The organism is Palleronia sediminis (genome assembly GCF_004358695.1).
Taxonomy (GTDB): Bacteria; Pseudomonadota; Alphaproteobacteria; order Rhodobacterales; family Rhodobacteraceae; genus Palleronia; species Palleronia sediminis.
Genome location: NZ_SNAA01000003.1, coordinates 110306 through 162900, shown reverse-complemented (window position 1 = coordinate 162900; position 52595 = coordinate 110306). Strand labels below are relative to the sequence as shown.

Sequence of the window (52595 nt, the reverse complement as noted above, 5' to 3'; positions counted from 1 at the left end):
CAGCGCGAGGGGCTCATCATGGAGTTTCACGCCTGGGAAAACGCGGGCTTCGGCTATCACGACGATCCGCGTTTCAACCGCGGGCTGCTGATGGATAACGAGGCGCTGCGCGAGGATGCGCGCGCCAAGATCGCCCGGTTCGACATCCGCCCCACCGACCCCTGGCTGACCGCCAAGAGCTTTTCGGGCGGCAACCAGCAGAAACTCGTCATCGCCCGCGAACTCGAGCGCGAGCCGGACCTCTTGCTGATCGGCCAGCCGACCCGCGGCGTCGATATCGGCGCGATCGAGTTCATTCACGAGCAGATCGTGGCGCTGCGCGACCGGGGCAAGGCGATTCTGCTGGTATCGGTCGAACTGGACGAGATCATGGCGCTGTCGGATCGCATCGCCGTCATGTTCGACGGCCGCATCATGGGCGAGCGCACCCCCGGCGAGACGAACGAGGGCGAGCTGGGTCTGTTGATGGCCGGCATCACCGAAACCGACCGCGACCATTCCGTGGCCGAGATCGAAGCCAACCTGGCGCGGCGCGCGGGCAAGACGGCATGACCGCCCCGCCCCCCGCACCCCCCCTTTCCGCAAGGAGCCCCGCCTGATGGACAAGCTGCCCCGCTGGGCCGATATCGCGCTCGTCCCCTTCATCAACCTCGCGCTGGCGCTGATCGTGTCGGGGCTGGTCGTCGCCCTGATCGGGCAGGATCCGTTCGAAGCCCTCGCAATCATGGTGAACGGCGCCGTCGGGTCGAGCTATGGCTGGGGCTACACGCTGTATTACGCGACCAATTTCGTCTTTACCGGGCTCGCCGTCGCCGTGGCCTTTCACGCGAGCCTCTTCAACATCGGCGGCGAGGGGCAGGCGCAGCTCGGCGCGTTGGGCGTGGCGCTGGTCTGCCTTGCCGTGCCATGGCCGCATTGGACGCTCGCCTTGCCGGTGGCGATCCTCGGCGGCGCGCTCTTCGGGGCGGCATGGGCCGCGATCCCGGCCTATCTCCAGGCGCGTCGCGGCAGCCATATCGTCATCACGACGATCATGTTCAATTTCATAGCCTCGGCGCTGCTGGTCTATCTGCTTATCTCGGCGCTCAAGGCTCCGGGCATGGCGCCCGAGACGGTCCGCTTTCCCGAAGGCGCCCGCCTGCCCACCGCGCTCGAGGTGTTCGGCGCCATCGGCATCCCGTTCAGCCGCACCCCCCTCAATGTCAGTTTCATCGTCGCGCTCATCGCCTGCTGGGGGGTCTGGGTGCTGATCTGGCGCACCCGCCTCGGATACGAGATCCGCGCGTTCGGCCGGTCCGAGCCCGCGGCGCGCTATGCCGGGATTTCGCCCTTTCGGATCACGATGCTGGCGATGCTGATCTCGGGCGGGCTGGCCGGCTTGATGGCGGTCAACGCCGTGATGGGCGAGCAGGAGCGGCTGATCCAGGACAACGTGCTGGGCGCGGGTTTCGTCGGGATCGCCGTGGCGCTGATGGGGCGGTCGCATCCGGTGGGCGTGCTGCTTGCGGCGATCCTGTTCGGCGCGCTTTACCAGGGCGGCGCCGAGCTCGAGTTCGAGACCAGCGTGCCGCGCGAGATGGTCGTGGTGATCCAGGCGCTCGTGATCCTGTTCACCGGCGCGCTCGACGGGATGGTGCGCAGCCCGCTCGAGCGGGTGTTCCTGACCTTCCGCAAACAGCCGAAACCCGGCCTCGCCCCGGAGACGCGCCCATGAGCTTTGTCGATATCGTCCAGATCCTCGACTCGACGATCCGGCTGGCGACGCCGCTTTTGCTGGCCTGTCTCGCCGGGCTGTTCTCGGAACGGGCGGGCGTGTTCGATATCGGGCTCGAGGGCAAGATGCTGGTCGCGGCCTTCTTTTCGGCGGCGGTGGCGGCGGTCACGGGACAGGTCTGGGTCGGGCTGCTGGCGGGCGTCGGGGCGGCGATGGTGTTCGCCCTCATCCACGGGCTCGCCTCGATCACCTTTCGCGGCGACCAACTCATCTCGGGGGTGGCGATCAATTTCCTCGCTGCCGGCATGACGGTGCTGATCGCGCAGGACTGGTTCGCGCAGGGCTCGCGCACCCCGGCGCTGTCCGGCGACGCGCGGTTCTCGTCCATCGACCTGCCCTTTGCCGAGGCGCTGTCGGGCGTGCCCTATCTCGGGCCGATCTATGCCGAGGCGCTGTCGGGGCACACGATCCTCGTCTATATCGCGCTGCTGGCCGTGCCGGCGACGTGGTACATCCTGTTTCGCACCCGCTTCGGGCTGAGGCTGAGGGCGGTGGGCGAGAACCCCGGCGCGGTCGACACGGCCGGGGTCAGCGTCACGCGGCTGCGCTATGCCGCCGTGATGATATGCGGCCTGCTGACCGGGCTTGCGGGGGCCTATCTCGCGACCGGGCTTGCCGCCGGGTTCACCAAGGACATGACGGCAGGGCGCGGGTTCATCGCGCTGGCCGCGCTGATCTTTGCCAAGTGGCGGCCCTGGCACGCGCTGGGTGCCTGCCTGCTGTTCGGGTTCCTCCAGGCGGTGTCGAACCGCTACTCGACGCTCGATTTCGGGATCGTGCAGATCCCCAATGCCTTTGTGCTGGCGCTGCCCTATATCCTCACCGTGGTCATCCTGGCCGGGTTCGTCGGCAAGGCGATCCCGCCGCGGGCGGGCGGTCAGCCCTATGTGAAGGAGCGTTGATATGTCGGTGAACTCGATCGTGTCCGAGATCCATGTCGCGGCGGGCGAGGGCTCGGTCGAGATGGGGATCGTGCTCGGCTCGGGCCTGGGCCACCTGGCCGACGCGCTCGACACGACCGAGGGCGGCATCATCCCCTATGACCGGCTGTCGGGGTTTCCGCATGCGGGCGTCTCGGGCCATTCGCCGCGACTGGTCATCGGCACGCTCGAAGGGCGGCGGATCGCGGTTTTCGCGGGGCGCGCGCATTACTACGAGTCGGGCGACCCGACGCTGATGCGCCGCCCTCTCGAGGTGCTCAAGGGTCTGGGCGCCGAGACGGTGATCCTGACCAACGCGGCCGGATCGCTCGACCCCGACATGCCCACGGGCAGCGTGATGATGCTGAGCGATCATATCAATTTCTCGGGGCTGAACCCGCTGATCGGGGAGCGGACCGACGCGCGCTTCGTGCCGATGGGCGGGGCCTATGACGCCGATCTGCGCGCCGATCTGCGCGCGGCGGCCGAGGCCACGGGCACCGAGCTGCACGAAGGCGTCTATGCCTGGTATTCCGGCCCCTCTTTCGAGACCCCGGCCGAGATCCGCGCCATCCGCATGCTGGGCGCGGATGCGGTCGGCATGTCGACCGTCCCCGAGGTCATCCTCGCACGGTTCCTGGGGTTGCGCGTCGCCGCGATCTCGACGGTGACGAACATGGCTGCCGGGCTGTCGGACGAGGCCATCGGCCACGACCACACGAAAAAGATGGCCCCGCTGGGCGCCGCCAAGCTCGAGACGATCCTGCGGCACTACCTCAAACGCTGAGCGGCGACGGCCCCGCCGCCATTCCGGGCCGACAAAGCCCGCTTTCCCCGACGGCGGGGAAGGCGCTATGCTCAAGCCCGACGCCGCGGGGGTCGCATGCAGATCTATCTTCCCATCGCCGAAGTCTCGGTGAACGTGATCCTGCTACTGGGTCTCGGCACGCTCGTGGGCGTGCTGTCGGGGATGTTCGGGGTGGGCGGCGGGTTCCTGATGACGCCGCTGCTGTTCTTTATCGGCATCCCGCCGGCCGTGGCGGTCGCGACGCAGGCCAACCAGATCGTCGCCGCGTCCCTGTCGGGGTTGCTGGCGCATCTGCGGCGACGAACGGTCGATTTCCGAATGGGAACGGTCCTGCTGATCGGCGGGATCGGCGGGTCGGCCGTGGGGGTCGAGATCTTCGCGACCCTGCGCGAGATGGGCCAGGTCGATCTGCTGGTACGGCTCAGCTATGTCGTGTTCCTCGGGATCATCGGCGCGCTGATGTTCGTGGAGTCGCTGAACGCCATCCTGCGCAGCCGCTCGGGCGCGGCACCGGCGCGGCGGCGTCATACATGGGTCCATGCACTGCCCGGCAAGGTCAAGTTCCGCACCTCGGGGCTCTACATCTCGGTGCTGCCGCCGATCGCCATCGGCTTTCTCGTCGGGATGCTGGCCGCGATCATGGGGGTGGGCGGCGGGTTCGTTCTGGTCCCGGCGATGATCTACCTGCTGGGGATGCCGACCAAGGTCGTGATCGGCACGTCGCTGTTCAACATCGTTTTCGTCGCGGCCTTTACCACGATGATGCACGCGATGACGACCTATACCGTCGACGTGGCGCTGGCGGTGCTGCTGCTCGTCGGGGGGGTGATCGGCGCGCAGGTGGGCACGCAGATCGGCCTCAAGATGAAGGCCGAGCAGCTGCGCATCGCGCTTGCCGGGCTGGTGCTGCTGGTATGCGGCAAGCTCGCGCTCGACCTGCTGCTGCGGCCCGACGAACTCTATTCCATCGCGCCGGTGATCGGATGATCCGGGCCGCGCTCGTCCTCGTCGCGCTGGCGCTGACATTCGCCCCGGCGGCACGGGCCGAGGATATCGTGTCGGGGCTGAGCAAGAACCGCGTGTCGATCTCGGCAAATTTCGACGGCACCGAGATCCTCGTCTTTGGCGCGGTCAAGCGCGAGGCCCCGATCGAGCCGGGTCGCACCGGGGTCATCGTCACCGTCGAAGGTCCGGCGCAGGAGGTCACGGTGCGCCGCAAGGACCGCCGCGCCGTCATCTGGATCAACAATGCCGCGCTCGAGGTCGACCACGCCCCCAGCTTTTACGCGGTGAACGCCTCGGGCCCCATCGACGATATCCTGAGCCGGGTCGAGGATCTGCGCCACGGCATCACGACCCGCAGCGCGATCCGGCAGGTCGGCGGGACCGCGCAGGTGGACGACCCCTCGGCCTTTGTCACGGCGCTGATCCGCATCCGCGAGGCGCAGGGGCTGTTCCAGTCGAACCCGCGGGCGGTGACGGTGCGCGAGAACACCTTGTTCGACACGTCGTTCACGCTGCCTGCGAACCTTGTCGAAGGGGTCTATACCTCGCGCATCTTCCTCACCCGCGACGGGCAGATCGTGGCCGAGGCCTCGTCCTCGATCTATGTCGAAAAGGTCGGGCTGGAGCGGTTTCTCTACAACCTAGCCCATGAGAACCCGGCGCTTTACGGGATCATGTCGCTGGTTATCGCCGTGGCCGCGGGTTGGGGCGCCTCGGCGGCGTTCCGTTACCTCAACGCCTGAGGATCCTCGGGCACAAGCTCTAGCGCGGCGGCGGGCACCGTCAGATCGTCGGTCGATAGCGGCCCCTCGGGGCGGGCCAGGCGGTTGCGCATGACCCAGTGCAGCCGCGTCTCGGCCCGCGTGATCGCGACATAGGCGAGTCGTTTCCACAGCGGCACGCCCGCCTCCATCCGGCCGACGCGCGCGGCGGCCCAGAGGTCGGGGGCAAAGACCTGTACCTCGGGCCATTGCGAACCCTGCGCCTTGTGGATCGTGACCGCCGCGCCATGAAGAAAGGCGGCGCCCATGCGCGCGGCATAGGGGATGAACGGCTCTTCCTCGTCGGGCAGCTCGATCTTGACGATCGAGGCGACATTCACCCGCGGCTCGGGGGCGCCGACGACATGGATGCGGCTGAAGCCCGGTTTCTTTCCCTCGCCGAGGTAAATGACCTGCGCGCCCTTGATGAGGCCGCGCGCCTCGAGGTCGATGCGTTTCTTGCGATGCTTGAGCGGCAGTTCGATCCCGTCGCAGACCAGCGGCTCGCCAGGCAGCAACGCATCGGGGGGCGCGTCATAGGCTGCACGAAAGGCCTGGATCAGTCTGATGCGGGTCGCGTTGCGCCACACCAGCGCGGGCGAGCGGGTCATCAGACCGGCATCCATCCGCCTGGCCATGACGACGCGGTCGTCGCGGGCGGCGGCCTCTTCGATCATGCGCTCGAACGCCTCGAAGGTCAGGTCGGGATCGAAAAGCGCATGAGCGAGGTCGAGGATCGGGTTGTCGGCCTCCTGCCGGTGGATGCGGCCCAGCGCGATGACGCTGTCCTGCGGCAAGGTGTCGAACACCATCTCGCCCGATTGCTGCACGGGGGCCAACTGCGCGGGATCGCCGAACAGGATCAGGGTCGGAAAAACCTCGCGCAGATCCTCGAACTGGCGCTTGTCCAGCATCGAGGCCTCGTCGATCATCCCGATATCGAGCGGCTCGTCGCGGCGTTTCCAGCCCGTGATGAAATCCGAGCCGCGCAGACCCGCCGCGGCCAGCGCGCCGGGGATCGAGTTCATCTGCTGGTAGAAGGCATGCGCCCGGTCGAGCGCCGCGTCGGTCAGGTCCGCGATCTGGGGCCGCTCGCCCTGCCCGGCCAGCCATTCGGCGATCTTTTCGTATTCGGGGTCATAGACGGGCGTATAGAGGATCCGGTGGATCGTGGTGGCCGGCACGCCGCGCCCGCGCAGCACGCTCGCCGCCTTGTTGGTGGGCGCGAGAATGGCCAGCGTGCGCCGCTCGCGCCGGCGCCGCGCCTCGTAATCGCCCGAGATCACGTCGACCCCGGCCGCGGCCAGCGCGCGGTGCAGATCGGCCAGCAAGAGCGTCTTGCCCGAGCCCGCGCGGCCGGTGATCGCCATCACCCGCTGGTCGCCTTCGGCCAGGGGCGTCGCGGTGCCATGGGCGAGGTCCACCCCCGCCGAGGCGAGGAGCGACCCGACGCGGGTCATGGCCCGTTCCTGGTCGGGGGACAGGGTATGGGCGGGCAAATTCATGCCCGCCTTCTAGACCGCTCAGGCGACCCGGTCGAGCGTAACCCGCGCCCGCGCCTCGAGCGCGGCGCGCGGGGCTTGCAGGAACTCCCACGACCCGAGGCACAGCGCGTCGCGCCCCGGCCCCGACCGCGACACGACCCGGACGGGCCAACCGAGCCGGGCATAGACGCGCTCCATCCGGGCGTCGAACACGCCGAAGGATCGCCGCCAGCCCCGCCGCAGTCCAAGGCCCAGCGCCCCCAGCAAAAGCTCGGCCGCGACATGGCCCGCCGCCCCCGGCGCGATGCATAGACGCGTGCATTCGACCGCGCCGGGCATCGCCCAGCCGCCGGGCGCAAGCTGGGGGAAATGCTCGGCGATCATGGTGCGGCCGGTGGCAGGCAGGAACCGCATCGACCCGGCATGACGCCCTGCGGCGTCCGAGGCGACGACATAGACCGGGTCGAGCGCGTCGTACTGGTCGATTTCCCGCCCCTCGGCATCGACGCCCACATCCCAGGCGAGGCGGTCGACGAACTGCGCCGCGCGGTCGCGGAACATGCCGTCGGCGAGATCGGGCTGACGGTCCAGACCGGCGCGGCCATCGAGGTAATGAATCATGGGAGCCCTCCATTGCGTGACGGAGGACAGTTGAGCGCGCATTGTCTTACCGAACCGCTACCGGGCCGCGCGGGGCGTTAACCCTTGGGTAAGGTATCGCGTCGCCCGTCGGTCAAAGGGCGATCAGCCCCTTGGCTATGGCGCGGGCGACGGCATGGGTCGTGTTGGTCGCGCCGAGCTTGTTCCGGGCGGATTCGATATAGACGCGCAGCGTATGCTCGGAGATCTCGAGATATCTCGCCGCCGCGGACCGGCTCATCCCCGAGGCCACGAGGCTCAGCGCATCGGTTTCGCGCGGGGAAAGGGCGCGGGCGGGGTCGGTATCGGTCTGGTCGATCCGCAGGGCGCATTGATTGATGTAATAGGCCGCGAGAATGGCGTCCGATCCGACCGTTTCCATCTTGCGCGCCCAGGCGTCGTCATCGGCGCAATCGTTCAGGGTAAAAAGCGCGAATTGCCCCCCCGGACCGCGCATCGACAGCGACATGCCCTGCCGCCCCAATCCGTATTCCTGCGCCTCGGAAAGCAGGGTGCGGGCCGCGCGCCCCGACCAGTCGGCCTCTTTCCAGTCAAAGGCATCGACCCGCCGCAGCCCTTCGGCCACGACGGGATCTATGCGGGTGTATTCCTGCGCGACATACCGATCGACCCAGGCCTGCGAATAGGTGACGGCACCGTATTCGGAGCCGGTCCGGCTGACCGAATGGTAACTTACATGCAGGACGCCCAGCACATCGCGAAGGGCAAAGACATGATCGGTCAGCGCATCGCGCTTGACGACTTCACGCAGGCATTCGACCCAATTGAGAAATCGCCCGTTGGGCATGATGTGATGCACCCTCCGCGGGGAACTCCGCCTCGACACGTTCGGCCGCAACAGATGCGGCCGACCGCAGCAGACCCGCCAACTCGTCCATTTCGTTCATGTCGGCATAGCTCACGAGGTCTTCGATCACACCGACGATCCAGTCTTCCGACATGTCACTCATTCCTCAGAGGGGTTAATGATTAGTTAATGACATATTACCCCACCGTGCGGTGCCCCGGTATTCGCGGATCCACACTCCCCCTTTCGGGGGGGAGCGGCACATCCCAAGCTACTGGAAACAAAAGGGTTCGCCCCCAGGTTGGCCGCCCCAGCCCCGTCCAGACCCGATTCTCTCGTGGCTTGGACGCAACGGTGATTCCCGCCTTACGGGGTGGCCGCGCGGGCATCCTCGATCGTGCGCAGCCCCGCACGCGGCGACATGACCAGCACCGCCATGTTGCCCGGCTTGTGTTCGTTGCGGCGCATCTTGGTATGGGCGGCCGGCATGTCCGCCCAATCGAACACCTCGGACAGGCAGGGGTCAAGGCGGCGGTCCACCATTAAGCGGTTTGCCGCCGCCGCCTGCTTGAGATGCGCGAAATGGCTGCCCTGTATGCGCTTTTGGTGCATCCAGACATAGCGCGCATCCATCGTCAGATTGAACCCCGTGGTCCCCGCGCAGATCACGACCATGCCGCCTTTCTTGCAGACGAAGGTCGAGACGGGAAAGGTCGCCTCTCCCGGATGCTCGAACACGATATCGACGTTCCGGCCCTTGCCGGTGACGTCCCAGATCGCCTTTCCGAACCGGCGCAATTCGGCGAACCATTCGGCATATCGGCGCGAACCGACCTGGGGGAGCTGCCCCCAGCATGCGAATTGCCGCCGGTCGATCACGCCCCTTGCACCCAGCCCGAGAACGAAATCGCGCTTGTCGTCATCCGAGATCACGCCGATCGCATTCGCGCCCGCGGTATTGATGAGCTGGATCGCATAGGATCCGAGCCCCCCGCTCGCCCCCCAGACCAGCACGTTCTGTCCGGGCTTGAGCTCGTGGGGGTGATGGCCGAACAGCATCCGGTAGGCCGTGGCCAGCGTCAGCGTGTAGCAGGCCGATTCCTCCCAGGTCAGGTGACGCGGCCGCGGCATGAGCTGCTGCGCCTGGACGCGGGTGAATTGCGCGAATGACCCGTCCGGCGTGTCGTAGCCCCAGATCCGTTGCGACGGCGAGAACATCGGATCGCCGCCGTTGCATTCCTCGTCGTCGCCATCGTCCTGGTTGCAGTGGATCACGACCTCGTCGCCGACCTTCCACGACCGGACCTTGTCGCCCACCGCCCAGACGATGCCCGCCGCGTCGGACCCCGCGACGTGATAGGGCCAATCATGCAGGTCGAACGGGCTGATCGGCTGGCCCAGCCCCGCCCAGATGGCGTTGTAATTGACCCCGGCCGCCATGACGAGCACCAGCACCTCGTAGCTATCGGGCCGCGGGGTGGGCACGACCTCGAGCTGAAAGCTGTCCTCGGGCTCGCCGTGACGCTCGGGGCGGATGGTCCAGGCATGCATCGTCTCGGGCACATGGCCGAGGGGCGGGATGACCCCCATGGGGCAGGGTTGCCCGCGGCCGGTCCGGGCCTGTGGCCTGTCGATCTCCATGACCGGGCACCCCTGCTGGAATTGCGCCGCGATGCGGCTTGCCGCGCGATCCTATGAACCGACGGCATCCGATGCAATCGCGACCCGAGGCTCTTGGATGGCCCCGGCGCGGCGTCTCGAAGAGCGATTTCGCGCGGCGGGATTTGACGGCGAAACGACATGGGTATCGGCGGTCGAATGGCGAATACCCGTGGCATCGAAATAACCGAAACGGTCGATACGCCCGGCATGAAACTGCACAAAAAGACAGGATCGGCGGATTCCCGCAAATGGCGAGTGTCGTTTTTTCTTGCCTTTATGGGGGATTCAATTCATCTGGCAGCTAATGGCAACCGCATGAACGGGAAAAGAGAATGGCGATCGACCTCGACAAGATGTCCGAAAAGGAACTGCAGGATCTTCGCCTCAGAATCGATCAGGCGATGGCGAGCCTCAAGGATCGGCGCCGCGCCGAGGCGCGTGCCGCGGCGGAACGTGCGGCGGCCGATATGGGCTTTTCGCTGGACGAACTGGTGGGCGCGCAGAAAAAGACCGCGCGGAAATCGGCTCCCAAATATCGCAATCCCGAGGATCCGCGCCAGACCTGGACCGGAAAGGGTCGCCAGCCCGGCTGGATCAAGGACGGGTTGAACAGCGGCAAGACACTGGACGATTTCGCGATCTGACGCGGATCGGGGGCGGTTTCGATTAGCCCCAATTCGACCGGCGGCGCGAACAGCGAAATGCCGAGCCCTCGGACCGGGGGCTCGGCATTGTCGTATTGGCGGGGCGCATCGGCGCCCGGTGCGCCGTTCAGACAGCGCGTTCGATCATGAGCTTCTTGATCTCCATGATCGCCTTTGCGGGGTTCAGCCCCTTGGGGCAGGTCCGGGCGCAATTCATGATCGTATGGCAACGATACAGCTTGAACGGGTCCTCGAGATCGTCGAGCCGTTCGCCCGTCGCCTCGTCGCGGCTGTCCACGATCCAGCGATAGGCGTGCAAAAGCGCGGCCGGCCCGAGATACTTGTCGCCGTTCCACCAATAGGACGGGCATGCGGTCGAGCAGGATGCGCACATCACGCATTCATACAGCCCGTCGAGTTTCTTGCGATCCTCGATGGATTGGCGCCACTCGGTCTGGGGGCGGTTCGTCTTGGTCTCGAGCCAAGGCATGACGGCGGCATGCTGGGCATAGAAATGGGTCAGGTCGGGAATGAGGTCCTTGACCACGGGCATATGCGGCAGGGGATAGATCTTGACGTTGCCCTTGACCTCGTCGATCCCGTAGATGCAGGCCAGCGTGTTGATCCCGTCGATATTCATCGCACAGGATCCGCAGATCCCCTCGCGGCAGGACCGCCGGAAGGTCAAGGTCGGGTCGATCTCGTTCTTGATCTTGATGAGCGCGTCCAGCATCATCGGGCCGCAGCTGTCGAGATCGACGAAATAGGTGTCGACGCGGGGGTTCTCGTCGTCGTCGGGGCTCCAGCGATAGATCTCGAACGTCTTGAGATTGGTCGCGCCTTCGGGCTTCGGCCATGTCTTGCCGGTCCGTATCCTGGAATTCTTCGGCAGCGTCAGTTGCACCATGGGATCACCCTTCGTCTTTCACGTTCGATATGACGCGGGGGCCGGCGTTGCGACACCCCTCTGCGTCAGACAGTCGCCCATCGCGGGGCGGGACATGATCGTGGCCAGCGTCTGCCGCGCGGCCTCGTCCGGGCCGGTCACGGCATCCCCGGCCAGCGCGTCGATCTCGCGCGTCGTGGCGGTCTGCATCGCGCAGTCGAGCGCCGGCTCGAGCGCAAGCGCCGGATACTCGGCCAGCAGGGCCCGCGACAGGACAGACCGCGCGGCGTCGCGGGTCAGGCGGTCGAGATCGGCCGCCGAGCATCCCGCCAGCGCGATCCCGAGGATCAGCAGCACCCTCATGGGATATAGGGCCGGATCGGCCCCTGCCCGCTGCGCGCGCGCATGCAATCATCATAGACCGCCTGCGGGTCGCGCCCGGCCAGCGCATCGCTGGTGATGCCGATCACGAAATCGGTCGAGGCGCGCCCCCCCGATCCGACGCCCACCGATACCGCGCCATAGGGACCGGACGCCCGGTTCGCCTGCTCGGTGCAAAGACGCGCCGCCGCCTCGGGCGACATCGGCCCGCAGGCGGCGAGCGTCGCCGCGAGCCCGAGGGAGACGCGCCCGATCACCGGCAGCCCATGGCCGCGCGCAGCCCGTCCTTGACGACATAGCCCGCCCCGCCGCTGAACACGCTGTCCGAGGCGCGGTGCGGATAGGGGCAAAAAAGGCGGGTCCGCGGCACGGGCGGCGGCGGCAGATCCGCCGCGGCGAGCCCCGACCAGGCGGGGCCCGGCACGATCAGCGCGTCGCCCTGCACATACGCGCCACCGCCCTGTCCCCCAGCATGGGCGGCAAGCGCGCCCGAGACGCCGATTGCGAGGGCCAGCAGGGACGCGCGCATCAATAGACCCTCGCCTTGGGCTTGATCTTTTCGGGGTCGATCCCGCCCTCGTTATGACCCAGCAGCGGGTTGGTATGGACGGGCCGAAAGCTCAGATCGACCTTGCCGTTCACCCGCGCGATGGTGTGCACGCGCCAGTTCTCGTCGTCGCGGTCGGGATAATCCTCGTGCGCATGGGCACCACGACTTTCCTTGCGGGCCTCGGCGCCGACGATGGTGGCCAACGCGTTCGGCATCAGGTTGGTCAGCTCGAGCGTCTCCATGAGATCCGAGTTCCAGACCATCGAGCGGTCGGTGACGCGGATATCGTCGAGCTTGCCCGCCACGCGGTACATCTTTTCAACCCCCTCGGCGAGCGTCGCGTCGGTGCGGAAAACGGCGGCATCCTCCTGCATGGTGCGCTGCATCTCGTCGCGCAGCTCGGCGGTTGGAACGGTACCCTTCGCATGGCGCAGCCCGTCGAACCGGTCGAGCGCGAACTGCACGCTCGACTTGTTCAGCGTCGGGTTGGCGGATTTGGGGTCGACGACCTTGCCCGCCCGTATGGCGGCGGCACGGCCGAACACCACGAGGTCGATCAGGCTGTTCGATCCGAGCCGATTGGCGCCATGCACGCTGGCGCAACCGGCCTCGCCCACGGCCATGAGGCCCGGCACGACGCGGTCGGGATCGTCCTCGGTGGGGTTCAGCACCTCGCCCCAGTAATTGGTCGGGATGCCGCCCATGTTGTAATGAACGGTCGGCAGGACCGGGATCGGCTCCTTGGTCACGTCAACGCCGGCAAAGATCCTGGCGGATTCCGAGATACCCGGCAGCCGCTCGGCCAGCGCCTCTTTCGGCAGGTGGTTGAGGTTGAGGTGGATGTGGTCGCCGTTCTTGCCGACCCCCCTGCCCTCGCGGATCTCCATGGTCATGCAGCGCGACACCACATCGCGCGAGGCGAGATCCTTGTAGGTGGGGGCATAGCGTTCCATGAACCGCTCGCCCTCGGAATTGGTCAGATAACCGCCCTCGCCCCGCGCGCCTTCGGTGATGAGGCAGCCGGCGCCGTAGATGCCGGTGGGGTGGAACTGCACGAACTCCATGTCCTGGAGCGGCAGGTTCTGGCGCGCCACCATGCCGCCACCGTCGCCGGTGCAGGTATGGGCCGAGGTCGCGCTGAAATAGGCGCGCCCGTATCCGCCGGTCGCGAGAACCGTCATCTTGGCATTGAAGACATGGATCGAGCCGTCCTCGAGACACCACGCGACGACGCCCTGGCACTGCCCGTCCTCGGACATGATGAGGTCGATGGCAAAATACTCGATGAAGAACTCGGCGTCGTTCTTGAGCGACTGCCCGTAGAGCGTGTGCAGGATGGCGTGACCGGTGCGGTCCGCGGCGGCACAGGTCCGCTGCACCGGGGGGCCCTCGCCGAACTCGGTCGTGTGGCCGCCAAAGGGACGCTGGTAGATCTTGCCCTCTTCGGTGCGCGAGAAGGGCACGCCGTAATGCTCGAGCTCGTAGACAGCCTTGGGCGCCTCCTGCGCGAGATATTCCATCGCGTCCATGTCACCCAGCCAGTCCGACCCCTTGATGGTGTCGTACATGTGCCATTGCCAATGGTCGGGGCCCATGTTGCCCAGCGAGGCCGCGATGCCGCCCTGCGCCGCGACGGTATGGGACCGGGTCGGAAAGACCTTGGTGATGCAGGCCGTCCGCAGCCCGTTCTCGGCTAGGCCCAGCGTCGCGCGCAGCCCGGAGCCGCCGGCGCCGATGACGATGGCATCGTAATTGTGGGTCTCGAAGTCGTAGGCAGCCATTCGGGGAAGCCTCCTTAAAGGGCCAGCCGGACGAGGGCGAAAAGCCCCGCGGCGATGGCGGCATAGGCGATGCAGGTCACGGCGATGATGAGCAGCTTGCGCGTCATCCCGTCGGTGTAATCCTCGATCGCGGTCTGCGTGCCGTTCTTGAAATGCACCCAGCTCACCACGATCGTCAGCGCCGCGACGATCGCCGGGAAGGGGCGCGAGAAATGGGCGATGACCTCGGCATGGGTGGCGCCGAGGATCGGGCCGAAGGTGAACACGAAAAGCGGCACGAGGATCAGAAGACCGGTCGAGGTCTTGATCATCCCCCAGTAATGCTGGGTTCCCGACTTGGCCGATCCCAGACCCTGGGCACGTTTGCGGGCCGTCATGTAAGACATTGCCGGACTCCCTAGATGACGATGACGGTCAGGACGGTCAGGATCACCGACCCCGCGATGATCCCCCACCCGAGGATCGCGACCTTCTCGAGTTCGAACCCGCGCCCGGTATCCCAATAGAGATGCCGCAGCCCGGCAAGCGAATGATACCACAGTGCCCAGAGTGACAGAAGCATGACGATATCGCCGAACCAGGACGTGATCACGCCATTCGCCGTCTCGAACGCCTCGGGTCCGGTAGCGGCCGCGACCAGCCACCACGTGATCAGAAGCCCCGCCACGATCAGCGCGTTTCCGGTGATCCGGGTCAGGATCGAGGTCACGGAATTGAGTTGCGGGCGGTAATACGGCCCCAGCATGAACGGCGATAGCGGCCTGTTTCCGCGGTTGACGTCGGCCATCCGGCTCTCCTTCGTATGCGGGCGGGCACGCCGGGCGGACGCACCGATACCGCGCTAATTAGCAATTCCCCGGCCGGTGTCACGCCCTTACCGCTGGGCTCTATAGCCGCACGGGCGTTAACAACCGGTTTGCGATCACCGCCGGGGGGCTTGTGATCACATATATCCCTGCCGTACCGCAAGTCGTGGCCGAACTCGGTCCGACGCCGTCGACTCGGGCCGGGCGCTCATTGGTCGCCCAGCTTCATCTCCGGCGAATAGGGGGCATGATCGTCCTTCACCACGGCCTGCGCGCATCGCATGACGCCCGCCGCGGCGTCGAAGGCATAGACAGGGCCTTCGTGCAGGGTCCAGCCCTGCGCCAACGCCGCCGAAACCTTGTGGCAGAAGGCCGAGTCGTCCAATCCGGTCAACAAGCGATAGAGCATCGGATCACCCCGGAAACGGCCAGACGCCCAGCCATGCGTGGACGCCCGCGATGATGAGGTAGAGCACGATCGAGATCACGAGCAGCCGCAGCGTTCCGAACCAGCTTCCGCCCTCGTAGGGCTCCCATTCCGGGACGCGCCGGTTGATGAGCTGCATCTCGGCCAGCGCCCAGAGGATGAACACCCCCCACATCACGACCGAGGCGAGATCGCCGTTCACCAACAGGTGAAGCGCCGCCCACAGGGTGAACCCCCAAAGCTGCGGATGGCGGGTATAGCCGCGGAAATTCGACTTGGACGCCCCCAGCCCGAAAAGTGCGATGGCCAGGATCATGAACAGGTCGACCACATGCACCCCCCAGACCGGCGGGTAATAGAGCTGCACGAACTCCGCATCGCGATAGCCGATGACGATCAGCACCACCGACAGCACCAGCAGCGCGGCAAAGATGCCTTTCGACGCATCGCCGAGCCTGTCGGTCAGCGCCGCGCGCGGACCGGGCGCCACGCGCTTGAACACATGGGCCAGCACCCACAGGGCGAGGCCCGCGATCAGTATTGCCATTTATCCGGTCTCCTTCGCGGCACGCGCGCGGGCGATGGTTCTTCTGGCCGACGCGACATGCAGGTTTTCGACGATCCGCCCGTCGACGACCGCGACGCCCTTGCCCTGCGCCAGCGCGGCCTCCCAGGCGGCGATCCGGCGGTGGGCAAGGTCGATCTCGGCCGCGCTCGGGGCGAAGATCTCGTTGGCGACGGCGATCTGGGCGGGGTGGATCAGCGTCTTGCCGTCCATGCCCAGCGCACGGCCCTGGGCACATTCCGTCCGCAGCCCCTCGGGGTCGTCGATGGCGTTGTGGACGCCGTCGAGACAGACGATCCCGCCCATCCGCGCCGCAGCGAGCGTGGTCTGGAGCGCCATGGACAGCGCCATCCGGTCGGGCCCCGGCTCGCAGCCCAGCTCGGCCGCGAGGTCGTTCGTCCCCAGCACGAAGCCCTGCATCCGCGGCGCCACGGCGATGGCGGCGGCGTTGAAAAGACCGCGCGTCGTCTCGATCATGGCCCAGATCCGCGTGCCCGCGGTCGAGGGGCGGCGCGCCAGCCGGTCGGCAAAGACGGCGACGGTCTCGGCCGCGCCGACCTTGGGCAGCAGGATCGCGGGCGGGCCCATTTCCGACACGGCATCGAAATCGCCCTCGCCCCACTCGGTATCGAACCCGTTGATGCGCACGATCAGCGCGCGGTCGCCATATCCGCCCTGACGCAGCGCTGCGGCCAGCGTATCGCGCGCCGCGACCTTTTCGGCCGGGGCCACCGCATCCTCGAGGTCGAAGATGATCGCATCGACCGGCAGGCCGCGCGCCTTGTCGAGCGCGCGCGCATTCGAGCCGGGAATATAAAGTGCCGACCGCCAGGGCCGTTCGCCATCCGTCATGCAAGATCAGTCCCGTTTTCCCGCGCACGAGCAAGCACGCCCCGCACGGGCAGCGCAACCCCGTTCGCGTCCGCCGGAACGGAGTGCCGTCTTGCGACTTATCATGGCGAAGAGACTGCCGCCCCCCGCGGCGCCCCCAACGAAAGGGAACCCCGACCATGAAAACCCTGCTTTCGACCACCGCCGCCGCCACCCTCGCCGTCACCATGCTGTCAAGCGCGCCCGCGATGTCGCAGACCGATGGCGGCTCTGCCGCGTCGACGATGAACGACAGCGCGTTCGCGCAGGTTCAGGAAGAGCCCGCGGTCGACCTGTTCGCCTCGGACCTGCTGGGAACCAGCATCTATTCAAGCGAGTCGGACGATTATGACGCGGTCGAGGGCGTGCGCCCCGACTGGAACGATATCGGCGAGATCAACGACCTCGTGCTCGGCGCCGATGGCAAGGTCGATTACGCCATCCTCGGGATCGGCGGCTTTCTCGGCATAGGCGAGCGCGACGTGGCCGTGCGCATGGACCGCATCGAGGTGGTGCGCGACGGGACCGATCCGTCGAACTACTACCTCGTCATTAATGCCACGCAGGAAGAGCTCGAATCCGCGCCCGAATTCAGCCGCGCCGATCTTGACACCGAAGGCGGCGGCATGGCGACCGACGTCGCGGGCGAGGCCGGGATCGAGACGGATGAGACCGTCGAGGGCGAGCTGAACGACGCCGCGCAAGGCGCCGAGACGGCCGCCGAGGAAACCGGCGACGCCATAGGCAATGCCGCCGACGATGCCGCGCAGGCCACCGAGAACGCCGCCGAGGAGACCGGCGAGGCGCTCGACAACGCCGCCGATGCGACCGGGAACGCGGTCGATGACGCCGCGCAGGCCACCGAGAACGCCGCCGAGGAGACCGGCGAGGCGCTCGACAATGCCGCCGACGCGACCGGCGACGCGGCGCAGGACGCGACCGAGGAAACCGGCGAAGCGTTGGAGAATGCCGGCGAAGAGTTGCAGGACACCGCGAACTGAGCGGCATCCCGCCCGCGATCCGAGCCATACGCGGCCGCCCCTGACCGGGGGCGGCCGTTTGCGCGACCGGCCTTGCGCCATGCGCGGGGCTGCCGTAACCCTCCGCGCGATTTCATCAAGCACCGGAGATCCCAATGGCCAGACCCAAGATCGCCCTGATCGGGGCGGGGCAGATCGGCGGAACGCTCGCCCATCTCGCCGCGATCAAGGAACTGGGCGACGTCGTCGTCTTCGACATCGCCGAGGGCGTTCCCCAGGGCAAGGCGCTCGATATCGCCGAGGCGGGCCCCTCCGAGCGGTTCGACGTGACCCTCAAGGGCACCAACGATTACGCCGATATCGCCGGGGCCGATGTCTGCATCGTCACCGCCGGCGTGCCCCGCAAGCCGGGCATGAGCCGCGACGACCTGCTGGGCATCAACCTCAAGGTCATGAAGGCCGTGGGTGAAGGCATCCGCGACAATGCCCCCGATGCGTTCGTCATCTGCATCACCAACCCGCTCGACGCGATGGTCTGGGCGCTGCGCGAGTTCTCGGGCCTGCCGCACCGCAAGGTGGTGGGCATGGCCGGCGTGCTCGACAGTGCGCGGTTCCGCCACTTCCTCAGCCTCGAGTTCGACGTCTCGATGCGCGACGTGACGGCCTTTGTGCTCGGCGGGCACGGCGACACTATGGTGCCGCTGGCGCGCTATTCTACCGTTGCCGGCATCCCCCTGCCCGATCTGGTCAAGATGGGCTGGACGACGCAGGACAAGCTCGACGCCATCGTGCAGCGTACCCGCGACGGCGGCGCCGAGATCGTCGGGCTGCTCAAGACCGGGTCGGCCTTCTACGCCCCCGCCACCGCCGCGATCGAGATGGCCGAGGCCTTTCTCAAGGACCAGCGCCGGGTTCTGCCCTGCGCCGCATGGTGCGACGGCGAGTTCGGGCTCGACGGGCTTTATGTCGGTGTCCCGACGGTCATCGGCGAGAACGGTGTCGAAAAGGTCGTCGACATCAAGCTCGCCCGCGACGAACAGGAAATGTTCGACAAGTCGGTCGATGCCGTGCGCGGTCTCGTCAAGGCCTGCAAGGGCATCGACGAGTCGCTGGCCTGATCGGGCGCGGCCGGCCCCGAGGTCGGCCCGCCCCTTGCATGATCCCTTCGGGACGCCCGGCCGCCGCGCCGGGCGTTCGCATGCAAAGCCCGCGAGGTGCCGCACATGACGACCGACCCCACCGCCCCGCGTGACGGCTTTGTCTTTGCCGCGACGGGCGACGCCTATCGCGCGCTGGCCCGGCGCACGGCGCGCAACCTGCGCGCGGTGATGCCCGGCGCGCAGATCGACCTCTTTACCGATGCCGCGCTGTTCGACCCGATCTTCGACCGGGTGCATCCCTTGTCTCACAAGGGCACCCGCCCCAAGATGGAGGCGCTGCGCGAAAGCCGCTTTGCCCGGACCGTCTATCTCGATTGCGACGTGGTGGCGGTGGCCGAGGTGTCGGACGTTTTCACCGTGCTCGACCGCGCCGATATCGCCGGCGCGCACGAGATGTATGGCAGTTCCCCGGTCGCCATGATGACCCATGGCGATCCGGTTCCGGCGGCCTTTCGCCAGATCAACAGCGGCGTTCTCGCCATCCGCAAAAGCGATGCCACCCGCGCGTTTCTCGACCGCTGGGAGACCGAGCTGGAGACCTCGGGGCTGCGGCGCGACCAGCCGGTTCTGCGCAGCCTTCTGTGGAACGGCGACCTGCGGCTCGCTGTGCTGCCGATGGAATACAACATGATGCATACAGGGCTCTTGCCCGCGATGAGCAAGCGCATGTCGGCCCCGCGCCTCCTGCACATCACCACCTTGCACGAAATCGCGGCCGGATCGCCCGAGACGCCCATCGAGCTTGCCGAGGTGCTGGATGAACGGACGCTGCGCGCGCTTTACGCACGGCTCGGTGGCGACCGGACGCTCGGGGCGGCGCCCACGATCCGCGACCGGCTGGGTGAGACGTTGCGCCGTTATCCGACGGCCGAGAAACAGGTGCGCCGCTGGTGGCGCCGGTTTCGCTGAGCCGCAAAAGACGGGCCATGACGGATGGTTCTGGGCGTTTGCGATCACGCCCCGATGCCCTGTGATCACAAATCGTGCGCGAACCATGGAATCCCCGCGAACAGAGCCGGATTCGTTTGCCGAGGCGCGAGGATGATGCCATGGGACGGGCGGCATGACGCGGTCGCACGGGCGACACATGGTTGGGAGGCGCATCGCATCGGAGCGTAAGCGATGATGCGGCTGGCGGCGAACGGATGGCACGGGCGATTGTTCATATCGGGATGCCCAAGGCCGGCAGCACGGCCATTCAGGCCTGGCTTGCCGCCAACCGCGACGCGCTGCGCGCGCGGGGCATCGTGTTTCACCCCGAAACGGCGGCGGGCACAGGCATCCGGCACGAGACCGGGATCGGCCTGATCGCGATGGAGGCCGCGGGTCGCATCGTTCCCTCGCGCCTCATCCGGGCGCATCTGCGGCTCGACGCGCCGGCCGACCAGTCGGCCCTTGCCCAACGGCTGCACCGCCACCTTGCCGCCGCCATCCATGACGCGCCCTCGGCGACCTTCGTCCTGTCGAGCGAGTTTCTCGCCGGCTGGCTGAAACGCGCGCCGCATATCCGGGCCGTCGACGCCATGCTCGGCCGCCATTTCGAGCGGGTCGGCTATGTCCTTTACCTGCGCGACCAGGTGGCGCGCATCCTGTCGGCCCATGCGCAGGCCCTCAGGGGCGGGGATGACGCCGCGCGGGACGCTTTCGTGAGCCGTCGCGCGGTCTGCGATTACAACGCGATCTGCCTGGCGTGGTCGCAGGCTGTCGGCGACAGGATCGACATCCGCCTGACCGAGCCGGATTTCCTGGCCCAGGGCGACCTGCTCGCGGATTTCGCCGATCGGCTGGGTGTGCCTGTCGGGCGTCGACCGGCGCCGTCGCGGGTGAACCGCAGCCCCTCGGGGCCCGCGCTCGACCTGTGGCGGGGCGCGAACCGCGTGGCGGGGCGCGTCGGGGCGCGTTCGGCGATGGCCGTGCTCGCGCCGATCTACTGGCGTAGCCGTCTGACCCGGATCGGGCCGCGCCCGGCCCTGACCCCGGCGCAGGAGACATTCGTCGCACAGGCCAATGCGCGCGCGAACGAGGCGCTGCGCGCGCGGGTCTTTCCCGAACGGCCCGTGCTCTTTGCCCGTTCGGCCGCGATCCTGGCCCGCGCGCCCGAGGTGGTGTCATGACCGTGACCGCACGCCTCACCCCGGAAACGGTCGCCCGCATCCCGCGATGTCCCCTGTCTGGCGCGGGGATCGGCCTAGGTTGCCCGGCGTGATGAGCGTTCCGCACCCATATGGACCGGCCCGCGCCGCGACCCGATCCCTCGGGAGGCCCGCATGACCTTTGCCGGGGCCGTCCGCACCTGCCTGCGCCGCTACGCCACCTTTTCGGGGCGCGCGTCGCGTTCGGAATACTGGTGGTTCATCCTGTTCACGATACTCGGCAGCTTCCTCATGGATCTGGTGGACAGCCTCGTATTCGGCGTGCCGGTACTGGCCTCGGACACGATGCCGAACGAGGGACCGCTCAGCGTGCTCTTCGGGCTCGCCGTGCTCGTGCCCAGCCTGTCGGCGGGCTGGCGGCGGATGCACGATACCGGGCGCTCGGGGCTTTACCTCGTCTATCCGGCCATCGTCATGCTGGGCATCGTCGCCTTCGTCGGCGTTCTCGCGGGTTTCGGCCCGCTGCTGCAGGGCGATTTCGGCGCGCTCGTGGGCGGTGGCGGCGCAGTGATCCTGACGCTGGCGCTCATCGTTCTCTTCATCTCTCCGCTTCTCGTTCTGTGGTGGCTGACCCGCCCCTCCGAGGACGGCCCCAACCCCTACGGTCCAAACCCGCACGAGGTGTCATCATGACCGACCAGTCGAATAACGACGCGTTCCGCGCGTCGAGCTTTCTGCAAGGCCACAACGCGGCCTGGCTCGAGCATCTCCAGGCCCGCTATGCCGAGAACCCCGCGTCGGTCGATGACGAATGGCAGGCGTTCTTCGACGCGCTCGAGCCCGACGGCCGCGCGGCGCAGGCCGAGGCGAACGGCCCCTCCTGGGCGCGGCGCGACTGGCCGCCGGTGCCCGCGGACGACCTGACCGCGGCGCTCGACGGGCAATGGCCCGACGCCGAGCCCGCCCCCGACGGGAAAGAGATCGCGCGCAAGATCGCGGACAAGGCCACGTCGTCCAAGATCGAGGTGGGCGAAGGCGCGGTAAGGCAGGCGGTGCTCGACTCGATCCGGGCGCTCATGCTGATCCGCGCCTATCGTATCCGCGGCCACCTGATCGCCGATCTCGACCCGCTCGGGTTGCGGCAGGCCAGCTATCACCCCGAGCTCGATTATACCTCCTACGGCTTCACCGAGGCCGATCTCGACCGCAAGATCTTTATCGACAACGTGCTGGGGCTCGAGCTGGCCAGCCTGCGCGAAATCCTCGACATCGTGAAGCGCACCTATTGCGGCACCTTTGCGCTGCAATACATGCACATCTCGGACCCGGAACAATCGGCCTGGCTGAAAGAGCGGATCGAGGGCTACGGCAAGGAGGTGAAGTTCACCGAGGAAGGCCGACGCGCGATCCTCAACAAGCTGGTCGAGGCCGAGGGCTTCGAGAAGTTCCTCCATGTCAAGTACATGGGCACCAAGCGGTTCGGTCTCGACGGCGGCGAGGCGCTGATCCCGGCGATGGAGCAGATCATCAAGCGCGGCGGCGCGCTGGGGGTCAAGGAAATCGTCTTCGGGATGCCGCATCGCGGCCGGCTGTCGGTGCTGGCCAACGTGATGGGCAAGCCCTACCGCGCGATCTTCAACGAGTTCCAGGGCGGCAGCTTCAAGCCCGAAGAGGTCGAAGGTTCGGGCGACGTGAAATACCACCTCGGCGCCTCTTCGGACCGGGAGTTCGACGGCAACAAGGTTCACCTGTCGCTCACGGCCAACCCCTCGCATCTCGAGGCGGTGAACCCGGTCGTGATCGGCAAGGCGCGGGCCAAGCAGGACCAGCTCAAGAACCCCGACCGCGACGCGGTCGTGCCGGTCCTGCTGCATGGCGACGCGGCCTTTGCGGGACAGGGCGTCGTGGCCGAATGTTTCCAGCTTTCGGGCATCCGCGGCCACCGCACGGGCGGCACGATCCACCTCGTGGTGAACAATCAGATCGGGTTCACCACCTCGCCCGCCTTTTCGCGATCCTCGCCCTATCCGACCGATATCGGCCTGATCGTCGAGGCGCCGATCTTTCACGTCAACGGCGACGACCCCGAGGCGGTGGTTCACGCGGCCAAGGTGGCCATCGAGTTCCGGCAGAAGTTCCGCAAGGATGTCGTCATCGACATGATCTGCTATCGCCGCTTCGGGCATAACGAGGGCGACGAGCCCATGTTCACCAACCCCGCGATGTACAAGCGGATCAAGCAGCAAAAGACCACGCTGACGCTCTATACCGAGCGGCTGGTGCGCGACGGGCTGATCCCCGAGGGCGAGATCGAGGATGCCAAGTCCGATTTCCAGAAGCTGCTGAACGACGAGTTCGAGGCCGGCAAGGACTACAAGCCGAACAAGGCCGACTGGCTGGACGGGCGCTGGTCGCATCTCAACCGCGAGGGCGAGAACTACCAGCGCGGCAAGACCGCGATCCCGCGCGAGACCTTCGACGAGGTCGGCCGCGCGCTGACGCGGACGCCGGACGGGTTCGACCTGCACAAGACCGTCGGGCGCCTGCTCGACGCCAAGCGGCAGATGTTCGAGACCGGCGAGGGGTTCGACTGGGCGACCGCCGAGGCGCTGGCCTTCGGCTCGCTTCTGACCGAGGGCTTTCCGGTGCGTCTGTCGGGCCAGGATTCGGGCCGCGGCACGTTCTCGCAGCGCCATTCCGCGCTGGTCGACCAGACCAACGAGGATCGGTTCTACCCGCTGAACCACATCCGCGAGGGCCAGGCGCAATACGAGGTCATCGACTCGATGCTGTCGGAATATGCCGTGCTCGGGTTCGAATACGGCTACAGCCTCGCCGAGCCGAACGCCCTGACCTTGTGGGAGGCGCAGTTCGGCGATTTCGCCAATGGCGCGCAGATCATGTTCGACCAGTTCATCAGCTCGGGCGAAAGCAAATGGCTGCGCATGTCGGGCCTCGTCTGCCTGCTGCCGCATGGCTACGAGGGACAGGGGCCGGAACACAGCTCGGCCCGGCTCGAGCGGTTCCTCCAGATGTGCGGGCAGGACAACTGGATCGTCGCCAACTGCACGACGCCCGCCAACTACTTCCACATCCTGCGCCGACAGTTGCACCGTAGCTTCCGCAAGCCGCTGATCCTGATGACGCCGAAATCGCTGCTGCGTCACAAGATGGCGGTGTCGAAGACCGAGGATTTCATCGACGACGCGAGCTTCCACCGCGTGCTCTGGGACGATGCGCAATACGGAAATTCCGAACTCGAGCTGAAGCCCGACGACCAGATCCGCCGCGTCGTGATGTGCTCGGGCAAGGTCTATTACGACCTGCTCGAACAGCGCGATGCCGAGGGGCTGGACGATGTCTATCTGATGCGGATCGAACAGTTCTACCCGTTTCCCGCGCATTCGCTCGTCAAGGAGCTTCAGCGTTTCGGCAAGGCCGAGATGGTCTGGTGCCAGGAAGAGCCGCGCAACCAGGGCGCGTGGTCCTTCATCGAGCCCAATATCGAATGGGTCCTGACCCGCGTCGAGGCCCGCCACACCCGGCCCGTCTATACCGGCCGCCCGCCGCAGGCCTCGCCCGCGACCGGGCTGGCCTCGAACCACAAGAAACAGCAGCAAACCCTCGTCGCCGCGGCGCTGGGACTGGAAGGATAGAAGATGACCGAAGTTCGCGTCCCCACACTGGGCGAATCCGTGACCGAGGCGACCGTGGCCACATGGTTCAAGAAACCCGGCGATAGTGTCGCGGCCGACGAGATGCTGTGCGAGCTCGAAACCGACAAGGTCACGGTCGAGGTGCCCTCCCCCGCCGCCGGCACGCTCGACGAGATCGTGGCCGCCGAGGGCGAGACCGTCGGCGTCGATGCCCTGCTCGCCCATATCGCCGAGGGCGCGCAGGCCTCGGGCGGCGACGATGGCGCACGCCGGTCCCATGACGAAAGCAAGGCCGGCTATTCCGGCGCCGATGCCGAAAAGGCCGGAACGGGCGATGACGCCGCGCGCGGCGACGATATCGCGGTGATGGTCCCCACGCTGGGCGAATCGGTGAGCGAGGCGACCGTCGCCACATGGTTCAAGAAAGAGGGCGACACCGTCGAGGCCGACGAGATGCTTTGCGAGCTCGAAACCGACAAGGTCTCGGTCGAGGTGCCGGCACCCGCCGCGGGCACTTTGACGCGGATCCTTAAGCCCGAGGGCGAGACCGTCGAGGCGGGCGGCCAGCTCGCCACCATGTCGCAGACCGGCGCGGCGGCCCCCCGCGCCGAAGACAAGCCGGCGGCGCATGACACCGCCAACGAGGATGGTGGCACGGGCAGCGCCTCGGCCCCGTCGGCGCGCAAGATGATGGCCGAAAAGGGCCTGTCAGACACGGATGTAAGGGGCTCGGGCAAGGACGGGCGCATCCTGAAAGAGGACGTGATGAAGGCGCTGGACGCGCCCGCACGTCCCGCCGCCCGGACCGAGGCACCCGCCGCCCGCGCGCCCTCGGCGCCGGCCGATGCCGACCGCGAGGAACGGGTCAAGATGACCCGCCTGCGCCAGACCATCGCGCGCCGCCTCAAGGATGCACAGAACACCGCGGCGATGCTGACGACCTATAACGAGGTCGACATGACCGAGGTCATGGCGCTCCGCTCCGAGTACAAGGAACTCTTCGAGAAGAAGCACGGCGTGCGGCTCGGCTTCATGTCGTTCTTCACCAAGGCCTGCTGCCACGCGCTGAACGAGGTGCCCGAGGTCAATGCCGAGATCGACGGCACAGATGTCGTCTACAAGAACTTCGTCCATATGGGCATCGCCACCGGCACGCCCACGGGGCTTGTCGTGCCGGTGATCCGCGACGCCGACGCCATGTCCTTTGCCGAGATCGAAAAGGCCATCGCCGCCATGGGCAAGAAGGCCCGCGACGGCAAGCTGTCGATGTCCGACATGCAGGGCGGGACCTTCACCATCTCGAATGGCGGCGTCTACGGCTCGCTCATGTCCTCGCCCATCCTGAACCCGCCGCAATCGGGGATCCTGGGGATGCACAAGATCCAGCAACGCCCGATGGTCATCGACGGCGAGATCAAGGCGCGCCCGATGATGTATCTCGCGCTCAGCTACGATCACCGCATCGTCGACGGCAAGGGCGCCGTGACCTTCCTCGTGCGCGTGAAAGAGGCGCTGGAGGATCCGCGCCGCCTGCTCATGGACCTGTAGCCATGTCCCGACACGCGCCCGCGCCGCGGCTCTTCAACGACAGGCCCGCGGCCGGTGAGCCCGTGAACCGCATGATGAAGGAGGCGCGCGACACCCATGCGCGCGCCTTCCGCAGCCCGGCGCTCTGCAACTTCTATCACTGGTACTGGTTCACGCCCCCCTCGGGGCGCTGGGCCTACAAGCCCAACGGGAAATCCGGCACGACATCGACGCTGGCCTTCCTGTTCTGGGCCGAGTTCGGGCACCCGGTCAGCACCGCGATGCACGCGCCCGGCGACATGAACGACGACGCGATCCTGCACCGCCTGACGACGCTCGACCTGTTCCGACGCGCGCATCACCGGCGCGATATCGACAGCCTGACCGGGTTTCTGGGCGACACCACCCGCCTGACGACGGTACGCCACCCCGCGACGCGCGCGATATCGGCGTTTCGCTACCTGTCGCGGTCGCACGCCCTGTCGCACGAGCAATTCGCCCGCGACCGGTTGCGCATGACCGCCGTGACGGGGATGGACTGGACCCGCGACGCCGACAGCCCCGAGGGGTTCGAGCGGTTTCTCGACTATGTCGCCTACGAGATCGAGACCGAGGACGAGGTGCCGGTGAACAATCACTGGGGGCTCCAGGTCTCGGCGATCCGGCCCGATCTCTATCCACCCCACGCGGTCGGACGCTGCGAGGCGCTCGGCGCCTTTTTCGGCGGGCTGGCGGATCGCTGGGGGCTCGATCCCGCGCGAGCGGCCGATTTCGCCGCGGCACCGCTGAACGCAGGCGGCGGAGCGCGGGCTTTCGCGCCGTCACCCCATGCCAGGTCCCGCATCGCGGAAATCTACGCCCCGGATTTCGAGGCGTTCGGCTACGATCCCGACTGATCCGCGCATTTCGCGACCCCGCGCCGCGGTTTCGCTTTGCACATCCCGCCGCCGCCCGCGATGATCGGGCGATATCGGCGACAGACAGGACCCGACCATGCAGCTTCTCCTGCGGTTCGACACCGACGACCGGGCGGCTTTCCGCACCGCCTATGACGCCTCGCGCGAGGATCGCGACCAGGCCGGCCTGACGCAGCTCCAGCTTTGGGAAGAAACCGACGCCCCCGACCGCGTCTGGGCGCTGTTCGCCGTCACCGACCGCGACCGCGCCGCGGCCTGGCTCGCGCGCGAGGGCGCGCTCGACCGGCATGTGGCCGCGATGCAGGCGCATTTCCTGGCGACCGCATGATCCGGCGCGCCACGTTCCTTCTGCCTGTGCTGCTGGCGGCCTGCGCGCAGGCCCCCGTGCGCGGGCCCGACGCGCCGACGGTGCGCCATTTCGAATCGACCGAGACGGCGGGCAACGGCGCGCGCTGGCACATCTTCCTGTTCGACCCGTCCGAGCCGCGCGATCTCGACGACCGCATCGCGCTGGCCCGCGCCTTCGTCCGCGCCGAGGGGCGCTGCACCTGGGTCGGCGCGCCCCGCGACGACCTGGCCCGGCAGACCGCCGCGCAAGGCGCGCGCTATGCCGAGACGATGCTGGCCGCTCCCCTGCGATGCACGGCCTGAACCTTCTCTGTTTCCGCAAATACTCAATCGGCGCGACGGCCGCGACCGCCGCCGCGCGCGGATCGGCGCGATCCCGCATCCGCCCCTCGCGAAAGAGCCCGACATGACGCCCGAACTGACCGTTCTCGTCCTCGCCGCCTTGTGGCAGATGGTGCAGCTCGTCCTCTATGCCGTTCCGGCCAACCGCGAACTCGGCCCCGGCAAGACGATGAGCCCCCGCGATCCGCAAAGGCTCGACCGGCCCCTGTCGGAACAGGTCTCGATCCGCACCGGGCGCCTGTCGCGCGCCTACCAGAACCACAACGAGGCACTGCTGCTCTTTGCCGTCGCGGCGGTCGTCGTGTCGATCACCGGGCAGTCGGGGCCCTTCACCACCGCATGCGCCTGGGTCTATCTCGCCGCGCGGGTGCTCTACGTGCCGGCCTATGCCTTTGGCTGGGTGCCGTGGCGGTCGATGCTGTTCGGCGCGGGTTGGCTCGCAACCATGTTGATGCTGGTCTCGGCCCTGCTATGACCGGGGCGACCCGCGACAGATCGAGGAAACGAACAATGTCCAGCTACGATGTCATCGTCATCGGCTCCGGCCCCGGCGGCTATGTCTGTGCCATCCGCTGCGCGCAGCTCGGCCTCAAGACGGCTGTGGTCGAAAAGGACGACACGCTGGGCGGGACCTGCCTGAACGTGGGCTGCATCCCCTCAAAGGCGCTGCTCCATGCCACCCACATGCTGCACGAGGCCGAGCACAATTTCGCCAGGATGGGCCTCAAGGGCAAGACGCCCTCGGTCGACTGGAAAGAGATGCAGGCCTACAAGAAGGACACGATCGGCCAGAACACCAAGGGGATCGAGTTCCTCTTCAAGAAGAACAAGATCGACTGGCTCAAGGGCCACGGCTCGATCCCCGCGGCCGGAAAGGTCCGGGTCGGCGACGAGACGCATGAGGCCAAACACATCGTCATCGCCACGGGCTCGGCGCCGGCCACCCTGCCCGGTGTCGAGATCGACGAATCCATCGTCGTCTCGTCGACCGGCGCGCTGTCGCTGGGCAAGATCCCGAAACGGATGGTGGTGATCGGGGCCGGCGTCATCGGGCTGGAAATGGGGTCGGTCTATGCCCGGCTCGGCACGCAGGTGACGGTGGTCGAATATCTCGACACGATCACCCCCGCCATGGATGGCGAGGTGCAAAAGCAGTTCCAGAAACTGCTGACCAAGCAGGGCCTGACCTTCGTGCTCGGCGCGGCCGTGCAGGGCGTCGAGGTCAAGGGCCAGAAGGCCCGCGTGACCTATCAGCACCGCAAGGACGGGTCCGAGGAAACGCTCGAGGCCGATACGGTTCTCGTGGCGACCGGGCGCCGCCCCTATACCGAGGGGCTCGGGCTCGAGGCCGTGGGCGTCGAGACGACCGACAAGGGGCAGGTCCGCACCGACGAGAGGCTGTCCACCAACGTCGAGGGGATCTGGGCCATCGGCGACGCCGTGACCGGCCCCATGCTGGCCCACAAGGCCGAGGACGAGGGCATCGCCGTGGCCGAGACCATCGCGGGCCAGCACGGGCATGTGAATTACGGCGTCATTCCCAGCGTCATCTACACCCACCCCGAGGTCGCCGCCGTCGGTCGCACCGAATCCGAGCTGAAGGAGGCGGGGATCGCCTACAAGGCGGGCAAGTTCAGCTTCATGGGGAATGGCCGCGCCAAGGCCAATTTCGCGGGGGACGGCTTTGTCAAGATCCTCGCCGACGCCACGACCGACCGCATCCTCGGCGCCCATATCATCGGGCCGATGGCGGGCGACCTGATCCACGAGATCTGCGTCGCGATGGAGTTCGGCGGCGCGGCGCAGGACATCGCGCTGACCTGCCACGCGCACCCGACCTATTCCGAGGCCGTGCGCGAAGCCGCGCTGGCCTGCGGCGACGGGGCCATTCACTCCTGAGCCGGGCGCGGGGGCTAGCCGCCCTCCCCGGCGAGGATCAGGCGCAGGCCGGTGGTCACATCGGCCCGCACCGCAAGACGCAGCCCCGGCTCGTCGCCCGCCATCAGCGCGGCAAGGATCAGCCGGTGGCCCGTCGGGGGCGTGGTCCGGTTCAGCCGGCCGTAAAGCTTGCGCATCGTCGGCCCGAGTTGCAGCCAGACCGTCTCGGCCATGGCCAGCATCGCCGGGGCCTGCGCGCGCAGATAGAGCAGCCGGTGAAACTCTAGATTGAGGCGGATGTAGCGCACGGCGTCGCGCTTGGCGACGGCCTCGGCGACCTGCCCGTTGATCGCCTGCATCCGTTCGATCAGCACGCCATGCGCGCGCGGCAGGGCGCGGCTGGCCAGTTCGACCTCGAGCAGCGCGCGCAGCGCGGCCAGTTCCTCGATCCGGTCGGCTGAAAGCTCGGGCGTGGCGACCCGCCCCGAGGCCGAGAGCGACAGCGCCCCCTCGGCCGTCAGGCGGCGCACCGCCTCGCGCGCGGGGGTCATCGAGACGCCGTGATCGCGGGCGATCCCGCGCAGCGTCAACGCCTCCCCCGGCGACAGCTCGCCATGCATGATGCGCGCCCGCAAGGCCCGGAACACCCGGTCATGCGCAGGCGCGGTCTGCGCCGGATCGGGGCGGGGTTGCAGCAGCATGAGGCGCAGACTGCTGCCCCCGCCGCGCCCCGTCAAGCGCCCCGCCCCGAGGCCGCGTCAGCCGGTGAAATCGAGCGCGAAAAGCGAACCGCCCTTTGCCCTGAGCCAGTCCTGCGCGGCGCGATGGTCCGGGTCGAGCCGTGCGACCACGGCCCAGAAGGCCGGCGAATGGTTCATCTGCTCGAGATGCGCCACCTCATGCGCGGCGACATAGTCGAGCACGGGCGGCGGCGCGAGGATCAGCCGCCACGAGAACATCAGCCCCCCGCGCCCCGAACACGACCCCCAGCGCGATTTCGTGTCGCGCAGGCGGATCGGCGGGGCCGACCGCCCCAACGCCGCTGCGTGGCGCGCGACCGCGGGCCCGAGCGACGCGGCCGCCTCGTCGCGCAAGACCCGCGCGACCTGAGGCCCGACCGGCCCGGCGATCACGCCCAGCGTTCCGGGCCCCCGTCCGCGCCGGACGCCGCGCACGACCTCGACCGGCTCGCCGCCGACCCGCAGGACGGTGCCGATCCCCACGGGACACGGGCGGCAGGCGGCCTCGATATGGCGCCGCAGGAAATCCGCGCGCGACGCCGCAAAGGCCAGGGCATCGGCATCGCTGACTCCTTTGGGGATCGATAGCACCGCTTCGCCGCCCACGCGGCGCACCGACAGCGTGATCCGCCGCGCGCGTCCCGACCGGCGCAGCCGCACCGAAAGGTCCGGCGCGCCCGGCACGGTCTTCACATTGTCGTCCGGTCCACCCATATGGGCGATCTAGCGATTGCACGCGGCGGCCGCCAGCCTTGCGCGAAAGCCTTTGACAAGGCTCGGGGGCTGTGGCACCCGGCTGCGATCCCGGAACCCGAGAGGAAGCCCATGCCCAAGGAAGAATGGGGGACGAAACGCGTCTGCCCGACCACCGGCAAGCGGTTCTACGACCTGAACCGCACCCCGATCGTGAGCCCCTATACCGGCGAGGTCGTCCAGATCGACACCGGCAAGGGTGGCCGCACCATGGTCGCCGACAAGGCCGACCGCAACAGCCGCAAGGACGATCAGACCGAGGACGACGATATCGTACTCGACGATGACGCCGATGCCGACAGCCCGAACCAGACCGACGTGGATCTGGGCGACGACGTGCTCGAGGATGACGACGACGAGGACAACGTGTCCCTCGACGAGATCGCCGACGTGGCCGACGATAACGACGACTGACAAACTGACGGGGCGGGTCTCTTTTCCGCTTGAACTGCCCCGCACCATCTTCTAGAGACGCCGCACGCTGCACACGCGGCGTCACACGGGGCCTTAGCTCAGCTGGGAGAGCGCCTGCATGGCATGCAGGAGGTCAGCGGTTCGATCCCGCTAGGCTCCACCATTTCCCTTTATTCCAAGCGTTTATGCAGAGCATTCGCCCTCGCTATACGGATCTGATGCTGCAGCGGATCACGGCCCGGACCTTGCACCGGCAACACCTCGCCGCCCGAGGTCAGACGATCCGCCAGTCCGTCACTTTCGTTTCCTGCCAGCCGGTCTCGTGCAGCAGCGGCGTATCGGTCTCGTGCAAGGGGTAACCGAGGCACAGGTATCCCGCCAGCGCCCATGTCGGCGGGGCGCCGAGGATCGCGCCGGCTTCGGCCGGATCGAGGATCGAGACCCAGCCCAACCCGACATTCTCGGCCCGCGCGGCCAGCCAGAGCGTGTGGATCGCCATCACGGTCGAATAGCCGAGGGCCTCGGGCATGGTTTGCCGCCCGAGCCCCCGCCCCTCTTCGACGGCCATGTCGGTGAAGACCGCGAGGTGAACCGGGGCCTCGCGCAACCCCGCCAGCTTGAGGGCGAGGTAGTCGCGGCGCGCGTCGCCGGAATACTCTCGGGCCGCGCGCCGGTTGCAGCTTTCAAAACTGGCGATGATCCCGGCGCGGCGCGCGGGATCCTCGACCTGCATCACGCGCCAGGGCCGCGAATTGCCGACCGAGGGGGCAAGATCCATCTGCCGGCGCAAACGATCCAGCAGCTCGGGCGCAAGTGGATCGGGCCGGAAATGCCGCACGTCGCGCCGCCAGCGCAGGATATCGTCGAGCGCCGACACATGGTCCGGGGTCATCCTCATCGCGCGCGGCCGGACGCGCCCCGGTGCCCGTGGGCATATCGGCTACGCCTTGGGGTCGGCGGGGTGGCTCTTGCGACGCGGCTCATCGGTCTTTTCTGTCCACAAAGCCGCGCGGCATTCAAGCGGTCCGACCCGCGCGACGGGTCGTGGCAGGGCGCGGGCGGCATTGACAAGCGGCACTTTGAACCCCGAGATTGGCGGCGTTCGTACCGACCCGAAAAGGTGCCGCGGTGCCGCCCGATCCCGCCAGCCCTGCCCTAGATCCGCTTCCGCGGCTGACGCATGTCGGCCTTGGCGGAATGCTCGTCACCTTTGCCGACCGGCTCGACGATGCCGCCAACCGCGCCGCGCTGACCTTTCGCGCCGCCATCGACGCGCAGGGTTGGGAAGGGGTCGAGGAAACGGCAAGCTCGCTCGCCTCGGCCTATGTCGCCTTCGACCCCGTCGCCCTCGCGCCGGACATGTTGGCCGAGCGGCTGCGCGAGCTTCTGGGGCAGGTCGATCTCGTCGATCCGCCGCTTCCCGCGGGGAGGCGGCTCTGGACCGTTCCGGTCTGTTTCGAGGGCGAACATGCCCCCCAGCTCGACGATGCCGCGGCCGCGGCGGGCCTGTCGCGCAGGCGGGCCATCGACGAGCTTTGCGCCCGCCCCCTGCGCGCGCTGGCACTCGGGTTCGCGCCCGGTCAGGCCTATCTTGGCCAGTTGCCCGAGCATTGGAACATCCCCCGCCAGAGCGATCTGACCCCGCGCGTGCCCCAAGGCGCGGTGGTGGTCGCGGTGCGGCAGGCGATCATATTCGCGACATCCGCGCCGACGGGCTGGCGGCAGGTCGGCCACACCAGGTTCGCGCCGTTCCGCCCCGACGACCCCGCGGCGCCGATCCCGTTCACGCCGGGCGACGAGATCCGTTTTGCCCCGGTTTCGGTGGACGAATACGACCGGCTTGCCGGGCCGGACGGCGGCGCGACATGCGAGGTGCTGGAATGACGCGCGTCACGCTTGACGCCGTGGGGCCCGGCGCCACGGTTCAGGACATGGGGCGCAGGGGCTTTGTCGCGCAGGGCCTGTCGCGCGGCGGGGCCGCGGACCGACTCGCGCTGCTCGAGGCTGCCGCGCTGGTCGGGGGCGAGATTGGCGCCGCGCTCGAACTCGCAGGCGGGCGCACGCGGCTGACCGGCGATGCCCCGCTGCGCGTTGCGCTGACCGGCGCGCCCATGCGCGCGCAGTCGGGCGGGCGGGCGCTGACATGGAACGCGGTCCATTGGATCGAGGCGGGCGATACGCTGACGCTGGACGGGCACGGGCACGGCGTCTGGAGCTATGTGTCGTTTGGCGGGGGGATCGCGGGTGCCCCGCGGCTAGGCAGCCTCTCGGCCCATCTGACCGCCGGGATCGGTGCCATGCTCGCGCCGGGCGAGACGCTCGAGATCGGGGCGGATCGCGGGGACGCGGTGAACCGGGTGCTCGACGTCGCGGATCGGTTCTCGGGGGGCGAGCTGTCGCTCTTGCCTTCAGCCCATACCGCGCTTTTTGATGCCGAGACCCGTGCGCGCTTTGCCGCGACGGTGTTCACCCGCTCGCCCCGCAGCAGCCGGCAGGGCACGCGGCTCGACCATGACGGTCCCGTTTTCGCCACTGCCGGACAGCTCTCGCTTATTTCCGAGATCGTGACGCCCGGCGATATCCAGATGGCCGGGGATGGCACGCCCTATCTGCTCGGGCCGGAATGCCAGACGACGGGCGGTTATCCCCGGATCGGGGCGATCGCGCCGATGGACCTGCCCCGCGCGCTGCAATGCCCGCCGGGGGCGACGCTGCGGTTCCGCTTTGACGGGATCGATGCGGCGCTTGCCCGCCACAAGGACGAGGCGGCGCAACTGGCCGATCTGCGGCGGCGGGTCCGGCCCCTCGTCCGCGACCCCCGCGACATGGACGACCTGGGGTCCTACCAGCTTATCTCGGGCGTCACCGCCGGACGCCCCGACCAGGAGGAGCCTGCATGACCCGCATCGACCTGAACGCCGACATGGGCGAGGGATTCGGCCCCTGGCGCATGGGCGATGACGCGGCGCTATTGGGTATCGTCACCTCGGCCAATATCGCCTGCGGCTTTCACGCGGGCGATTGGGACACGATGGCCGCGACCATGCAGGCGGCCGTGGCGCGCGGGGTGAATATCGGCGCGCATCCGGGTTTTCCCGATCTCCAGGGGTTCGGGCGGCGCCAGATGAAAATGGACCCCGAGAGCGTCGGGCGGATGGTGCAATACCAGCTTGGCGCGGCACAGGCGATGGCGCGGGCCGCGGGCGGCCGGGTGCGCCATCTCAAGCTGCACGGCGCGCTCAGCAACATGGCGAGCGTGGATGGCGAACTGGCGCGGCACGCCTATGCCGCCGCGCTGGAGGTCGACCCCGACCTCGTTCTGATGGTGCTGGCCGCGACACCGATGCAGCAGGCGGCCGAGGCGCTGGGGGCCGATTTCGCCGCCGAAGTTTTCGCCGATCGCGGCTATGCCGAGGATGGCACGCTGATCCCGCGCGGACAGCCCGGCGCGATGATCCCCGATGCCGACGAGGCGGCGGCGCGCATATCCGACATGATCCGCGAGGGGGCCATCGTCACCGCGTCGGGCAAGCGCATCGAGACGCGCATCGACACGGTTTGCCTGCATGGCGACGAGCCGTCGGCGGTCGAGGCCGCGCGCAAGCTCCGCGCGCGGCTCGAAGCCGACGGAATCACGCTCGCCCCGTTCTGAGCGGCGCTTGCCCCTGTCAGAGCAGCCCTTCGGCCCGGAACAGCGCGGCCATGTCACGTTCGGGGCGCGGGCCGATATGGCCGATCACCTCGGCCCCGGCGAGCACACCCATGCGCCCGCAAGTCTCCATGTCGCGCCCCGAGGCATAGCCATAGATGAACCCGGCCGCGAACTGGTCGCCCGCCCCGGTAGCATCGACGGGGGTGACGCGCGTCACGGGGATCTCGGTCCGGGTGCCGTCGCGCAGGATGAGAACCGGATCGTCCGAGCGGGTGCAGACCACGGTGCGGCAGGCCGCCGCCGCACGATCCAGCGCCGTGTCGAGGTCGCAATCGTAAAGCGTCGTCCACTCGGCCTCGTTGCCGATGACGAAATCCATCTCGCCGGTCAGAAGCCCCTGGAAATCGTCGCGGTGGCGTTCGCAGCAGAACGGGTCCGATAGGGTGATGCCGGCCTCGCCGCCCGCCTCGTGCATCAGCCGGGCCGCCTCGAGAAAGGCGCCCTTTCCCTCTGGCTTGTCGAACAGGTAGCCCTCGAGAAACAGGATGCGGCCGTTGCGGAACGCCTCGGGCGGAACGCCCTCGCGCGAGAAATCGGCCCCCGCGCCGAGATAGGTATTCATCGAGCGTTCGCCGTCGGGCGAGACGAATATCATGCAGCGCGAGGTCGGCGTCTCGCCCCCCGGAACGGGGCGGTTGGGAAAGCCGATCCCGAACTCCTCCATCCCGGCGGCATAGGCACGCCCCAGCGCGTCGTCGGCCACCTTGCCCAGAAAGGCCGAGGCCATCCCCAGCCGTCCCAGCCCCGCGATGGTATTGGCCACCGATCCGCCCGGCGTCTCGGTGCGGTCGGTCATCGCGGCGTAGAGCTCTTCGGCGCGGTCGCGTTCGACCAGTTGCATGATGCCCTTTTCGATCTTCATGCGGTCGAGGAACGCATCGTCGGCATGGCCGATCACATCCACCATGGCGTTTCCGATTCCGATGACGTCATAGCTCATGGCAGTGTCTTCTCCGGGTAGGGGCAAAGGTCGGCGATCAGGCAGGCGCCGCATTTCGGCTTGCGCGCGACGCACACATAGCGCCCGTGCAGGATCAGCCAGTGATGCGCGTGAAGCTGGAAGGGCGCGGGCACGTTGTCCTCGATGGCGCGCTCGACGGCGACGACATCCTTGCCGGGGGCGATCCGGGTGCGGTTGCCGACGCGAAAGATATGGGTGTCGACCGCCTGCGCGGGATGGCGGAACCACATGTTCAGCACGACATTGGCGGTCTTGCGACCGACGCCCGGCAGCGCCTCGAGTGCCGCGCGCGAGGCCGGCACCTCGCCGCCATATTCCTCGTGGAGGATGCGGCTCAGCGCGATGACGTTGCGGGCCTTGTTGCGGTAGAGCCCGATGGACTTGATATGCTCGATCAGCCCCGCCTCGCCCAGGGCCAGCATCTTTTCGGGCGTGTCGGCCACGGCGAAAAGCGGGCCGGTCGCGCGGTTCACCCCCGCATCGGTGGCCTGCGCCGACAGGGCCACGGCCACGACCAGCGTATAGGCGTTGAGGTGATGAAGCTCGCCCACGGGCTCGGGCTCGGCCTCGCGAAAGCGGGTAAAGATCTCGACCTGCGTGGCATATGGCAAGGGTTTCGGCATCGCCGCCCTCTTGCCCCGCCGGATGCGCCGAGGCAAGCCGTTGGCGCAGGTTCCGGGTCGCGGCCGATGCAGCGGGCGGATAGGCTCGGTGTCATGGTTGCTCATCCCGCCCCCCCGCTCGAACAGGGCTATTACTGGCCCCTCATGCGCCGCGCCATCGAGCGTCTCGACGCGGGGCGCGATCTCAGCCTCGACCAGATCGCCGACGAGATGAACCTCAGCCCCGCCCATTTCCAGCGCGTCTTTTCGCGCTGGGCGGGGATCAGTCCCAAGCGGTTCCAGCAATACCTGACGCTGGGCCATGCCAAGGCGCTGCTCGACGCGCGGTTCACGACGCTGGCCACCGCGGACGAGACGGGGCTTTCGGGGACGGGGCGTCTGCACGACCTGTTCCTGCGCTGGGAGGCGATGAGCCCCGGCGACTATGCGCGCAAGGGCGCGGGGCTGACGATCCGCCACGCAAGCGCCGACGGCCCCTTTGGCCCGATGATCGCCATGGCGACCGACCGGGGGCTGTGCGGGCTTGCCTTTACCGCGGAAACCGGCCCCGAGGCGGCCATGCGGGATCTCTGCGGCCGTTGGCCGAATGCACGCTTTGTCGAGGATGCCGCCGCGCTCGCCCCCCATATCGAAGGCTTTGCCGCGACGCTCGACGGGCGGCCGGCCGAGACGCGGCTGCACCTCATCGGCGCGCCCTTTCAGATCAAGGTGTGGGAGGCTCTGCTGCGGATTCCCACCGGCCATGTCACCACCTATGGCGAGATCGCCGGTGCGATCGGCGCACCCCGCGCGGTGCGGGCCGTCGGCACGGCGGTCGGGCGCAATCCCGTATCGCTGCTGATCCCCTGCCACCGCGCCATCCGCGCGACCGGCGGGCTCGGCGGCTATCACTGGGGCCTGCCGGTCAAGCGCGCCATCCTTGCGCATGAGGCGGCCTCGACCGGCTTCGGGACCGGCTGACCCTTGGCAAAGCCCCGCCGAGCGCGCGATTCGCGTTGGGTTTTTCTGTCGCGGGGCCTAAGACTCACCTCAGGATGTGCATCCCTTATCGTCTTGAGGCTATCATGACCCTTCTGAAGATTCCGCTTCTCCTCGGCAGCGCCGCGCTCCTCGCGCTCGGTGCCTGCGTCAACCAGAACACGGGCGAGTTCTCGCGCACCCAGACCGGCGCACTGGCCGGTGCGGTGCTGGGCGCCGGGCTCGGCGCCTCGCGCGGTGCCGACAACCAGGGCGAGCGTCTGCGCAACGCCGCCATCGGCGCGGCGCTGGTGGGCGGCGCGGGTGCCGCGGGCGGCGCCTTTCTCGACGCGCAGGCGCGCGACCTGAGATCGGGCTTTGCCGATGGCCGGATCGAGGTCATCAACACCGGCAACCAGCTTATCGTGCGGATGCCGCAGGATATCCTGTTCCGCGTCGATAGCGCGACGGTCGCGCCGACGCTGCAATCGGACCTGATGACGCTGGCGCGCAACCTCATCAAGTATCCGTCGAGCTCGGTCACGGTGCAGGGCCATACCGACAACACCGGCTCGGCCGCCTATAACGAGAACCTGTCGCAACAGCGCGCAGCCTCGGTCGCCAATATCCTCGTCCAGAACGGCGTGCAGCAGCGGCGCGTCAACGCCGTCGGCTTTGGCGAGCGGCAGCCCATCGCCTCGAATCTCACCCCCGAGGGCCGGGCGCAGAACCGGCGCGTGCAGATCGTCATTACGCCGAACAACCGCTGACAGGCCGGCCAGCCCAGAGATCGAGGCCCGCATCCCCAGGATGCGGGCCTTTTTCGTGCCGCGGGGCAATCGCGATGGCCGGAACGAAGAAAGGCCCGCGTCGCCGCGGGCCTTTCGATCGGTCACGCCGGAACGCCGCCTAGTGCAGCTTGGCGCCCACCGTCTCGATCGCCTGGTCGATCAGGCGGTTCTGGCGTTCGGCATCGGACTGCTCGCGCAGCGCCTCGCGCGCGGCCTCGACCGCGACACGCACCGCGCGGTTGCGCACGTCCCGCACGGCCTGATCCTCGGCCGACTGGATCTGGTCGCGTGCGGCGGCAAGGCGGCGGTCGACCGAGGTCTGGAGATCGGCCTTGGCCTTGTCGGCATTGGCCCGTGCCTCGTCCCGAGCCGATGCGACGATGCGGTCGGCCTGGTTCTGGACATCCTTCTGCTTGCGCTCGTAGGAGGCCAGCAGCGTCTGGGCCTCTTCGCGCAGCTCGCGCGCCTCCGCCAGATCCTTGCGGATCGACTCGGCGCGGTTGTCGAGCATCGAAAAGACCGTGCGCGGAACCTTGTAGTACAGCAGGACCCCCAGAAAAATCAGGAAGCCGAGGCTGACCACGAAATCGGTGTTGTTCAGCGAGAAGAACGGGCCGGAGGCCGCGAATGCCGGCATCGGAAGGACGGCGAGGATCGCGAGATGACGGATCATGATGCCTGCCCTTTCACACGGGTTTCGACCTTGGCGTCGATATTCGCCGCCTCGGGATTGCCGCCAAGCGCCTCGACCAGCGCACGCGCGGTTTCCTTGGCCACCTGTTCCACGTTCGCCATGGCGCTGTCGCGGATCTCGGCGATGCGCGCCTCGCTTTCCTGCTGCTGCGCGGAAATCTCGGCATCGGCGCGTTTCATGGCGGCGTCGAGTTCGCCCTGCATCTCGGCGCGGTTCTCTTCGGCGATGCGGTTCGCCTCGGCGCGGGCATCGGCCAGCGCCTTGTCATAGCTTTTCTCGGCCTCTCCGGCCTTGAGCTTGAGCTCTTCGGCGGCGGCGATATCGTTGGTGATGGTTCCCTGCCGTTCCGCCAGGACACCGCTGATGCGCGGCAGCGCGAGGCGGGTCAGGACGAAATAGATCGAGACCAGCGCCAGCAGCAGCCAGAAGATCTGGTTGGGGAATGTCGAAAAGTCGAGCTGGGGCATACCGCTGGCGGTCGCTTCGCCCTCGCCCAGAACGGATTGAGTGGTATCGGTAGCCATCGGCCCCCTCCTGATGTCCGGTCAACGGACCGGACGGGCCGAAAGGGCCCGCCCGGTGGCAGAGACGTCAGGTCGTATCAGACGGCGAACATCAGCAGAAGCGCGACGAGGAACGAGAAGATCCCCAGCGCTTCGGCGAAGGCGATGCCGATGAAGAGCGTGGCGGTCTGGCCAGCGGCGGCCGACGGGTTGCGCAGCGCACCCGACAGGAAGTTGCCCGCGACGTGGCCCACACCGATGGCGGCGGCGCCCGAACCGATGGCGGCGAGGCCGGCGCCGATGAATTGACCCATGTTTGCAATATCGCCTTCCATGATCGTCTCTCCTTTACTGGAAGTTGTCGCGACGGGGGCTTTGGCCCGGCGTCAGTGCGAGGGATGCAGCGCGTCCTTTAGGTACACGCAGGTGAGGATGGTAAAGACGTAGGCCTGAATGAAGGCCACGAGCAGCTCGAGCGCATAGATCGCCGTGATCGCCAGCACCGGAACGAAGGCAAAGATCCCGAGCGCGCCGGCAAAGCCTGCGAACACCTTGAGCACCGCGTGACCGGCCATGATGTTGCCGGCAAGTCGGATGGAGTGGCTGACTGGGCGGACGAAATACGAGATCAACTCGATGATGGCGAGGATCGGACGCAGCACCAGCGGCGCCGAGCTGACCCAGAACAGGCCGAGGAAACCGACGCCATGCTTGACGAAACCGAGGATCGTGACGCCGAGAAAGACGAACAGCGCCAGCACCGCCGTCACCGCAATATGCGACGTGGGCGCGAATGACATGGGCAGGAGCGCCAGCATGTTGGCCAGCACGATGAACATGAACAGCGTCATGATATAGGGGAAATACTTGACCCCCTCCTTGCCGGACACGTCCTCGACCATCTTGTAGATGAAGCCATAGGACAGCTCGGCCACCGATTGCGCGCGCCCCGGCACGACCGCGCGGCCGCGCGATCCGACCACGAGCAGCAGCACGGTGCACAGGACCGCAAGCGCCATCCACAGCGTCGCGTTGGTCACGGTGAACATGCCGACCGGGCCATCGGAGAACAGCGGCTGGATCACGAACTGATCCATGGGGTGAATGTTCAGCCCGCTGCCGCCGTGATCCGCGCCGGCCTCGACGAGCGTTGCCGCCTGATCTGCTGCCATGCCCTCAGTCCCTCTCGTCCGTTGGCGGGGCGTCCCCCAGCCTGACCTCTTTCGCCGTGCGCATCATCACCTTGATGCCCGCGGCGAACCCCAGAAATATGAACAGCACCAGGAAAATCGGCATGGTCCCGAAAAGGGTGTCCAGACCGTATCCGATGCCAAAGCCGATCAGCAGACCGACCACAAGCTCGATGACCATGCGATAGGCGATCTCCGCCCCCGAATAGCCCTGTCCCGTCTTCGGGGCCGGTTGCGCCTCGCGGCGTTTCTCGGCCAGCCGCTTTTCCAGCGCCGCCATGCGTGCGCGTGTCGCGTCGTCCACCATGTCAGTAGACCCCCCGATCGGTCGGGCGGACCTTATGTCGAGCTTTCGGGGGCGTCAATCCGATCTATCATATTGGGTTTATTATGTTTTGTGCCGGAGTTGCCCCTCGACCGGGTAGTCGCTCGGCACCGGCTCACTCAACCCGGCGGTTGAACGACCGGCGCGATGCCGCATTGACGTGGCGCCCCGCCCGCTTCTAGGTCGGGCCATGTCGCGCGATCTCGATATCATCTTTTCGGCGCTGGCCGATCCGACGCGGCGGGCGATCCTCGCCATGCTGCTCGAGGACGACATGGCGGTGACGGATGTGGCGGCGCCCTTCGCCATGTCACTGGCCGCGATCTCGAAACATCTCGGGGTGCTGACGCGAGCCGGGCTGGTCGTGCAAGAACGACGCGGACGGGTCGTGTGGTGCAAGCTCGAACCGGACGCGATGGCAAAGGCGACGGTCTGGATCCAGGGATTCGGCCAGTTCGAGCCGATCCACCTCGACGATTACGAACGGTTCCTCGCCGCCGAGCGCCTGTCGCCACCGGTCGACTGACCGCCCCCAACGCAGAAAGGGCGCCCGAAGGCGCCCTTTCCATCGCGTGCCGGAAAACCGTCGCTATTACTGCGAACCGGGCGTGGTGCTGTCGTCGTCGTCGTCGTCGTTCGACAGAACGGCGGCGAGGACACCGGCGGCCAGCAGGCCACCCGCGATGTAGCCGGCGGTGCCGAGGCCCATGGGCGCGACTTCCATCGGGGCAGCGGTCACAACGGCGCACTCGGGCGCGTTGGGCGTGACCGAGCAATCGACGGCCGGGGCGAAGGAGCCGGCCATGGCGGCCTGGGCGGTGACGAGAGCGGCCGAAGCGGCCACTGCGAGGGTTTGCATGATTTTCATATGTCTCACCAAGTGGATAAGGTTACACCGAGTCGAATAACCCAGATGTGATGGGCGTGCAAAAAGAAAAGGCGCCCCGTAGGCGCCTTTCCTCCGAACAATCGCGGAGCGTTGCGCTCCTGCCGCAATCACTCGGTCGTGCTGTCGTCGTCGTCGTCGTCGTTCGACAGGACGGCGGCCAGCACGCCGGCGGCCAGCAGGCCACCCGCGATGGCGCCGGCGGTGCCGAGGCCGAGCGAACCGGTCTGGACCGGGGCGGCGGTCACGACGGCACATTCGGGCGCGTTCGGCGTGACCGAGCAGTCAACGGCGGGCGCGTAGGAGCCGGCCATGGCGGCCTGGGCGGTGACGAGAGCAGCCGAAGCGGCAAAAGCGATCGTTTTCATGGGAAACCCCCTCTGGGAAAAGACAAGAGTGGCTTACGCATCCCGCGCGGGCCGTGCAATGCCCTACTGTCCAGATGATGCACGAAAACAACATTGGTCGACTGCATTGGTCGACTGCGTCAGGATTTTGTCCCGATATCAATGACCTCGACGGCGTTCATGCGTCTCCGCCGGGCATTCCCGGACCGCCCGGCCCCGCCGGAAAGGCTTTGAGATGCGCGAGAATCGCCTGCACTTTCGAGGTCCGGTGCAGGTCCACATGGGTGACGAGCCAGATCGGAACGCGCCATTCGGGGCGCGGCGGCAGGATCTCGACCAGGTCGGGCTGCGCCGCACCGTCATCGGTCGCGAGAAAGCCGAGCCCGCTGCCTTGCAGTATGGCGGCGCGCATCAGCCTTTCGCTGTTGGACCGCAGCACGACCGCCTCGCGCGGCTGGGTCTGGGTCAGCCAGCGGTGAAATGGTGCGCGGGCCTCGGCATCGTCCGGCCCGACGAAGAGATGTCCGTCCAGATCCGTTTCCGATGCGGGCATCCCATGCGCCTCGACATAAGACCGCGCGGCATAGAGCGCGAAACTGACGGCGCCGAAGCTCTGAACGACATTGTCGGGCTCGTTCGGCGCGGCGCCCGCGCGAATCGCGAGATGCGCCTCGCCGTATTCCAGCCGGAACACCCGCGCGTCGGAAATCACCCGCAGCACGATCTGCGGATGCGCCGCGCGGAACGCGACCAGCGCCGGGACGAGCCATGGCGACAGGAAATCGAGGGTCGTCACGACAAGTTCGCCCGACAGGCCCAGCCCGCCGTCACGCAGCCTTGCCGAAAGCTGGGCGAACTGGTCGTCGGTCGCCTTGGCCACGCGGAACAGGTCCTGCCCCGCCTCGGTCGCCGTATATCCCCGCGCATGGCGCTGGAACAGCTTGACGCCCAGCCGCGCCTCGAGCGCGTCGATATGCCGGATCACGGTTGCATGATGCACGCCAAGGTGCTGCGCGGCCCCGCTGACCGTGCCGCGCCGCGCGACGTGATAGGCCGTCCTGATCTCGTCCCAAGTGCCGGGCCCCATGCATCTCCTCCGTCATTGGTCTGCCACGGGGCGGCGAATCGCCCGGAAACGCCGGAACGCGTCATCGGGCAGGAACCGGTTGTCACCCCGATCATTGGCTCTCCGAGACGATGTAACATGCCCCGATGGAGAGGCCCATGACACCCTTTGCCCGCAATGCCGCGATCGCCGCCGCCGCCGTTCTGGTTCCCGCCGCCGCCGCGGCCGCCATCGCCTATGCGCCCGAACGCTCGCGGTCCCTGCCCGCGCGCTGGGGCGACCGGCTGCGCGACCTGCTGCATGACGAGCCCGATACCAATCTCGACCGCATCACGGCGCGGCTCGATGCGCTAGCCCATCGGATCGAGGCGGCGGGGCACGGGGCCTATTCCCGCGCCGAGACGGCCTATGCCCGCGCGGGCGACACCTCGACCGCGACGCGCATCCTCGCGGGCGTCGGCATCATGACGATCGTGCCCATCGCGCTGACCGCGATCTTTGCCCCCGACCGCGCCGCCGACCTCCGCGACCGCGTCACGGATCGCCTGCGGGGGGGGCGGGCCGACGAGGACGACGATGCCATGGGGCAGCAGATCGACGACGAGCTCGACGCGCTGAACGAACGGCTGAGCGGGCTATCCGAGGATCTCGACAGGCAGCGCGACATGAATTTCGCCGCCGTGACCCGCACCGCCCGCAACGATCACTAGATGCCCGCCGTCTTTATCGCGCTGCGCGTCGTCCTGACGGGGTTCTTCCTGTTCTTCGGGCTGCAAAAGCTGCTGGGCGCCGAGCCGGCCATCGCGCTTTATAACGATCTGGGCTTTGGCCAATGGCCGCGTTTCGTCACCGGCACGGTCGAGGTTCTGGGGGCGCTTGCCCTTTGGACCCCGGCCGCCGGGGTCGCGGGCTTTTTCCTGATCGCGGCGATGGCGGTCGGCTTTGTCGCCAAGCTCGCCTTTGTCGGCCCTCCGGTCTGGCACCTTGCCGCGCTGCTGGTCGCCACCACCGCGCTGATGATCGGGCACAGCGCCAACCGCAAGCGCGCCGACCGGTAGATCTGCGCGCAAATGCACAGGCATCGTGCCGGCACGGCTATTTTTCACCGCGCCGCACAATGTCATGTTCCGGGCATGAATTTTTTACCGGAGCACCTTATGACCGACACCGTCCTGCGCGTCGATTCCTCGGCGCCCCTTGCCACCTCGACCAGCCGCGCCCTGACCGACCGTATCGTCGAGCACCTGGCGCCCGCCCATGTCGTGACGCGCGACCTGACCGCGTCCCTGCCCTTCGTCGATGCGGATTGGGTCGACGCGCGGCTCGTCCCCGCGGCCGAGCGCACCCCCGAACAGGCGGCACGGCTGCAACTGTCCGACGAGCTGATCGCCGAGATCCGCGCGTCCGATACCCTCGTCATCGGCCTGCCGGTATATAATTTCATGCTGCCCGTCGCGCTCAAGGCATGGATCGACCTCGTGGCCCGCCCCGGCGAGACGTTCCGCTATACCTCTACTGGGCCGGAGGGGCTGTTGTCGGGCAAGCGTGTCATCGTCGCGTTCGCCTCCGGCGGCACCGCGGTCGGCTCGCCGATCGACTTCGCCACGCCGTATCTGCGTCATGTCCTGGGCTTCATCGGCATCGACGACGTGACCTTCGTCACGAAGGCCGAGATGGATGCCGACCCGAAACGGCCCTTTCGTCCATTCGCGGGCCCGCGGCGCAGGCCGCCTGAGCCGCTGCCGGGGCGGTCTTGACACGGGGCCGCTCCGGCCATAACTCGACCCCGTTCCGGGAGTCCGCAGGCTTCCGGTCCCGGCATGGGCCGGGATCGCCCCCCGTCAGCGAGTTTCGCCCACGGGGGCGTCATCCGTTGTCATCCCTGCGGGAGGGCCGATCATGTTCGAAAACCTCTCCGAGCGCCTTGGCGGAGTCTTCGACCGCCTGACCAAGCAGGGCGCCCTGTCCGAGGATGACGTTCGCACGGCCCTGCGCGAGGTCCGCGTCGCGCTTCTCGAGGCCGACGTGTCGCTGCCCGTCGCCCGCAACTTCGTCAAGCGGGTGCAGGACAAGGCGACCGGCGCCGCGGTGACGAAATCGGTGACGCCCGGCCAGCAGGTCGTCAAGATCGTCCATGACGAACTGATCCGCACGCTCGCCGGCGACGATCCCGAACCGGGCAAGCTGCGGATCGACCAGGTCCCCGCGCCGATCCTCATGGTCGGCCTGCAGGGATCGGGCAAGACGACGACCACCGCCAAGCTCGCGCGCCGCCTGACCGAACGCGACAAGAAACGCGTGCTGATGGCCTCGCTCGACACGAACCGCCCCGCCGCGATGGAACAGCTTCAGATCCTCGGTCGGCAGATCGGCGTCGATACCCTGCCCATCGTTCCCGGCGAGACCCCCGTGCAGATCGCCCGCCGCGCCAAGACGCAGGCGAGCCTCGGGGGCTATGACGTGTACATGCTCGACACCGCCGGGCGGCTGCATATCGACGCCGAACTCATCGCCCAGGCCGCCGAGGTGCGCGACGTCGCCAATCCGCGCGAGACGCTGCTGGTGGTGGACGGGCTGACCGGGCAGGACGCGGTGAACGTCGCGACCGAGTTCGATGACAAGATCGGCGTGACCGGCGTCGTGCTGACCCGGATGGATGGCGACGGCCGCGGCGGCGCCGCGCTGTCGATGCGCGAGGTCACGGGGAAGCCGATCAAGTTCGTCGGCCTCGGCGAAAAGATGGACGCGCTCGAAACCTTCGAGCCCGAGCGGATCGCGGGCCGCATCCTCGGCATGGGCGACATCGTCGCGCTGGTCGAAAAGGCCCAGCAGACGCTCGAGGCCGAGCAGGCCGAACGGATGATGAAGCGGTTCCAGAAAGGTCAGTTCAACATGAACGACCTCAAGAGCCAACTCGAACAGATGATGGAGATGGGCGGCATGGAATCGATGATGTCCATGATGCCGGGCATGGGCAAGGCGGCCAAGCAGATGGCCGATGCCGGCATGGACGATTCGATCCTGCGCCGCCAGATCGCGCTCATCAACTCGATGACCAAGACCGAACGCGCCAATCCGCAGCTTCTCCAGGCCAGCCGCAAGAAGCGGATCGCGGCGGGGGCCGGGCTCGAGGTGTCCGAGTTGAACAAGCTTCTCAAGATGCAACGCCAGATGGGCGACATGATGAAGAAGCTCGGCAAGGGCGGGATGCTCAAGCGCGCGATGTCGGGGATGTTCGGCAAGGACGGCCCCACCGAGGAACAGATGCGCGAGGCGCAGGCCCAGATGGGCAAGATGCCCGGTCTCGGCGGCATGGGCGGCAACCCGTTCGGCGGCGGATCGGCGCTGCCGCCGGGTCTCAGCGGCTTTGGAAAGAAGAAATGACACCCGACCGCGGCCCCTCCCCCGTCATCGAGACGGAACGGCTGATCCTGCGTCGCCCCGAGGCGGGCGATCTGGACGGGTTCATGGCCTTCATGACCTCGGACCGGTCCCGCTTTGCCGGCGGGGTGCTCGACCCGCATGCCGCGTGGCGGGCCTTCGGGGTCGAGCTGGGGCATTGGGAATTGCGCGGGTTCGGCATGTTCGCCGTGACCGAGCGCGCCGCCCCGTCGACCTGCCTCGGCATGGTCGGTCCGTGGTATCCCTCGGGCTGGCCCGAGCGCGAGCTTGGCTGGCTCATCTGGCCCGAGGCCGAAGGGCGCGGCATCGCGGGCGAGGCGGCCGCCGCCGCGCGCGATCATGCGTTCGGAACGCTCGGCTGGGAAACGGCGGTGAGCTATATCCATCCGCAGAACGCCCGGTCGATCGCCCTGGCCGAACGGCTTGGCGCCCGGCGCGACGACGCCGCCGCCCGCCCGCCGGGCGAGGATGCGCGTGAAACCGTGGTCTATCGACACCGGAGGGCCGCATGACCGACCATGCCGCCCGCGCCGCGGAATTGCTGAAATCCCACCGCGCCAGCATCGACCGGCTCGACGCGATCCTCGTCTACACGCTGGGCGAACGGTTCAAGCACACGCAAGAGGTCGGGCGCCTGAAATCCGATCACGACCTGCCGCCCAGCGATCCGGCCCGCGAGGCCGAACAGATCGCCCGGCTCGAGGATCTGGCACGGCGCGCCGATCTCGACCCCGCCTTCGCCAAGAAGTTCCTGGCCTTCATCATCGATGAGGTCATTCGACATCACAAGAAAATCTCAGGAGATCAATAAAATGGCCATGAAAATCCGTCTCGCCCGCGGCGGCTCGAAGAAGCGTCCGCATTATTCCATCGTCGCCGCCGACAGCCGCTATGCGCGCGATGGCCGCTTTCTCGAAAAGCTGGGCACCTACAACCCGCTTCTGGCCAAGGATGACGAGCGTCGCGTCATCATGGATATCGACCGCATCAAGCATTGGCTGGCCCAGGGCGCCCAGCCGACCGACCGGGTGAGCCGTTTCCTCGAGGCCGCCGAAGTGCTGCCCAAAAAGGAACGCGCCAACCTCAAGAAGGCCGAGCCCGGCAAGAAGGCGACCGAGCGCGCGGCCGAGCGTGCCGCCAAGGCCGAGGCGGCGGCCGCCCCCGCCGAGGCCACGGCCGAGGAATGACCGCTTTGGCCCGCGCCGTACACGGCGCGGGCCTTTTCCTGTCGGGAGGTCTGTCCATGGGCCATTCCATCGCGCAACCCCATCGCGGCGCCGCACCGGGCGATCCCTCGTGACCCGCGCCTGCGTCGGCATGATCGCGGGCTCGTTCGGGGTACGCGGCGAGGTCCGGCTGAAAAGCTATTGCGCCGAGCCGTCGGCCATCGCCGATTACGGGCCCCTCGAGACCGAAGACGGCCGGCGCAGGTTCGACGTGACGCTCACCCGCCCCGTCAAGGACGGCTATGCCGCGCGCATGACGGGCATCGCCACCAAGGAAGAGGCCGACGCCCTGAGAGGCACGCGGCTGTTCGCGCCGCGCGACCGCCTGCCGGCGCTCGAGGACGACGAATATTACTTTTCTGATCTTATCGGGCTCCCGGTCTTTGATTCAGGCGGTGTCGAGATCGGAAAAGTGAAAGCCGTGCTCGAGAACCCCGGCGCGGACCTGCTGGAACTGCGCCTGCCCGGCACGTCCGAAACCGCGCTTTTGCCCTTTACCCGCGCCATCGTGCCGACCGTCGACCTGGCGGCGGGGCGCATCGTGGCGGATCCGCCCGAGGGGCTGCTTCCCGACCGGGGCTGACGGAACCCCCCCGGCCTGCACACCGTTTCCCATGCGACGCGCCTGATTGGCGCCTGACACAGGAACGGAGCCGACCATGCTGCAACTCATCCTCATCCTTCTGGGCGTGGCGGCCATCGCCGCGGTGCTTGGCTTCGGCCGCATCTCGGGCGTGGCGCTCTCGGCGGCCAAGATCCTCATCATCATCGCGCTGATCGTCTTCGTGCTGCTCGTACTCGGGCTCATCAGCCTTGCCTGACGCGGCTCCGGCTTGACAGGCGGGCGCGTCGGCGCCACCCGATGCGCCATGACCGAGACCACCGACAATCCGTTCGGCGACCGCGATCCGACCGCGGACCCCCGGACCGAGATGGCCGCCCCCCCGGCGGCCATCGACGCGTGGGAGGCCCGGATCGTCACCCTTTTCCCCGAGGCGTTCCCCGGCACGCTCGGGCTGTCACTGACCGGAAAGGCGCTGGCCCAGGGCCTCTGGCGGCTGAGGACGATTGACCTGCGCGGCTTTGGCGTGGGGCGGCACCTGAACGTGGACGACACACCGGCGGGCGGCGGCGCGGGGATGGTGTTGCGCGCCGATGTGGTCGACCGGGCACTGACCGCGGCGGCCGAGGGCACGCCGGCCGCCCGCGAGGATTGGCCCGTGATCTACCTGTCCCCGCGCGGACGGCCCTTTGCGCAGGACATGGCCCGTCGCTGGTCGCGGGCGCGTGGGCTTACCCTGCTCTGCGGTCGGTTCGAGGGGGTCGACCAGCGCGTTCTCGACCGCCACGCGATCGAGGAGGTTTCGCTGGGGGATTTCGTCCTGACCGGCGGCGAGATCGCCGCGCAGGCCTTGATAGATGCCACGGTGCGCCTTATACCCCGCGTGCTTGGGAATCAGGCCAGCACCGAAGAGGAATCCTTTTCGGACCATCTGCTTGAGCATCCCCAGTACACGCGACCCGCGCGCTGGTCCGGCCTCGAGATTCCCGACATTCTTCTGTCGGGCCATCATGGCCGAATTACGGACTGGCGCCGGCAGCAGGCCGAACGGCTGACAAAGGAACGACGACCTGATCTCTGGCGGGCATATTGCGCGGCGCGCGGCATGGACCCGGACGAAGACCGAGAGCTCTGAGGCGGCATCACCTTCGCGGAACGAACCGCGAGCAGAACAGGAGCGCGACAGATGAACCTGATCGCCCAACTCGAAGCCGAGCAAGTCGAACAGCTCGGCCACCAGATTCCCGATTTCAAGGCCGGCGACACGATCCGCGTCGGCTACAAGGTCACCGAAGGCACCCGCAGCCGCGTCCAGAATTACGAGGGCGTCTGCATCAGCCGCAAGAACGGCGTCGGCATCGCCGGCAGCTTTACCGTGCGCAAGATCAGCTTTGGCGAGGGGGTCGAGCGGATCTTCCCGCTGCATTCGACCAATATCGAATCGATCACGGTCGTGCGGCGCGGCCGCGTGCGCCGCTCCAAGCTGTATTACCTGCGCGCCCGCCGCGGCAAATCGGCCCGGATCGTCGAGCAGACCAATTACCGCGCCCCCAAATCCGCCGCCGACAAGTAAGGAACACCGAGATGAAGAAAGACATTCACCCCGAATATCACTCCATCGACGTGAAGCTGGTCAACGGCGACGTCGTCAAGATGCGCAGCACCTGGGGCAAGGAAGGCGACCAGATGTCGCTCGATATCGACCCTTCGGTTCACCCCGCATGGACCGGCGGCTCGACCCGGCTCATGGATACCGGCGGCCGCGTCTCGAAGTTCAAGAAGAAATACGAGGGCCTCGGCTTTTGAGCCGACCGACCTCGTGACGGATCGACGCCGCCCTTCGGGGCGGCGTTTTTCGTTTGGGCACGCCATCTTGCGGTATCCCTGCGCCTTTCCTTGACCACCGGGCCTTCCTATACAGGGCGCCAAAAGAGCGGGGCAGCGGGACGGCATGGCGCATATCATCGTGGTCGGAAACGAAAAGGGCGGGTCGGGGAAATCGACGACCTCGATGCATCTCGCCACGGCGCTGGCGCGGTCGGGCTTTACCGTGGGCGCGATCGACCTCGACCTGCGTCAGCAGAGCTTTGGCCGCTATCTCGAGAACCGCGCGGCCTATTGCGCCAGCGCCAAACTGGATCTGCCGAGCCCCGAGTTCCGCCCCCTGCCCGAGATCGACCCCGAAACGCTGGCCGAGGGCGAGAACGTCAATGATCGCCGCCTTTCGGCCGCGGTCGAGGGGCTGGACGAGTCGGCCGATTTCATCCTGATCGACTGCCCCGGCTCGCATACCCGGCTGAGCCAGGTCGCCCATTCGCTTGCCGATACGTTGGTCACGCCGCTCAACGATTCCTTTGTCGATTTCGACCTGCTGGCGCGGGTGGATGGCAAGACGGGCCGCATCCTCGGGCCGTCGGTCTATTCGGAAATGGTCTGGAACGCCCGCCAGCTACGCGCCCGCGCCGGTCTCAAGGCCATCGACTGGATCGTGGTGCGCAACCGTCTGGGCGCCCAGCAGATGCGCAACAAGAAACGGATGAGCGACGCGCTCGACAATCTGTCGCGGCGGATCGGGTTCCGCGTCGCGCCCGGCTTTTCCGAGCGCGTCATCTTTCGCGAACTTTTCCCGCGGGGGCTGACCCTGCTCGATCTCAAGGATATCGGCGTATCGGGGCTGAACATGTCGAACGTGGCCGCCCGGCAAGAGCTGCGCGACCTCGTGCGGGCGCTCAACCTTCCGGGAGTTCAGGTGGCCTTTTGAACCGCACGCGCAAGGCACCTATCAAACCGCTATCGCGGAGATGCGCCGAGAACACGGCAAGCGCCGCGAGGATGATCCCCGTCCAGAGCCAGGGCGCATGGCGGCCATCCTCGGGTGCAGCAAGGTCGGGCGAGCGGGGCACGATGCTCAGGACCGGGCCCTGCCCGAGGGCGAGATCCTGCCCGGCCAAAGCCAGTCTGACCGCGTCGCGCAAGCCTTGGTCCCGCACCAGCGTCCCCTCGAAAACCACCGGCCCGGTCGCCGGGATCGTTTCGGGGTCCGTGTCCTGCGGCACGAGCATCGCCCCGGCGACACCGTCGGCCCCGAACAGGGGCACGACCGCGAATGCCGGGGCAAGCGGCACGATGGCATCGCGATCCGGCCGGGCGACCACGCGGGCGGCATCGCCATAGCCGAGATTCGATCCGGGATCGAAGGTGTCGATGGCGACCGGAGCGGGCGGTGCGACGATGGCGAGCCGCGCGACGGCCCGATCCTGCACCGCTGCATATTGGCCCACCATCCAGACCAGCAGGCAGATCGCCGCGGCTCCCCCGAGAACCGAGGGCAGGCTCGGCCGGCGCGCGGCGCGCAGGCGGCTCGTGATCCAGCCAAAGCTGACGACCCGTTCTGACGCGCCGACGCCGAAGTTCGAGATGAAGGCCATGGGGAAACCTCGATTACCGGTTGCACCCATGAGTTGCGCCGCGATCCGGCGGGGATCGGGCGGAAACAAGGAGATTTTGCGGTCAGTCCAGATCCCAGAGGTCGGGGTCCGGCAATTCGCCGATGGCCATCCACGCCGCCCGCATCCGCGCGATCCGGCTATCGGCCCACGTCTTGAAGACGATGGTGAACCCGTCGCCCGTTATATCCTCGGGTTCGATATCGACACGGATATTGCTGCCCGCCCCCATGTCCCAGAGCGACAGACCGACATGGACCGCCGGCGGGGTGCGGAACGGCGTCGTGAAGGTGACGGGGTGGCGGATGGCGCGCGGGCCCTCGCC

Annotated in this window: 69 protein-coding genes and 1 tRNA gene (2 of these 70 running past the window's edge); 40 read left to right on the top strand and 30 right to left on the bottom strand. The window is 67.6% G+C overall.

Going from position 1 to position 52595, the window contains the following annotated elements:
* The 6 genes from E2L08_RS04545 to E2L08_RS04520 form a co-directional block, all read left to right on the top strand.
* On the top strand, positions 1-552 hold the 3' end of the coding sequence (locus E2L08_RS04545) for an ABC transporter ATP-binding protein (protein WP_133395874.1). 1035 nt of this gene lie to the left of the window's left edge; the window shows 552 of its 1587 coding nt (coding positions 1036-1587); its start codon lies beyond the left edge, outside the window; it ends in the stop codon at positions 550-552.
* Between the two features lie 46 nt (positions 553-598).
* Positions 599-1714 carry an ABC transporter permease gene (locus tag E2L08_RS04540; RefSeq protein ID WP_133395873.1) on the top strand — a complete coding sequence of 372 codons (1116 nt, stop codon included), beginning with the start codon at positions 599-601 and terminating at the stop codon, positions 1712-1714.
* The gene (locus E2L08_RS04535; RefSeq protein WP_133395872.1) at positions 1711-2676 is read left to right on the top strand and encodes an ABC transporter permease; all 966 of its coding nucleotides are present in this window, start codon (positions 1711-1713) and stop codon (positions 2674-2676) included. The genes E2L08_RS04540 and E2L08_RS04535 overlap by 4 nt, the downstream gene beginning before the upstream one ends.
* Before the next feature lies 1 nt (position 2677).
* Entirely contained in the window at positions 2678-3481 is an 804-nt protein-coding gene (locus E2L08_RS04530; protein ID WP_133395871.1) for a purine-nucleoside phosphorylase, read from the top strand.
* Positions 3482-3577: 96 nt separating this feature from the next.
* The gene (locus E2L08_RS04525; protein ID WP_133395870.1) at positions 3578-4489 is read left to right on the top strand and encodes a sulfite exporter TauE/SafE family protein; all 912 of its coding nucleotides are present in this window, start codon (positions 3578-3580) and stop codon (positions 4487-4489) included.
* Positions 4486-5250: a TIGR02186 family protein gene (locus E2L08_RS04520; RefSeq protein WP_133395869.1), complete on the top strand. Its 765-nt coding sequence runs from the start codon at positions 4486-4488 to the stop codon at positions 5248-5250. The genes E2L08_RS04525 and E2L08_RS04520 overlap by 4 nt, the downstream gene beginning before the upstream one ends.
* On the opposite strand, the gene E2L08_RS04515 is transcribed toward E2L08_RS04520, so the two are convergent.
* From E2L08_RS04515 to ccrA, 5 genes are all read right to left on the bottom strand, one after another.
* Positions 5235-6773, bottom strand: a complete 1539-nt coding sequence (locus tag E2L08_RS04515; protein ID WP_133395868.1) for an ATP-dependent DNA helicase — start codon at positions 6771-6773, stop codon at positions 5235-5237. The two genes, E2L08_RS04520 and E2L08_RS04515, sit on opposite strands and share 16 nt — an antisense overlap.
* 18 nt (positions 6774-6791) lie before the next feature.
* Positions 6792-7373, bottom strand: a complete 582-nt coding sequence (locus E2L08_RS04510; protein ID WP_168771045.1) for an acyl-homoserine-lactone synthase — start codon at positions 7371-7373, stop codon at positions 6792-6794.
* Between the two features lie 112 nt (positions 7374-7485).
* A complete protein-coding gene (locus E2L08_RS04505) occupies positions 7486-8199 on the bottom strand; it encodes a helix-turn-helix transcriptional regulator (RefSeq protein WP_133395866.1) in 714 nt (237 codons plus the stop codon).
* Complete coding sequence (locus E2L08_RS04500; RefSeq protein WP_133395865.1) at positions 8156-8353, bottom strand: hypothetical protein; 198 nt, start codon at positions 8351-8353, stop codon at positions 8156-8158. The genes E2L08_RS04505 and E2L08_RS04500 overlap by 44 nt, the downstream gene beginning before the upstream one ends.
* A gap of 212 nt (positions 8354-8565) precedes the next feature.
* Positions 8566-9840 (bottom strand): crotonyl-CoA carboxylase/reductase, encoded by a 1275-nt coding sequence (gene ccrA, locus E2L08_RS04495; protein WP_133395864.1) that lies wholly within the window; start codon positions 9838-9840, stop codon positions 8566-8568.
* A gap of 353 nt (positions 9841-10193) precedes the next feature.
* Between ccrA and E2L08_RS04490 the strand changes: the two genes are divergently transcribed.
* Positions 10194-10505, top strand: a complete 312-nt coding sequence (locus E2L08_RS04490; protein WP_133395863.1) for an H-NS histone family protein — start codon at positions 10194-10196, stop codon at positions 10503-10505.
* Positions 10506-10632: 127 nt separating this feature from the next.
* Here E2L08_RS04490 and E2L08_RS04485 read toward each other — a convergent pair whose 3' ends face one another.
* From E2L08_RS04485 to E2L08_RS04440, 10 genes are all read right to left on the bottom strand, one after another.
* A complete protein-coding gene (locus E2L08_RS04485) occupies positions 10633-11412 on the bottom strand; it encodes a succinate dehydrogenase iron-sulfur subunit (RefSeq protein ID WP_133395862.1) in 780 nt (259 codons plus the stop codon).
* Positions 11413-11430: 18 nt separating this feature from the next.
* The gene (locus E2L08_RS04480; RefSeq protein WP_133395861.1) at positions 11431-11754 is read right to left on the bottom strand and encodes a hypothetical protein; all 324 of its coding nucleotides are present in this window, start codon (positions 11752-11754) and stop codon (positions 11431-11433) included.
* Entirely contained in the window at positions 11751-12029 is a 279-nt protein-coding gene (locus E2L08_RS04475) for a hypothetical protein (protein ID WP_240758112.1), read from the bottom strand. Before E2L08_RS04475 ends, E2L08_RS04480 begins: the two co-directional genes overlap by 4 nt.
* A complete protein-coding gene (locus E2L08_RS04470) occupies positions 12026-12301 on the bottom strand; it encodes a hypothetical protein (protein ID WP_133395860.1) in 276 nt (91 codons plus the stop codon). The genes E2L08_RS04475 and E2L08_RS04470 overlap by 4 nt, the downstream gene beginning before the upstream one ends.
* The gene (gene sdhA / locus E2L08_RS04465) at positions 12301-14103 is read right to left on the bottom strand and encodes a succinate dehydrogenase flavoprotein subunit (protein WP_133395859.1); all 1803 of its coding nucleotides are present in this window, start codon (positions 14101-14103) and stop codon (positions 12301-12303) included. Before sdhA ends, E2L08_RS04470 begins: the two co-directional genes overlap by 1 nt.
* Positions 14104-14117: 14 nt before the next feature.
* Complete coding sequence (locus tag E2L08_RS04460) at positions 14118-14489, bottom strand: succinate dehydrogenase, hydrophobic membrane anchor protein (protein ID WP_133395858.1); 372 nt, start codon at positions 14487-14489, stop codon at positions 14118-14120.
* A gap of 11 nt (positions 14490-14500) precedes the next feature.
* Positions 14501-14890: a succinate dehydrogenase, cytochrome b556 subunit gene (gene sdhC, locus E2L08_RS04455; RefSeq protein ID WP_133395857.1), complete on the bottom strand. Its 390-nt coding sequence runs from the start codon at positions 14888-14890 to the stop codon at positions 14501-14503.
* A gap of 227 nt (positions 14891-15117) precedes the next feature.
* Positions 15118-15318: a DUF1737 domain-containing protein gene (locus E2L08_RS04450; protein WP_133395856.1), complete on the bottom strand. Its 201-nt coding sequence runs from the start codon at positions 15316-15318 to the stop codon at positions 15118-15120.
* A 4-nt stretch (positions 15319-15322) separates the two neighbouring features.
* Complete coding sequence (locus E2L08_RS04445) at positions 15323-15883, bottom strand: NnrU family protein (protein ID WP_133395855.1); 561 nt, start codon at positions 15881-15883, stop codon at positions 15323-15325.
* Positions 15884-16753, bottom strand: coding sequence for an HpcH/HpaI aldolase/citrate lyase family protein (locus tag E2L08_RS04440; RefSeq protein ID WP_133395854.1), 870 nt, complete (start codon positions 16751-16753; stop codon positions 15884-15886).
* 158 nt (positions 16754-16911) lie between these two features.
* Here E2L08_RS04440 and E2L08_RS04435 point away from each other — a divergent pair, with 158 nt between their 5' ends.
* The 12 genes from E2L08_RS04435 to lpdA all read left to right on the top strand — a co-directional run bounded on the left by E2L08_RS04435 (position 16912) and on the right by lpdA (position 29693).
* Positions 16912-17772, top strand: a complete 861-nt coding sequence (locus tag E2L08_RS04435; protein ID WP_133395853.1) for a PRC-barrel domain-containing protein — start codon at positions 16912-16914, stop codon at positions 17770-17772.
* Positions 17773-17906: 134 nt separating this feature from the next.
* A complete protein-coding gene (gene mdh, locus E2L08_RS04430) occupies positions 17907-18869 on the top strand; it encodes a malate dehydrogenase (RefSeq protein WP_133395852.1) in 963 nt (320 codons plus the stop codon).
* Between the two features lie 105 nt (positions 18870-18974).
* Positions 18975-19820: a putative nucleotide-diphospho-sugar transferase gene (locus E2L08_RS04425; protein ID WP_133395851.1), complete on the top strand. Its 846-nt coding sequence runs from the start codon at positions 18975-18977 to the stop codon at positions 19818-19820.
* Between the two features lie 236 nt (positions 19821-20056).
* The gene (locus E2L08_RS04420) at positions 20057-21025 is read left to right on the top strand and encodes a hypothetical protein (RefSeq protein WP_133395850.1); all 969 of its coding nucleotides are present in this window, start codon (positions 20057-20059) and stop codon (positions 21023-21025) included.
* 153 nt (positions 21026-21178) lie between these two features.
* Entirely contained in the window at positions 21179-21697 is a 519-nt protein-coding gene (locus tag E2L08_RS04415; protein WP_133395849.1) for a DUF805 domain-containing protein, read from the top strand.
* Positions 21694-24660 (top strand): 2-oxoglutarate dehydrogenase E1 component, encoded by a 2967-nt coding sequence (locus E2L08_RS04410; protein WP_133395848.1) that lies wholly within the window; start codon positions 21694-21696, stop codon positions 24658-24660. The genes E2L08_RS04415 and E2L08_RS04410 overlap by 4 nt, the downstream gene beginning before the upstream one ends.
* Before the next feature lie 3 nt (positions 24661-24663).
* Positions 24664-26208 (top strand): 2-oxoglutarate dehydrogenase complex dihydrolipoyllysine-residue succinyltransferase, encoded by a 1545-nt coding sequence (gene odhB, locus E2L08_RS04405; protein ID WP_133395847.1) that lies wholly within the window; start codon positions 24664-24666, stop codon positions 26206-26208.
* Positions 26209-26210: 2 nt separating this feature from the next.
* Positions 26211-27083 carry a sulfotransferase family 2 domain-containing protein gene (locus E2L08_RS04400; RefSeq protein ID WP_133395846.1) on the top strand — a complete coding sequence of 291 codons (873 nt, stop codon included), beginning with the start codon at positions 26211-26213 and terminating at the stop codon, positions 27081-27083.
* A gap of 97 nt (positions 27084-27180) precedes the next feature.
* The gene (locus E2L08_RS04395; RefSeq protein WP_133395845.1) at positions 27181-27432 is read left to right on the top strand and encodes a hypothetical protein; all 252 of its coding nucleotides are present in this window, start codon (positions 27181-27183) and stop codon (positions 27430-27432) included.
* Positions 27429-27755: a hypothetical protein gene (locus E2L08_RS04390; protein WP_133395844.1), complete on the top strand. Its 327-nt coding sequence runs from the start codon at positions 27429-27431 to the stop codon at positions 27753-27755. The genes E2L08_RS04395 and E2L08_RS04390 overlap by 4 nt, the downstream gene beginning before the upstream one ends.
* A gap of 103 nt (positions 27756-27858) precedes the next feature.
* The gene (locus E2L08_RS04385) at positions 27859-28269 is read left to right on the top strand and encodes an MAPEG family protein (protein WP_133395843.1); all 411 of its coding nucleotides are present in this window, start codon (positions 27859-27861) and stop codon (positions 28267-28269) included.
* A gap of 35 nt (positions 28270-28304) precedes the next feature.
* Complete coding sequence (gene lpdA, locus E2L08_RS04380) at positions 28305-29693, top strand: dihydrolipoyl dehydrogenase (protein ID WP_133395842.1); 1389 nt, start codon at positions 28305-28307, stop codon at positions 29691-29693.
* 14 nt (positions 29694-29707) lie between these two features.
* Here the strand turns inward: lpdA and E2L08_RS04375 are convergent, their stop codons facing one another.
* Positions 29708-30373, bottom strand: a complete 666-nt coding sequence (locus E2L08_RS04375; RefSeq protein ID WP_133395841.1) for a GntR family transcriptional regulator — start codon at positions 30371-30373, stop codon at positions 29708-29710.
* 57 nt (positions 30374-30430) lie between these two features.
* Entirely contained in the window at positions 30431-31126 is a 696-nt protein-coding gene (locus E2L08_RS04370; protein ID WP_133395840.1) for a M48 family metallopeptidase, read from the bottom strand.
* A 111-nt stretch (positions 31127-31237) separates the two neighbouring features.
* On the opposite strand from E2L08_RS04370, the gene E2L08_RS04365 reads away from it, so the two are divergent.
* Both E2L08_RS04365 and E2L08_RS04360 read left to right on the top strand, forming a co-directional pair.
* Positions 31238-31579, top strand: a complete 342-nt coding sequence (locus tag E2L08_RS04365) for a TIGR02300 family protein (protein ID WP_133395839.1) — start codon at positions 31238-31240, stop codon at positions 31577-31579.
* 87 nt (positions 31580-31666) lie between these two features.
* Positions 31667-31742: transfer RNA gene (locus E2L08_RS04360), tRNA-Ala, on the top strand.
* A 111-nt stretch (positions 31743-31853) separates the two neighbouring features.
* Here E2L08_RS04360 and bluB read toward each other — a convergent pair.
* Positions 31854-32477 carry a 5,6-dimethylbenzimidazole synthase gene (gene bluB, locus E2L08_RS04355; protein WP_133395838.1) on the bottom strand — a complete coding sequence of 208 codons (624 nt, stop codon included), beginning with the start codon at positions 32475-32477 and terminating at the stop codon, positions 31854-31856.
* Between the two features lie 230 nt (positions 32478-32707).
* Here bluB and E2L08_RS04350 point away from each other — a divergent pair, with 230 nt between their 5' ends.
* The 3 genes from E2L08_RS04350 to E2L08_RS04340 are packed head-to-tail and all read left to right on the top strand — an operon-like array spanning position 32708 to position 35231.
* Entirely contained in the window at positions 32708-33463 is a 756-nt protein-coding gene (locus tag E2L08_RS04350; RefSeq protein ID WP_240758111.1) for a 5-oxoprolinase subunit B family protein, read from the top strand.
* Entirely contained in the window at positions 33460-34479 is a 1020-nt protein-coding gene (locus tag E2L08_RS04345; RefSeq protein ID WP_133395837.1) for a 5-oxoprolinase subunit C family protein, read from the top strand. Before E2L08_RS04350 ends, E2L08_RS04345 begins: the two co-directional genes overlap by 4 nt.
* Positions 34476-35231: a LamB/YcsF family protein gene (locus E2L08_RS04340; protein WP_133395836.1), complete on the top strand. Its 756-nt coding sequence runs from the start codon at positions 34476-34478 to the stop codon at positions 35229-35231. Before E2L08_RS04345 ends, E2L08_RS04340 begins: the two co-directional genes overlap by 4 nt.
* A 16-nt stretch (positions 35232-35247) precedes the next feature.
* On the opposite strand, the gene E2L08_RS04335 is transcribed toward E2L08_RS04340, so the two are convergent.
* Together E2L08_RS04335 and nth are read right to left on the bottom strand one after the other, a co-directional pair.
* Positions 35248-36231 (bottom strand): adenosine kinase, encoded by a 984-nt coding sequence (locus E2L08_RS04335; protein ID WP_133395835.1) that lies wholly within the window; start codon positions 36229-36231, stop codon positions 35248-35250.
* Entirely contained in the window at positions 36228-36875 is a 648-nt protein-coding gene (gene nth, locus E2L08_RS04330) for an endonuclease III (RefSeq protein ID WP_133395834.1), read from the bottom strand. The genes E2L08_RS04335 and nth overlap by 4 nt, the downstream gene beginning before the upstream one ends.
* Positions 36876-36968: 93 nt before the next feature.
* On the opposite strand from nth, the gene E2L08_RS04325 reads away from it, so the two are divergent.
* Both E2L08_RS04325 and E2L08_RS04320 read left to right on the top strand, forming a co-directional pair.
* Positions 36969-37835 (top strand): methylated-DNA--[protein]-cysteine S-methyltransferase, encoded by an 867-nt coding sequence (locus E2L08_RS04325; protein WP_133395833.1) that lies wholly within the window; start codon positions 36969-36971, stop codon positions 37833-37835.
* A gap of 104 nt (positions 37836-37939) precedes the next feature.
* Positions 37940-38602 carry a YiaD family glycine zipper/OmpA-like lipoprotein gene (locus E2L08_RS04320; RefSeq protein WP_133395832.1) on the top strand — a complete coding sequence of 221 codons (663 nt, stop codon included), beginning with the start codon at positions 37940-37942 and terminating at the stop codon, positions 38600-38602.
* A 139-nt stretch (positions 38603-38741) separates the two neighbouring features.
* Here E2L08_RS04320 and E2L08_RS04315 read toward each other — a convergent pair whose 3' ends face one another.
* The 5 genes from E2L08_RS04315 to E2L08_RS04295 form a co-directional block, all read right to left on the bottom strand.
* Positions 38742-39296, bottom strand: coding sequence for a F0F1 ATP synthase subunit B (locus tag E2L08_RS04315; protein WP_133395831.1), 555 nt, complete (start codon positions 39294-39296; stop codon positions 38742-38744).
* Positions 39293-39841: a F0F1 ATP synthase subunit B' gene (locus E2L08_RS04310; protein WP_133395830.1), complete on the bottom strand. Its 549-nt coding sequence runs from the start codon at positions 39839-39841 to the stop codon at positions 39293-39295. The genes E2L08_RS04315 and E2L08_RS04310 overlap by 4 nt, the downstream gene beginning before the upstream one ends.
* Positions 39842-39918: 77 nt before the next feature.
* Complete coding sequence (locus E2L08_RS04305; RefSeq protein ID WP_133395829.1) at positions 39919-40155, bottom strand: F0F1 ATP synthase subunit C; 237 nt, start codon at positions 40153-40155, stop codon at positions 39919-39921.
* A 51-nt stretch (positions 40156-40206) separates the two neighbouring features.
* Positions 40207-40992: a F0F1 ATP synthase subunit A gene (locus E2L08_RS04300; protein ID WP_133395828.1), complete on the bottom strand. Its 786-nt coding sequence runs from the start codon at positions 40990-40992 to the stop codon at positions 40207-40209.
* Between the two features lie 4 nt (positions 40993-40996).
* Positions 40997-41317, bottom strand: coding sequence for an AtpZ/AtpI family protein (locus E2L08_RS04295; protein WP_133395827.1), 321 nt, complete (start codon positions 41315-41317; stop codon positions 40997-40999).
* Between the two features lie 208 nt (positions 41318-41525).
* On the opposite strand from E2L08_RS04295, the gene E2L08_RS04290 reads away from it, so the two are divergent.
* The gene (locus E2L08_RS04290; RefSeq protein ID WP_133395826.1) at positions 41526-41861 is read left to right on the top strand and encodes an ArsR/SmtB family transcription factor; all 336 of its coding nucleotides are present in this window, start codon (positions 41526-41528) and stop codon (positions 41859-41861) included.
* Positions 41862-41927: 66 nt separating this feature from the next.
* Here E2L08_RS04290 and E2L08_RS04285 read toward each other — a convergent pair whose 3' ends face one another.
* The 3 genes from E2L08_RS04285 to E2L08_RS04275 all read right to left on the bottom strand — a co-directional run bounded on the left by E2L08_RS04285 (position 41928) and on the right by E2L08_RS04275 (position 43655).
* On the bottom strand, positions 41928-42203 hold the full coding sequence (locus E2L08_RS04285; RefSeq protein WP_133395825.1) for a hypothetical protein: 276 nt from the start codon (positions 42201-42203) through the stop codon (positions 41928-41930).
* Between the two features lie 128 nt (positions 42204-42331).
* Positions 42332-42589, bottom strand: a complete 258-nt coding sequence (locus E2L08_RS04280) for a hypothetical protein (protein WP_133395824.1) — start codon at positions 42587-42589, stop codon at positions 42332-42334.
* Between the two features lie 157 nt (positions 42590-42746).
* Positions 42747-43655 carry a LysR family transcriptional regulator gene (locus tag E2L08_RS04275; protein WP_133395823.1) on the bottom strand — a complete coding sequence of 303 codons (909 nt, stop codon included), beginning with the start codon at positions 43653-43655 and terminating at the stop codon, positions 42747-42749.
* A 137-nt stretch (positions 43656-43792) separates the two neighbouring features.
* Here E2L08_RS04275 and E2L08_RS04270 point away from each other — a divergent pair, with 137 nt between their 5' ends.
* The 13 genes from E2L08_RS04270 (at position 43793) to E2L08_RS04210 (ending at position 51585) form a co-directional block, all read left to right on the top strand.
* Positions 43793-44344, top strand: a complete 552-nt coding sequence (locus E2L08_RS04270; protein ID WP_133395822.1) for a hypothetical protein — start codon at positions 43793-43795, stop codon at positions 44342-44344.
* The gene (locus E2L08_RS04265) at positions 44345-44692 is read left to right on the top strand and encodes a DoxX family protein (RefSeq protein WP_133395821.1); all 348 of its coding nucleotides are present in this window, start codon (positions 44345-44347) and stop codon (positions 44690-44692) included. It begins immediately after the preceding gene.
* Positions 44693-44791: 99 nt separating this feature from the next.
* The gene (locus tag E2L08_RS04260; RefSeq protein WP_133395820.1) at positions 44792-45391 is read left to right on the top strand and encodes an FMN-dependent NADH-azoreductase; all 600 of its coding nucleotides are present in this window, start codon (positions 44792-44794) and stop codon (positions 45389-45391) included.
* Between the two features lie 142 nt (positions 45392-45533).
* Entirely contained in the window at positions 45534-47018 is a 1485-nt protein-coding gene (gene ffh, locus E2L08_RS04255) for a signal recognition particle protein (protein WP_133395819.1), read from the top strand.
* Complete coding sequence (locus E2L08_RS04250) at positions 47015-47548, top strand: GNAT family N-acetyltransferase (RefSeq protein WP_133395818.1); 534 nt, start codon at positions 47015-47017, stop codon at positions 47546-47548. The genes ffh and E2L08_RS04250 overlap by 4 nt, the downstream gene beginning before the upstream one ends.
* Complete coding sequence (locus tag E2L08_RS04245; protein ID WP_133395817.1) at positions 47545-47847, top strand: chorismate mutase; 303 nt, start codon at positions 47545-47547, stop codon at positions 47845-47847. The genes E2L08_RS04250 and E2L08_RS04245 overlap by 4 nt, the downstream gene beginning before the upstream one ends.
* Position 47848: 1 nt before the next feature.
* Positions 47849-48223 carry a 30S ribosomal protein S16 gene (rpsP, locus tag E2L08_RS04240; RefSeq protein ID WP_206076963.1) on the top strand — a complete coding sequence of 125 codons (375 nt, stop codon included), beginning with the start codon at positions 47849-47851 and terminating at the stop codon, positions 48221-48223.
* 130 nt (positions 48224-48353) lie between these two features.
* Complete coding sequence (rimM, locus tag E2L08_RS04235) at positions 48354-48845, top strand: ribosome maturation factor RimM (RefSeq protein ID WP_133395947.1); 492 nt, start codon at positions 48354-48356, stop codon at positions 48843-48845.
* Between the two features lie 76 nt (positions 48846-48921).
* Positions 48922-49083 carry a DUF1328 family protein gene (locus E2L08_RS04230; protein ID WP_133395816.1) on the top strand — a complete coding sequence of 54 codons (162 nt, stop codon included), beginning with the start codon at positions 48922-48924 and terminating at the stop codon, positions 49081-49083.
* 48 nt (positions 49084-49131) lie between these two features.
* Positions 49132-49959: a tRNA (guanosine(37)-N1)-methyltransferase TrmD gene (gene trmD, locus E2L08_RS04225; protein ID WP_133395815.1), complete on the top strand. Its 828-nt coding sequence runs from the start codon at positions 49132-49134 to the stop codon at positions 49957-49959.
* Positions 49960-50010: 51 nt separating this feature from the next.
* Complete coding sequence (gene rplS / locus E2L08_RS04220; protein ID WP_133395814.1) at positions 50011-50397, top strand: 50S ribosomal protein L19; 387 nt, start codon at positions 50011-50013, stop codon at positions 50395-50397.
* 11 nt (positions 50398-50408) lie between these two features.
* Positions 50409-50630, top strand: a complete 222-nt coding sequence (gene rpmE / locus E2L08_RS04215) for a 50S ribosomal protein L31 (protein WP_133395813.1) — start codon at positions 50409-50411, stop codon at positions 50628-50630.
* Between the two features lie 145 nt (positions 50631-50775).
* Entirely contained in the window at positions 50776-51585 is an 810-nt protein-coding gene (locus E2L08_RS04210) for a division plane positioning ATPase MipZ (protein ID WP_133395812.1), read from the top strand.
* Here the strand turns inward: E2L08_RS04210 and E2L08_RS04205 are convergent.
* Entirely contained in the window at positions 51554-52252 is a 699-nt protein-coding gene (locus tag E2L08_RS04205) for a hypothetical protein (protein WP_133395811.1), read from the bottom strand. The two genes, E2L08_RS04210 and E2L08_RS04205, sit on opposite strands and share 32 nt — an antisense overlap.
* Before the next feature lie 82 nt (positions 52253-52334).
* A protein-coding gene (locus tag E2L08_RS04200) for an H-type lectin domain-containing protein (RefSeq protein ID WP_240758110.1) crosses the window boundary here: on the bottom strand, positions 52335-52595 show its 3' portion. The gene runs 42 nt beyond the window's last position; 261 of the gene's 303 nt are visible here — the last part of the coding sequence; its start codon lies off the right edge, out of view — the gene reads right to left on this strand; the stop codon is at positions 52335-52337.

Excerpts from the sequence above, each read along its gene's own strand:
- E2L08_RS04540 (WP_133395873.1), top strand. The coding sequence starts at position 599 with ATGGACAAGCTGCCCCGCTGGGCCGATATCGCGCTCGTCCCCTTCATC.
- E2L08_RS04535 (WP_133395872.1), top strand. The coding sequence starts at position 1,711 with ATGAGCTTTGTCGATATCGTCCAGATCCTCGACTCGACGATCCGGCTG.
- E2L08_RS04530 (WP_133395871.1), top strand. The coding sequence starts at position 2,678 with ATGTCGGTGAACTCGATCGTGTCCGAGATCCATGTCGCGGCGGGCGAG.
- E2L08_RS04525 (WP_133395870.1), top strand. The coding sequence starts at position 3,578 with ATGCAGATCTATCTTCCCATCGCCGAAGTCTCGGTGAACGTGATCCTG.
- E2L08_RS04520 (WP_133395869.1), top strand. The coding sequence starts at position 4,486 with ATGATCCGGGCCGCGCTCGTCCTCGTCGCGCTGGCGCTGACATTCGCC.
- E2L08_RS04515 (WP_133395868.1), bottom strand. The coding sequence starts at position 6,773 with ATGAATTTGCCCGCCCATACCCTGTCCCCCGACCAGGAACGGGCCATG.
- E2L08_RS04510 (WP_168771045.1), bottom strand. The coding sequence starts at position 7,373 with ATGATTCATTACCTCGATGGCCGCGCCGGTCTGGACCGTCAGCCCGAT.
- E2L08_RS04505 (WP_133395866.1), bottom strand. The coding sequence starts at position 8,199 with ATGCCCAACGGGCGATTTCTCAATTGGGTCGAATGCCTGCGTGAAGTC.
- E2L08_RS04500 (WP_133395865.1), bottom strand. The coding sequence starts at position 8,353 with ATGTCGGAAGACTGGATCGTCGGTGTGATCGAAGACCTCGTGAGCTAT.
- ccrA (WP_133395864.1), bottom strand. The coding sequence starts at position 9,840 with ATGGAGATCGACAGGCCACAGGCCCGGACCGGCCGCGGGCAACCCTGC.
- E2L08_RS04490 (WP_133395863.1), top strand. The coding sequence starts at position 10,194 with ATGGCGATCGACCTCGACAAGATGTCCGAAAAGGAACTGCAGGATCTT.
- E2L08_RS04485 (WP_133395862.1), bottom strand. The coding sequence starts at position 11,412 with ATGGTGCAACTGACGCTGCCGAAGAATTCCAGGATACGGACCGGCAAG.
- E2L08_RS04480 (WP_133395861.1), bottom strand. The coding sequence starts at position 11,754 with ATGAGGGTGCTGCTGATCCTCGGGATCGCGCTGGCGGGATGCTCGGCG.
- E2L08_RS04470 (WP_133395860.1), bottom strand. The coding sequence starts at position 12,301 with ATGCGCGCGTCCCTGCTGGCCCTCGCAATCGGCGTCTCGGGCGCGCTT.
- sdhA (WP_133395859.1), bottom strand. The coding sequence starts at position 14,103 with ATGGCTGCCTACGACTTCGAGACCCACAATTACGATGCCATCGTCATC.
- E2L08_RS04460 (WP_133395858.1), bottom strand. The coding sequence starts at position 14,489 with ATGTCTTACATGACGGCCCGCAAACGTGCCCAGGGTCTGGGATCGGCC.
- sdhC (WP_133395857.1), bottom strand. The coding sequence starts at position 14,890 with ATGGCCGACGTCAACCGCGGAAACAGGCCGCTATCGCCGTTCATGCTG.
- E2L08_RS04450 (WP_133395856.1), bottom strand. The coding sequence starts at position 15,318 with ATGCTCTATCGCTTGTTGACCGGATTGGACGACTCGGCCTTCTGCCAC.
- E2L08_RS04445 (WP_133395855.1), bottom strand. The coding sequence starts at position 15,883 with ATGGCAATACTGATCGCGGGCCTCGCCCTGTGGGTGCTGGCCCATGTG.
- E2L08_RS04440 (WP_133395854.1), bottom strand. The coding sequence starts at position 16,753 with ATGACGGATGGCGAACGGCCCTGGCGGTCGGCACTTTATATTCCCGGC.
- E2L08_RS04435 (WP_133395853.1), top strand. The coding sequence starts at position 16,912 with ATGAAAACCCTGCTTTCGACCACCGCCGCCGCCACCCTCGCCGTCACC.
- mdh (WP_133395852.1), top strand. The coding sequence starts at position 17,907 with ATGGCCAGACCCAAGATCGCCCTGATCGGGGCGGGGCAGATCGGCGGA.
- E2L08_RS04425 (WP_133395851.1), top strand. The coding sequence starts at position 18,975 with ATGACGACCGACCCCACCGCCCCGCGTGACGGCTTTGTCTTTGCCGCG.
- E2L08_RS04420 (WP_133395850.1), top strand. The coding sequence starts at position 20,057 with ATGGCACGGGCGATTGTTCATATCGGGATGCCCAAGGCCGGCAGCACG.
- E2L08_RS04415 (WP_133395849.1), top strand. The coding sequence starts at position 21,179 with ATGACCTTTGCCGGGGCCGTCCGCACCTGCCTGCGCCGCTACGCCACC.
- E2L08_RS04410 (WP_133395848.1), top strand. The coding sequence starts at position 21,694 with ATGACCGACCAGTCGAATAACGACGCGTTCCGCGCGTCGAGCTTTCTG.
- odhB (WP_133395847.1), top strand. The coding sequence starts at position 24,664 with ATGACCGAAGTTCGCGTCCCCACACTGGGCGAATCCGTGACCGAGGCG.
- E2L08_RS04400 (WP_133395846.1), top strand. The coding sequence starts at position 26,211 with ATGTCCCGACACGCGCCCGCGCCGCGGCTCTTCAACGACAGGCCCGCG.
- E2L08_RS04395 (WP_133395845.1), top strand. The coding sequence starts at position 27,181 with ATGCAGCTTCTCCTGCGGTTCGACACCGACGACCGGGCGGCTTTCCGC.
- E2L08_RS04390 (WP_133395844.1), top strand. The coding sequence starts at position 27,429 with ATGATCCGGCGCGCCACGTTCCTTCTGCCTGTGCTGCTGGCGGCCTGC.
- E2L08_RS04385 (WP_133395843.1), top strand. The coding sequence starts at position 27,859 with ATGACGCCCGAACTGACCGTTCTCGTCCTCGCCGCCTTGTGGCAGATG.
- lpdA (WP_133395842.1), top strand. The coding sequence starts at position 28,305 with ATGTCCAGCTACGATGTCATCGTCATCGGCTCCGGCCCCGGCGGCTAT.
- E2L08_RS04375 (WP_133395841.1), bottom strand. The coding sequence starts at position 30,373 with ATGCTGCTGCAACCCCGCCCCGATCCGGCGCAGACCGCGCCTGCGCAT.
- E2L08_RS04370 (WP_133395840.1), bottom strand. The coding sequence starts at position 31,126 with ATGGGTGGACCGGACGACAATGTGAAGACCGTGCCGGGCGCGCCGGAC.
- E2L08_RS04365 (WP_133395839.1), top strand. The coding sequence starts at position 31,238 with ATGCCCAAGGAAGAATGGGGGACGAAACGCGTCTGCCCGACCACCGGC.
- bluB (WP_133395838.1), bottom strand. The coding sequence starts at position 32,477 with ATGAGGATGACCCCGGACCATGTGTCGGCGCTCGACGATATCCTGCGC.
- E2L08_RS04345 (WP_133395837.1), top strand. The coding sequence starts at position 33,460 with ATGACGCGCGTCACGCTTGACGCCGTGGGGCCCGGCGCCACGGTTCAG.
- E2L08_RS04340 (WP_133395836.1), top strand. The coding sequence starts at position 34,476 with ATGACCCGCATCGACCTGAACGCCGACATGGGCGAGGGATTCGGCCCC.
- E2L08_RS04335 (WP_133395835.1), bottom strand. The coding sequence starts at position 36,231 with ATGAGCTATGACGTCATCGGAATCGGAAACGCCATGGTGGATGTGATC.
- nth (WP_133395834.1), bottom strand. The coding sequence starts at position 36,875 with ATGCCGAAACCCTTGCCATATGCCACGCAGGTCGAGATCTTTACCCGC.
- E2L08_RS04325 (WP_133395833.1), top strand. The coding sequence starts at position 36,969 with ATGGTTGCTCATCCCGCCCCCCCGCTCGAACAGGGCTATTACTGGCCC.
- E2L08_RS04320 (WP_133395832.1), top strand. The coding sequence starts at position 37,940 with ATGACCCTTCTGAAGATTCCGCTTCTCCTCGGCAGCGCCGCGCTCCTC.
- E2L08_RS04315 (WP_133395831.1), bottom strand. The coding sequence starts at position 39,296 with ATGATCCGTCATCTCGCGATCCTCGCCGTCCTTCCGATGCCGGCATTC.
- E2L08_RS04310 (WP_133395830.1), bottom strand. The coding sequence starts at position 39,841 with ATGGCTACCGATACCACTCAATCCGTTCTGGGCGAGGGCGAAGCGACC.
- E2L08_RS04305 (WP_133395829.1), bottom strand. The coding sequence starts at position 40,155 with ATGGAAGGCGATATTGCAAACATGGGTCAATTCATCGGCGCCGGCCTC.
- E2L08_RS04300 (WP_133395828.1), bottom strand. The coding sequence starts at position 40,992 with ATGGCAGCAGATCAGGCGGCAACGCTCGTCGAGGCCGGCGCGGATCAC.
- E2L08_RS04295 (WP_133395827.1), bottom strand. The coding sequence starts at position 41,317 with ATGGTGGACGACGCGACACGCGCACGCATGGCGGCGCTGGAAAAGCGG.
- E2L08_RS04290 (WP_133395826.1), top strand. The coding sequence starts at position 41,526 with ATGTCGCGCGATCTCGATATCATCTTTTCGGCGCTGGCCGATCCGACG.
- E2L08_RS04285 (WP_133395825.1), bottom strand. The coding sequence starts at position 42,203 with ATGAAAATCATGCAAACCCTCGCAGTGGCCGCTTCGGCCGCTCTCGTC.
- E2L08_RS04280 (WP_133395824.1), bottom strand. The coding sequence starts at position 42,589 with ATGAAAACGATCGCTTTTGCCGCTTCGGCTGCTCTCGTCACCGCCCAG.
- E2L08_RS04275 (WP_133395823.1), bottom strand. The coding sequence starts at position 43,655 with ATGGGGCCCGGCACTTGGGACGAGATCAGGACGGCCTATCACGTCGCG.
- E2L08_RS04270 (WP_133395822.1), top strand. The coding sequence starts at position 43,793 with ATGACACCCTTTGCCCGCAATGCCGCGATCGCCGCCGCCGCCGTTCTG.
- E2L08_RS04265 (WP_133395821.1), top strand. The coding sequence starts at position 44,345 with ATGCCCGCCGTCTTTATCGCGCTGCGCGTCGTCCTGACGGGGTTCTTC.
- E2L08_RS04260 (WP_133395820.1), top strand. The coding sequence starts at position 44,792 with ATGACCGACACCGTCCTGCGCGTCGATTCCTCGGCGCCCCTTGCCACC.
- ffh (WP_133395819.1), top strand. The coding sequence starts at position 45,534 with ATGTTCGAAAACCTCTCCGAGCGCCTTGGCGGAGTCTTCGACCGCCTG.
- E2L08_RS04250 (WP_133395818.1), top strand. The coding sequence starts at position 47,015 with ATGACACCCGACCGCGGCCCCTCCCCCGTCATCGAGACGGAACGGCTG.
- E2L08_RS04245 (WP_133395817.1), top strand. The coding sequence starts at position 47,545 with ATGACCGACCATGCCGCCCGCGCCGCGGAATTGCTGAAATCCCACCGC.
- rpsP (WP_206076963.1), top strand. The coding sequence starts at position 47,849 with ATGGCCATGAAAATCCGTCTCGCCCGCGGCGGCTCGAAGAAGCGTCCG.
- rimM (WP_133395947.1), top strand. The coding sequence starts at position 48,354 with ATGATCGCGGGCTCGTTCGGGGTACGCGGCGAGGTCCGGCTGAAAAGC.
- E2L08_RS04230 (WP_133395816.1), top strand. The coding sequence starts at position 48,922 with ATGCTGCAACTCATCCTCATCCTTCTGGGCGTGGCGGCCATCGCCGCG.
- trmD (WP_133395815.1), top strand. The coding sequence starts at position 49,132 with ATGACCGAGACCACCGACAATCCGTTCGGCGACCGCGATCCGACCGCG.
- rplS (WP_133395814.1), top strand. The coding sequence starts at position 50,011 with ATGAACCTGATCGCCCAACTCGAAGCCGAGCAAGTCGAACAGCTCGGC.
- rpmE (WP_133395813.1), top strand. The coding sequence starts at position 50,409 with ATGAAGAAAGACATTCACCCCGAATATCACTCCATCGACGTGAAGCTG.
- E2L08_RS04210 (WP_133395812.1), top strand. The coding sequence starts at position 50,776 with ATGGCGCATATCATCGTGGTCGGAAACGAAAAGGGCGGGTCGGGGAAA.
- E2L08_RS04205 (WP_133395811.1), bottom strand. The coding sequence starts at position 52,252 with ATGGCCTTCATCTCGAACTTCGGCGTCGGCGCGTCAGAACGGGTCGTC.